Genomic DNA, 56,386 nt, shown 5'->3' with positions numbered 1-56,386 from the left:
ATCTGATTATTTAAGGATACGAACATGGCTGACGGCAAAATTGTTCAGTGCATCGGCGCGGTGGTGGACGTCGAGTTCCCCCGCAACGCCATGCCCAAGGTGTACGACGCACTGAAGCTGGAGGGCACGGCCCTGACGCTCGAGGTGCAGCAGCAGCTGGGCGACGGCGTGGTGCGTACCATCGCCCTGGGTTCGTCCGACGGTCTGCGCCGCGGCCTGACCGTGCAGAACACCGGCAAGGCGATCTCGGTGCCCGTCGGCCGTGCCACCCTCGGCCGCATCATGGACGTGCTGGGTACGCCCATCGACGAGCGTGGTCCGGTCAGCAACGAACTGACGGCCTCCATCCACCGCCTGCCGCCGGCCTTCGACGAGCTCAGCCCGTCGACCGACCTGCTGGAAACCGGCATCAAGGTGATCGACCTGGTCTGCCCGTTCGCCAAGGGCGGCAAGGTGGGTCTGTTCGGTGGCGCCGGCGTCGGCAAGACCGTGAACATGATGGAACTCATCAACAACATCGCCAAGGCCCACAGCGGTCTGTCGGTGTTCGCAGGTGTGGGTGAGCGTACCCGTGAGGGCAACGACTTCTATCACGAGATGGCCGACTCCGGCGTCGTGAACCTCGAGAAGCTCGAGGACTCGAAGGTCGCGATGGTCTACGGCCAGATGAACGAGCCCCCGGGCAACCGCCTGCGCGTGGCGCTGACGGGCCTGACCATTGCCGAGTCGTTCCGTGACGAAGGCAAGGACGTGCTGTTCTTCGTGGACAACATCTACCGCTACACGCTGGCCGGTACCGAAGTGTCCGCGCTGCTGGGCCGGATGCCTTCCGCCGTGGGCTACCAGCCGACGCTGGCCGAGGAAATGGGCCGCCTGCAGGAGCGGATCACGTCCACCAAGGTGGGCTCGATCACGTCCATCCAGGCCGTGTACGTTCCCGCGGACGACCTGACCGACCCGTCGCCTGCCACGACCTTCGCCCACCTGGACTCCACCGTGGTGCTGTCGCGTGACATCGCCTCGCTGGGCATCTACCCCGCCGTGGATCCGCTCGACTCGACCTCGCGTCAGCTGGACCCGAACGTCGTCGGCGAAGAGCACTACAACACCGCCCGTGCGGTGCAGGGCACGCTGCAGCGCTACAAGGAACTGCGCGACATCATCGCCATTCTGGGCATGGACGAACTGTCGCCGGAAGACAAGCTGGCCGTGGCGCGCGCCCGGAAGATCCAGCGTTTCCTGAGCCAGCCGTTCCACGTGGCCGAGGTGTTCACCGGTTCCCCGGGCAAGTACGTGCCCCTGAAGGAAACCATCCGCGGCTTCAAGATGATCGTGGCCGGCGAGTGCGACAGCCTCCCGGAGCAGGCCTTCTACATGGTCGGCACGATCGACGAAGCCTTCGAGAAGGCGAAGAAGATTCAGTGATCGGCCTGACCGGGCGCCTGCCTTGCGGCCTGCGCCCGGCGTTCCGCCTGAACCCGATTCCCACCTTTAAGGAAAACATCCCATGGCAACCCTGCACGTAGACGTGGTCTCGGCCGAAGAGAGCATCTTCTCCGGCGAAGCCAAGTTCGTCGCATTGCCGGGCGAGAACGGCGAGCTGGGCATCCTGCCCCGCCACACGCCGCTGATCACCCGCATCAAGCCGGGCGCCGTTCGCATCGAACGCACCGATGGCACGGAGGAATTCGTGTTCGTCGCCGGGGGCATCCTGGAAGTGCAGCCGGGCACCGTCACCGTGCTGGCCGACACCGCCATCCGCGGCAAGGACCTCGACGAAGCCAAGGCCGCCGAAGCCAAGCGCCTCGCCGAAGAAGCGATGAAGAACGCGAAGAGCGACATCGACTTCGCGGCTGCCCAGAGCGAGTTCGTCGCGATGGCCGCCCAGATCGCCGCGCTGCGCAAGTTCCGCAAGAAGTGAACGTCTCGCGCGTCGCACAAGCCCGCCAGGTCCGCCTCGGCGGGCTTTTGTCCTTTGAGGCGCGGCATTGCCGGTGGGACCGACGGCGCGTCGTCGGCGCCTCGGCGGCGTTCCCGCGCCACTGGTTTGTGGGAGCACCTGCCGCATGACCCCCGTCGCATCCGCCCATCCTTTCGACCTGCGGGGACGTACCGCCCTCGTCACGGGGGCCAACAGCGGGCTCGGCCTCGCCATGGCACAAGCCCTCGCCCAGGCAGGCGCCACGGTGTGGATCAACGGCCGCGACCCCGCCCGGACCGCGGCGGCCGTCGAGGCCGTGCGGGCAGGCGGCGGCCACGCCTGTGCGGCGGTTTTCGACGTCACGGACCCCGTCGCGGCCGAAGACGCCGTGGCGAAGCTCGTGGCCGAGCACGGACGCTGGGACATCCTCGTCAACAACGTGGGGCAGCGCCACCGGGGCGCACTGGACGGGTTCGACCTGCCGGCCGTTCGCTCGCTGCTCGAAGTGGACCTGCTCGCACCGTTCCACCTGTGCCAGATCGCGGCCCGCCACATGCGCGCCGCACAGCAGGGGCGCATCATCAACATCACGTCCATCGCAGGCGACATCGCGCGGGCCGGCGACGTCGTCTACACCACCGCCAAGGGCGGCCTGGCGGCGCTGACCCGTGCGCTGGCCGCCGAACTCGGCCCCGACGGCATCACGGTCAACGCGGTGGCCCCGGGCTACTTCGCCACTGAGCCCAATGCGGCGATGGTGGCCGACCCGCAGGTGGGCGAGTGGCTGCAGCGCCGAACCTCCCTCGGGCGGTGGGGACGTCCGGAGGAAGTGGCTGGCGCCGTGGTGTTCCTGGCTTCATCCGCGGCCTCGTATGTCACGGGACAGGTGCTTGCCGTCGACGGTGGCTACCTGGCGCACTTCTGAACCAGGTGGGGGAGGCGCGCGGCCGGCTGCCACACCGCGGGGCTTCGGCTGCCGAGCGTGGTGGGTCAATGGCCGAGCGAGCGCATCCGCGGCATCCGGCCGGCGGCCATCGGGCAAGCGCTCTCGGCCACGCAGTGTGATGCCCGAGCCCTGATCGGGCAGCTCGCGGGCTGGGCAGGGCCGTCTCTCGTTCAGGTCAGAGCCATGCCGTGCCCTGCTGTGCCGTGCTCCCGAGCGCTGTCGGATCGCCTCCGCCGTACCCGCAGATCTCACGCCAGGTGCAGCTACGCAGCGCCCATTGCGCAGGCAGCCAGCGCGCATCAAGCCCGGCTTGGGCGGCGTCCCTAGAGCAGCACCACGACGTCCGGCAGTTCGTTGGCGTTCACCGCGTGCTCGGGCACACCGAAGTGCTGCACAAGCTCCGCGTGCACCGCATCGACGGCCGTCTCCAGGCCCTCGGTGAAGCGGCCGGCGCGGAAGGCCTCGGCCATGCGCGTGGTGACCCCGGCCCAGTGCGACGCCGGCACCCGCGCGCTGAGGCCGCGGTCGGCCACGATCTCGATGCGGTGTTCGGCCACCAGCAGGTAGATCAGCACGCCGTTGTTGTGCTCGGTGTCCCAGACACGCAGCTTGCCGAAGAGCATCACCGCGCGCTCGCGAGCGCTCGCTCCGCGCCGCAGGTAGGACATGGGCAAGCCACCTTCCACACAGATGCGGATCTCGCCGCTGTGCAGGCGTTCGCTGTCGACGATGCGCTGCTGAAGCCGTTGCAGGCCATTGGAGCCGATGAGGCGGCGTGAGTCGTCCACGTCGAACCAGAGGTGGCGCAAGGCGTTGACGAACCGGTTGGGGGTTCCCTGCATCACCAGCCTCCCGAGGCGCCACCGCCTCCGAAATCACCACCGCCGCCCGACCCGAAGCCGCCGAATCCACCGCCTCCGCCGCCGTGGCCACCGCCGCCGCCCCAGATGATCGGCATGCCCCCGCGACCGCTTCGGCCGCCAAGGCCCATCACGCCAACCAGGAAGAGCGCCATCACGCCGGCACCGATGCCCACCAGCGTGCTGGCCGTCAGCCACCAGCCGATCGCGCCCACTGCGCCGCCGGTGGCCAGCGAGCCGAGCTTGCGTCCGAAGACACTGACTGCGACGCCGCCGACGAGGGGCACGCCCACGAGCAGGAACAGCAGGCCGTCTTCCCAATCGAAGCCCTCGGCGGACGAAGGCGCCCGGCGCGTCGATGGCTCGGGCAGGCCCTCGCTGCCGATCCGCTCGGCGATGCGGTCGATGGCGGCGTTCAGGCCGCCGGCGTAGTCGCCCTGCCGAAACGCGGGCGCCATGCGCTCCTCGATGATGCGGCTGGCCGCCAGGTCGGGAACGGCGCCTTCGAGCGCCTTGGCCGGCGCAATGCGCATGCGGCGGTCGTCCTTGGCCACGACGATCAGCAGGCCGTCACCGACCTCACGGCGGCCGAGCTTCCACGCGTCGCCCAGGCGCTGCGTGTAGTCGGCAATGTCCTCGGGCATCGTGCTCGGCAGCATCAGCACGACGATCTGCGTGCCGCGCTGCCGCTCAATGCCGGCGAGCTTGTCCTCCAACGCGCTGCGCTGGACCGGTGTCAGCGTGGACGTCTGGTCCATCACCCGACCCGTCAGCGCAGGCACGGGCACGAGCTCCTGGGCCCACGACGGCAGGGCCGCGGCCAGCAGCAGAGCCAGGACCCAGAGGCGCAGCGCGTTCAAGGCGGTGCTCAGTTCGACGCCGGCTTCTCGAAGCTCACCGAGGGCGGCACGGAGATCTGCGCCTCGTTCTGCACCGTGAAGCTCGGCTTGATCTCATAGCTGAAAGCCATGGCCGTCAGGTTGGTCGGAAAGCTCCGGGCCAGGGTGTTGTAGTCGGCGACCGACTTGATGTAGCGGTTGCGCGCGACGGTGATCCGGTTCTCCGTGCCTTCGAGTTGCACACGCAGGTCCTGGAAGCCCTTGTTGGCCTTCAGGTCCGGATAGCGCTCGCTGACGACCATCAGGCGGCTCAGCGCACCGCTGAGCTCGCCCTGCGCCTTCTGGAACTTGTCGAAGGCCTCGGGGTTGTTGACCAGCTCCGGCGTGGCCTGGACGCTGGTGGCCTTGGCGCGTGCCTCGATCACCCGGGTGAGCGTCTCCTGCTCGAACGAGGCCTCGCCCTTGACGGTGGCGACGATGTTCGGGATCAGGTCCGAGCGGCGCTGGTACTGGTTCAGCACCTCGGCCCAGGATGACTTCACCTGTTCGTCGAGACGCTGGAAATCGTTGTAGCCGCAGCCGCTCAGGGCGGCGACGGAACTCAATGCGAGGGCGATGAGCCACTGCCTGCGAATCATGGGAAGGTCCTCCAAGCTGGGTCGTGCATGCTACCGCGCTCAGAAGTCGGGGTGTGTCGCCCGGTTTCAAGGGCCCGGGATGGAGGCTGCCAGGTCAGCGCCGCAGCGCGAGCAGCCTGCTTCGGCAAAGGCCGCATCTGTTCGAGGATCCATGAGAGGCGCGCGGCGTCGACCGCGTCGCCGTGGCGCAAGCGCGTCAACGCGCTGTCGGGCGCACGCAGCAGGCTGGCGAGCCAGGCGGCCTCGACGGGCGTGAGGCGGCTCGCCGGTTTGCCGAACAGGTGCCGTGCGGCCGCTTCCGCGCCGCAGCGGCCGTCGCCCCAGGGCGCGATCGAGAGGTAGAGCGCCAGCACGCGCGCCTTGCCCAGCTCCCGGTCGAGCTCCACCGCGTACAGCAGCTCCCGCAGCTTGCGGGCCGGGGTGCGGTCGTTGCCCGTGTAGAGCAGCTTCGCCAGCTGTTGCGACAGCGTGCTGGCACCGCGCACCACGCCGCCACGATCCTGGTTGAGCGACCACGCCGCCGACAGCTCGGTCAGATCGAAGCCGGTGTGCGCGAGGAAGCGCTGGTCCTCGGCGGCGATCACCGCGCGCGGCAGCCAGCGGCCCAGGCCTTGCCCGGGTGTCGTCCCGCAGGCGGTGCTGGCGCCCAGCAAGGCGCGGGTGCCCAGCCCGGAGACCTGAAAGCCGGTCACGCGGGCCGCCAGCATCAGGCTGCCGGAGGGAAGAGACAGGCGAGCGGAAAGGTCGAACTCCCCGGCGATGCGGGCGTGTGCCAGCTCGGGAACGGACGACTCGACCACCGCGTACGCGTCGGCAATCGAGATCCCGCGCCATTCGGCCTGCAGCGCCACGCCGTCGGCGCGGGTCTCCCAACGCCACTCGCCGCGCACCGCCTGTCCGGCACGGCCAAGCACCACGGTTCCGGCGGCGCGACCGGCGTCGCCATGCGCCAGCGTCACCACGACGCGGCCAAGCGGCAGCGCCTGGCCGCCCCACTCGCGGCGGCGCAGGGTGCAGGGCTCGCAAACGGCCACCCAGCCCTCGGCCGGATGGACCGCTCGGTCCACCCGAACGGGCCCGACCGGCGTGCGCCAGATTCGCCCCGACACGAGTGCCAGCATGAACGGATGGCTTGCCACCCGCCAGGCGGCGGGGCCGCTCACCGCCAGGGACCCGGGCCCGAGCGGCACGGTCAGCCGCCACTCGTCCGTCGCTGGCCGCAGTTGCCAGCACACCATGGCCACCAACAGCACCGCGGTGGTGGCTGCGGCCATCAGCAGCGTGGCGCTCCAGCGCATGGCGCGCCGCCAGCCAGCGGCCATCACAGGGGTCTCGCCGTCGTCACCGCCTGCCACGGTCCCGGTGAACGGCCGAACGCTGCCGCCCAGTACCAGCTGGAGGTGTCGGTGTAGGCCTGCCCGGCCGCGTCGGTGATGCGCTCGCAGACGCGGATGGTGCTGCCGGCGCGCTCGGCCGTGAAACAGCGCCAGAGGCGATGCTCGGCATCCCGCTCCAGTCGCGCCTCGCGGATGGCGTAGCCGAGGCCGCGGTAGCAATCGGCCGCCGGGTGCAGCATGCGCGTCGGCTGGCTCACCGTGCGCAGCACCAGCACGCTGTCGCCGTCGGTCAGTCGGGCGATGTGGCCGGGGAAGCGTGCGGCGAAGCGGTGCTCGACCGGGCTCAACGCCAGCGGCCGCAGTGCGCGTCCGTCCCAGGTTCGTGGCAATTCGGGTGCAGCAGCCGGCGCAGCGGCAGTCGCCCCCGGGGCACGGGCAAGCGGCAAGACCGCACACGCGGCGATCACCAGCGCGAAGGCCACATGCCCGATGCGGGGCGTGATCCAGGGCAGCCTCATGACGGCCTCCGCATCACGGCCACCACCGCCGCGCACACGCCGGCGAGCACCATCAGGCCGATGCCCTGGTGCAGTGCCTCCGAGGCGGCAAGGCCGTGGCTTTCGAGGCCGACCAGCACGCCGTTGCGGACCACGTTGCCCGCCAGCACGCACCCACCGAGGGCCGGCAGGCGGCCCAGCACCGCGCGGTCCGGCAGGCGGTGCCAGGCGGCGACGCAAAAGGCCGCGAAGTACGCCATCCACACCATCTGCACGCCGGAGCAGGGCGCGTCGACGATGACCAGCCGGCCTTCGACCCACATGGCCGTGCCCGAGCGCTCGACGACGAGCCCGCCCAGCCGCAGCAGGTGAGTCGACAACTCGGCCGTCACCACCCGCAAGGGATGGCCGGCATAGAACTGCAGCGAGGACAGCACCGGCAGTGCCAGGACGGCGAGTCCGGCCAACGGCAGCACCGCATGGCCGGGCGGAAGGAATGCACGTGCGCCGAGCGCCACGGCCAGTGCCGCCAGCACCGCGCCTGCGAGGGGTGGCAGCCACCACGTCGACGCCGTGGCGGCCACGGTGGCGACTGCGGCAGCCGCCAGCCAGCACGGTTCACCCCGCGCCTGCATGCGGGGCGACTCCCTTGCCACCAGGGCCAGGAGCGCGGCCAGGGCCACCACGCCGAGCGGATCGTCCGAGCCGTCGCCAAGGCGCGCGGCGGCCCACTGCCAGTGAGGCCACAGGGCCGCTGCCAGCATGCCGACCCAGGCGACGGGCGGCAGCCGATCGAAACGGCCCAGCCAGCGGCCCGCCACGCTGGTGGCCACCGGCGCGCTGACCCCGCAGGGCGGTGTTGTGTCCATCAGCATGGCGGCTCAGGCGTGGCGGCGTGACAGGGCCGTGGCGGCCACGATGCCGGCGACCAACAGCATCGCGAGCCAGGCGGCGGGTTCGGGGGTGCTCGGCACTTCGGCGCCGATGGCCAGCGGGCTCACCCCTTCAGGCAGCGGCGACGGCTGGTCCACCGTGGGCGTGTGCGCCGGGTTCGTGTTGCGCACCAGCTTGTCAACCGCGATGAAGCTGGTGTACTGCGTCAGCAGGCCATGGCGCAGTCCGAGCGCGGTGATCGCGTCCTTCTGCGTGTTGCCGCCCTCCAGCGCTTCCTGGTCCGACAGTGCGGCAATGCGCTCGCGGGCCCAGAGCAGGCGAAGCGCGGGCGCGTCGAGCACCTCGCGATTCGCCGCCTCGGTCACGCTGCGGAACGGACCGTCGGCGGCCCGGCCCTCGATCACCATGCGCGCGCCCACCGGGTCACCCTTCCACTTGCCGAACACCACCACGGGGCGGCCACCGAGCACGTCAGGCAGCTGCGCCGGCTCCACGTCATAGGTGTCGAGGCCCTCGAAGGCGAACTTCACGCTGGTCAGCACCGGTGAGTCGATCATCCGGCGCAGCCGCTCGGCCTGCGCCGCCGCCTGGTCCGGCCGGGTGACGATGAAGGCCTCGCCGCGGCCGGCACGCGCCAGCCCTTCGATCAGATGGCGGTTCACGCTGCTGCCGATGCCGAAGGCAAACACGTTCTGCCGGTCCAGGTGCTGCCGCACCAGCTGGAAGACCTCGGACTCCACGCTCACGTAGCCGTCGGTGACGATCACGATGCTGCGCGACACGTCGGCCGGCTTGGGCAGCGCCGCCAGCCGCTTGAGGGCCGGCACGATCTCCGTGCTGCCGCTGCCGCGGATGTCGCGCAGGGTGTCGAGCGCCCGGTCGATGTTGGCGCGCGTGGCGGGCACCGCCTGGGGCGCCAGCATGCGGTTGCTTCCGGAGAACAGCAGGACATTGAAGGTGTCGCTCGGGCGCAGGCTGCCGATCAGGTTCTGCAACAGCGTCCGGGCGGTGTCGAGCGGATGCCCGTGCATCGAGCCCGAGATGTCGACCACGAACACATACTCGCGCGGATTGATCTGACGAACGGGCACCGCCTTCGGTGGCTCCACCAGCGCCAGGAAGAAGTTCTCCTCCTCGCCGCGCATGAGCATCAGCCCCGTCTCGATGTGGTCGCCCGCGAGGCGGTAGTCGAGCAGGAAGTCACGGTCGTTCGCGGGCCGCCCCGGACGCAGGCGCACCTCGGCGCGCCGCGTGCCCCGTCCCTCCACCTCGAGTTCGTGAGAGCTCGACTCGAGAGACTTGATCGCCACAGGCGAGTCGACCGTCACCTTGATGTCGAAGGCCGACGCGGCGGGCGCCCCGGGTGCCAGGTAGGGCACGGCCGTGATGGGTGCATCTGGCGACGGCGCGCGCACCGGGGACACGTAGCGCGGCCCCACCACCGTCGGGAACACGAAGCCGTAGCGGGCGTCGGTCGGCACCAGCAGTTCGCTGTAGCGCAGTTCCACCCGCACGTCGTCGCCGGGCAGGATGTTGGCGACGTTCATTTCGAAGACGTTCGGCCGCTGCTGCTCCAGCAGCGCGCTCGTGCGACCTTCCTTGCGGGCGGCATCGAACTCGATGCGGGCGGCCTGTTTCTCCTTGATGCGGGCGGTGAGCAGGCGATCGCCGAGCCGGACGTTCATCGCATGCACCGCCGCCCGCGTCGAGCCGGGGAAGACGTAGCGGGCGTCGATCGGCCGCTGCCCTTCGTTGCGGTAGTGCTGCACGACCGTGACGTCGGCGATGACGCCGGCAATGCGCACGTCGACCGAAGTGGCCTTCAGGGGCAGCCGGTCGGTGCCAGGCTCGCTGCTGGCAACGTGGAAGTACGGGCTCTCGCCCGGCATCGCCTCGGCATCGTCGGCGAGCGCCGGGCTCGACCACAGCAACAGCAGCACGGCCGCGATCAGCGCACCGATCGCGCACCACATGACCCGGCCGACAGGGCTCAGGGGCCGGGCGGAAGGCAGGAACAAGCGCATGGAATTCTCCTTGGACGGTCCGCCAGGGTGGCGGTGTGCCGCAAGGATCGGCGCGCTCGGAGAAGCCGGTTTGAAGTTCCAGGGCCTTGTGTGAAGTCGGTGTGAAGTCCACCGGATGTGACGGTCTGGTGGCCGGTGCCGGGAATCGGCGCCGGGTTTGCGCGGCGTCAGTCCCGTGGCTGTGCAGAGTTGAACCAAGTCAAGGACGGCACCGACTGCAGGCCCGACCATCGTCTGGCCAAAAGGATCCAACAAGCCAACCGATAGGAGTGGACCATGAGAAGCCTCAACCCGGCATCGTCCCTGACTGCGACAGCCGCGCTCGCGCTGCTGACCGCATTCGCGCCGCTGACCGCCTTGTCTCAAGTGAATGACAAGGAACACGTCACGAAACCCGAAGTCAATTACCAGGCCGCCGGCTCGCAATTGACCAACGAGCCCATGTACCAGAGCCAGAACCCGAAGGCTCCGCCGATGACGCAGGCCGAGTTCGAGCTGGGTCGCAAGACCTACTTCGAGCGCTGCGCAGGCTGCCACGGCGTGCTGCGCAAGGGTGCCACCGGCAAACCCCTGACGCCGGACATCACCATGGCCAAGGGCACCGACTACTTGAAGGTGTTCATCGCCTACGGCTCGCCCGCCGGCATGCCGAACTGGCTCACGTCCGGCGAGATGGACGAGAAGACCGTCGACGTCATGGCCCGCTACATCCAGCAGGACCCGCCGGTGCCGCCCGAGTTCGGCATGGCCCAGATCAAGGAGACCTGGAAGGTCGTCATCCCGCCGAGCCAGCGCCCGACGCGGAAGATGAACAGCTACAACACGCAGAACATCTTCTCCACCACGCTGCGTGACACCGGCGAAGTGGCGCTGATCGACGGCGACACCAAGAAGATCATCAACATCGTCAAGACCGGCTATGCCGTGCACATCTCGCGCACGTCGGCCTCGGGACGCTACCTGTTCGTGATCGGCCGCGACGGCAAGATCAACATGATCGACCTGTGGATGCCGACGCCTGACAACGTCGCCGAGATCCGCATCGGCCTCGAGGCCCGCTCGGTCGACACGAGCAAGTACAAGGGCAAGGAAGGCGACTTCACCGACAAGCTGGCCATCGCCGGCGCCTACTGGCCTCCGCAGTACGTCGTGATGAACGGCGACACCCTCGAGCCGCTGAAGATCGTCAGCACCCGCGGCATGGTCGTCGGCACGCAGGAATACCACCCGGAACCGCGCGTCGCCTCCATCGTGGCCTCGCACTTCAAGCCCGAGTTCCTGGTCAACGTGAAGGAGACCGGCAAGACGCTGATGGTCGACTACACGAACCTCGATGCGCTCAAGGTCACCGAGATCGGCTCCGCCCCCTTCCTGCATGACGGCGGCTGGGACTCCACCAAGCGCTACTTCATGGTGGCTGCGAACCAGAGCAACAAGATCTCCGTGATCGACGCGAAGCTCGGCAAGCTGGCCGCCCTGGTGGACGTGGGCAAGATCCCGCACCCGGGCCGTGGCGCGAACTTCGTGCACCCCAAGTTCGGTCCGGTGTGGGCGACGGGTCACCTCGGTGACGAGACCATTGCCCTGGTCGGTACCGACCCGGTCAAGAACGGCAAGCACGCGTTCAAGAAGGTTGCCGACCTGAAGGGCCCTGGTGGCGGTGCGCTGTTCATCAAGAGCCACCCGAAGAGCCGTCACCTGTACTCCGATGCGCCGCTCAACCCGGATGCCGCGATCTCGCAGTCGGTCGTCGTGTACGACATCGACAACCTCGACAAGGGCTACGTCACCCTGCCGATCGCCCAGTGGGCCGGGCTGCCGGACGACGGTGGCGCCAAGCGTGTCGTGCAGCCGGAGTACAACAAGGCGGGCGACGAGGTGTGGTTCGCCGTGTGGTCGGCCAAGGACAAGGCGAGCGCGATGGTCGTCGTCGACGACAAGACGCTCAAGCTGAAGGCCGTGATCAAGGATCCTCGCCTGATCACCCCGACGGGCCACTTCAACGTGCACAACACGCAGCACGACGTGTATTGATAGGCCGGTGGGGCGGGTTCGGCCCGCCCCTGTTTCACCCAACGAAGGAATCACCATGACGAGAAACATCGCAACGGCGCTGGCCCTGGGCCTCGCGCTGGTGGCCTCCGGCGCCCAAGCCGGCGTGGAGGAGAACCTCACCAAGGCCGGCTGCATGGCGTGCCATGCGAAGGACAAGAAGATGGTCGGCCCGTCCTTCAAGGACATCGCCGCCAAGTACAAGGGCCAGGACGTCGTCGCCCCGTTGATGACGAAGGTGCGCACCGGTGGCAAGGGCGTGTTCGGCCCGATCCCGATGCCGCCCAACCCGCCCGAGAAGATCAACGATGCCGACCTGAAAGAGGCCGTGCAGTACATCCTCAAGAGCTGAGGCACCGACGACATGACCGCCGCGATGCGCCTGGCCCTCCGGTCCGCCGTGTTCGCGCTGGCCGCCTCGAGCCTGCCGGCCACGGCAGCGCCCGAGGGCCCACGCCGCCAGGAACTGGTGCGCATGGTTCGGCAGGATTGCGGTTCGTGTCACGGCATGCGACTCACCGGCGGACTCGGTCCCGCGCTGACTCCCTCGGCGCTGGCCGACAAGCCGGTGCAGTCGCTTGCGGCCACCATCTACCACGGCCGTCCCGGAACGCCGATGCCGCCCTGGCGCGCCATGCTGAGCGCGGAGGAGGCCGAGTGGATCGCCCAACAACTTCAAGCCGGCTTTCCGGCGGAGACACCATGAGGCGACTGTTCGTTGCACTGGCCACGGCACTGACCCTCGGTGGGCTTGCAGGCTGCGCCTCCCCCCCGACCAAGGGCACCGGCGACCTCGGCGTCGTCATTGAACGCGGCACCGGCACGGTGGCCATCGTGGACACCAGCGAACGCCGCGTGCTGGCCGAGGTTCCGGGCCTGGGCGACCTGTCCCATGCTTCGGTGGTGTTCTCCCGCGACGGCGGCAGTGCCTTCATCTTCGGTCGCGACGGCGCGCTCACCCGCGTCAACCTCATCACCCGTCGCATCGAGCAACGCGTGATGCAGGCCGGCAACTCCATCGGCGGCGCCGTCTCCCAGGACGGCACGCTCGTCGCCGCCCAGAACTACGAACCCGGTGGCGTGAAGGTGTTCGACGCGCGCACGCTGGCGCTCGTGGCCGACATCCCCACCGAATATGCCCCCGGCCAGCGTTCGCGCGTGGTGGGACTGGCCGACCTGCCGGGCCGGCGCTTCGTCTTCTCGCTCTTCGACGCGGACCAGATATGGGTGGCAGACCTGTCCGATGCCTCGCGTCCGGTCATCACCCGTTTCGAGAACGTCGGCCGCCAACCGTATGACGCCCTCGTCACGCCCAACGGCCGGCACTACATCGCCGGCCTGTTCGGTGAGGACGGCTTTGCCATGATCGACCTGTGGGCCGCCGAGCCTCGGGTGCAGCGCATCCTGGGCGGCTATGGCCGTGGCGGCCAGCCGCTGCCCGTCTACAAGATGCCGCATCTGCGCGGCTGGGCGGTGGCCGGGCGCCAAGCCTACCTGCCCGCCATCGGCCGCCACGAGGTGCTGGTGGTGGACACCGACACCTGGACCGAGACGGCGCGCATTCCCGTGGCGGGGCAGCCCGTCTTCGTGGTCGCGCGCCCCGACGGGCGCCAGGTGTGGGTGAACTTCGCCGTGCCGGACTACCACCGCGTTCAGGTGATCGACACGCAGTCGCGCCAGGTCGTCAAGACGCTCGAGCCCGGCAAGGCCGTGCTGCACCTCGAGTTCACGCCGCGCGGCGAGGCCGTGTGGATCAGTTCGCGCGACGCCAACCACGTGTCGGTCTACGACACCACGTCCTTCACGTCGCTCGTCACCCTGCCCCTGGCAGCGCCCAGCGGCATTTTCTTCACCAGCCGCGCGGCTCGGATGGGCTTCTGACATGGACCACCTGCAGCTACTCAACCGATGGCAACACGGATTTCCTCTGGTGCCGGCGCCCTTCGCCCAGATCGCCGCCGAGGCCGGACGCAGTGAAAGCGACGTGCTGCGCGCGTACCGGGATGCCGAGCGTGACGGCGCGCTGAGCCGCATCGGCGGCGTGTGGGGGCCCGGTGCCGGCGGGGCCGCCCTGCTCGTCGCGGTGGCGGCACCCGCGCCAACGCTCGAAGCGGTGGCGCGTCGGATCGACGTCATGCCGGGCGTCAACCACAGCTACGAGCGCGAGCACCACTACAACCTCTGGTTCGTGATCACCGGCCGCGACGCCGAAGGACTGCATGGGCAGCTCGATGCGCTCGAACGCGACACCGGCCTGCGCTGCCTGCGCTTGCCGATGCAGCGGGTCTACCGCATCGACCTCGGCTTCGACCTGCTGCGCAGCGACACCCCGGCCGACCGTGTGTTGTCGGCGCGCAGCGTGCCCCGCGTCACTGCGGCGGATGCGCCGCTGGCGGCGCTGGTGGAGGGCGGTCTCCCCCTGGTCCAACGGCCCTACGCCAGCTGGGCCGCGACGCTCGACCGCAGCGAAGCCGACGTCCGCCGCGTGCTGGCCGCTTGGCTCGACGCCGGCACGCTTCGGCGTTTCGGCGTGGTGGTGCGCCACCATGAGCTGGGCTTCGACCGCAATGCGATGACCGTCTTCGACGTGCCCGACGACCAGGTGGACGCCTGTGGCGCCGCGCTCGCCGCCCAAGCCGGCGTCACGCTGTGCTACCGCCGCGCGCGCGCGGATGGCTGGCCCTACAACCTCTACTGCATGATCCACGGTCGCGAGCGGGCGGCGGTGCAGCAGTTGATCGAAGCCGCACGCCAGTCCGCCGGTCTCGCCTCCTACCCGCACGAAGTCCTCTTCAGCGGACGGCGCTTCCGCCAGGAGGGCGGTTCGTATTTCAGGGCACCCGCCCGGGAGGTTGCCCATGCGCAGGCTTGACACCGAGGTCGACCGGCGCGACCCGATCGACCGCAGCGACCGCCGGCTCATCGACTACCTGCACGGTGGCTTTCCGCTGACCGATCACCCCTTCGCCGACGTCGGGCGCGCCTTGGGCCTGAGCGAGGAGGCGGTGATCGAGCGCCTCAAGCGCATGCTCGGCAACGGCACGCTCACCCGCTTCGGGCCGCTGTTCCACATCGAGCGGGCCGGCGGGCAGTTCGTGCTGGCCGCACTCGAAGTCCCCGAAGCCGAATTCACCCGCATCTGCGCGCTGGTGAATTCGCTGCCCGAGGTGGCCCACAACTACCGGCGCGACCATCAGCTCAACATGTGGTTCGTCGTGGCGGCCGTGTCGCAGCAGGCGGCCCGTTCGGCGCTCGATCGCATCGAAGCGCTCACGGGCCTGCGCGTTCACGCCTTCCCCAAGGAACGCGAGTACTTCGTCGGCTTGCGCTTGCTCGCCGACACCGGAGAGGACGATGACACTGAGTGACTTCGACCGCGAGCTGATCGCGGCCACCCAGACCGGCCTGCCCCTGGTGGCGCGACCGTACGAAGCCGTCGGCGCGATGCTGGGGGTGTCGGGCGGCGAGGTGCGCGAGCGCCTGGCGCAGATGCTGTCCCAAGGCGTCATTCGCCGCATCGGCGCGGTGCCCAACCACTATCGGCTGGGCTACGTGGCCAACGGCATGACGGTCTGGGACGTGGACGACGCCCTGGTCGATGAACTGGGCGAGCGCGTCGGCGCGGTGCCCGGTGTCAGCCACTGCTATCGCCGTCCCCGCGAGCGGCCCCTGTGGCCGTACAACCTCTTTGCCATGGTCCACGGGCGCTCGCGCGACGAAGTGGAGGCGCAAGCCGAGGTCATTCGTCAGTTGCTGGGCCCGGCCTGCACCGCAAGTGACATTCTCTACAGCAGCGCCATCCTCAAGAAAACCGGGCTGCGGCTCACGGAGACCTGAACGATGTTTCGCATCTCACAGTACATGCGCGAGCTGGTTCGCGCGGAAGCCGACGGCCACTACCCCGTTCCCGCCACCCCCCGGGGCAGTGGTGCCGCGCCCGGGCCGGTGGTGATCTGGAACCTGATCCGGCGCTGCAACCTCACCTGCAAGCACTGCTACTCCATCTCGGCCGACCACGACTACGAGGGTGAGCTCAGCACCGCCGAGGTCTACACCGTGATGGATGACCTGAAGGGGTTCCGCGTTCCGGTGCTGATTTTGTCCGGTGGCGAGCCGCTGCTGCGGCCGGACATCTTCGACATCGCCACGCGGGCGAAGGCGATGAAGTTCTATGTCGGCCTGTCGACGAACGGCACGCTGATCGATGCGCCCATGGCCGACCGCATCGCGTCGCAGGCGTTCGACTACGTCGGCATCAGCCTGGACGGCATCGGCGCGACGCATGACCGCTTCCGCCGCCTGAACGGCGCGTTCGACCGCAGCCTGGCCGCCGTGCGCCTGCTGCTGGCGCGTGGCGTGAAGGTGGGCCTGCGCTTCACCATGACCGCCATGAACGCGCACGACCTCGTACCGCTGCTGCAGCTGATGAAGGACGAGGGCGTCGACAAGTTCTATTTCTCGCACCTCAACTACGCCGGTCGCGGCAACATCCATCGTGCCCGCGACGCCGAGTTCGCCTCCACCCGCGAGGCGCTCGACCTGCTGTATCAGACGGCATGGGACGCCGCGGTGGCCGGCAGCGAACAGGACTTCGTCACCGGCAACAACGACGCCGACGGGGCCTACCTGCTGCAGTGGGTCCAGGCCCGCATGCCGCGCTGGGTCGAACCGCTGCGCGAGCGCCTCGTCGCCTGGGGCGGCAACTCGTCGGGCGTCAACGTCGCCAACATCGACAACCTCGGCGTCGTGCACCCCGACACCATGTGGTGGCACCACTCGCTGGGCAGCGTGCGCGAGCGTCCGTTCTCGGAGATCTGGATGGACACCAGCGACCCGTTGATGCGCGGCCTGAAGATGCACCCGCGCCCGGTAGGCGGGCGCTGCGCCGAATGCCGCTACTTCGCGCTGTGCGGTGGCAACACCCGCACGCGGGCGCAGCAGGTGAGTGGCGATGCATGGGCCGAAGACCCGGGTTGCTACCTCACCGACGAGGAGATCGGCCGCGTGGCCGGGCCGGCCACCGCGCCGCGCCTGGCGCTCAAGCCCTTCGCCTACGTTGCCCACGAGCGCGCCTGAGCGCCGGTCCCGAACCCGCAGCCATGAGAAGACATCCCTTTCCCTCGCTTGCCGCCCTCCTCGCCGCCGCGGCCCTTCTCACCGGCTTGCCTTTGGCGCAGGCGCAGGCGTCGGTGCATGGCGCGGCCCCGGAGGCCACGGTCGCCAGCGCCGCCGAACCGGCGGCCATCGACCCCGGTGCGCTGTATCAGCAGCACTGCGCGGCCTGCCACGGAGAGCAGCGCCTCGGTGGAATGGGCCCGGCCCTGTTGCCCGAAAGCCTGCAGCGCTTGCGCCCGGCCGAAGCACTGAACGTCATCCGGCACGGGCGAACCGCCACCCAGATGCCTGCGTTCGACAAGACCCTCGATGCAGCGCAGATCGCGCAACTGTCGCGCTGGATCTACACCCCGGTGCTGCCGGCGCCCCACTGGACGGACACGCAGATCGAAGCGTCGCGGGTGGTGGCGGAGCCGCCGCGCAAGCCCGCGAGCCGGCCGGTGTGGAAGGCCGACCCGATGAACCTCTTCGTGGTTGTCGAAGGCGGCGACCATCACGTCTCGCTGCTCGACGGCGATCGCTTCGAGGTGATCCACCGCTTCCCGTCCCGCTTCGCGCTGCACGGGGGCCCCAAGTTCTCGCCGGACGGCCGCTACGTCTACTTCGGCTCGCGCGACGGCTGGATCACCAAGTACGACCTGTGGAACCTCAGCGTGGTGGCCGAGGTGCGCGCCGGCCTGAACATGCGCAACGTGGCCGTCTCGGGCGACGGCCGCTGGGTCATGGCCGCCAACTACCTGCCGCACACCGTCGTGCTGTTCGATGCCGACCTGAAGCTGCAGCACACCTACCCCGCGGTGGCGGCCGATGGCAAGGCCAGCTCGCGCGTCTCGGCCGTCTACGACGCCCAACCCCGCAGTGCCTTTGTCGTGGCCCTGAAGGACGTGGCCGAGTTGTGGGAGATTCCGTACGGCCAGCCCGGCCGCCGCGCCGAGGCATTCCCGGTGCGCCGCCTGGTGCTCGACGAACCGCTCGACGACTTCTTCTTCGACCAGCCCTACCGGCACGTGCTCGGAGCGACCCGGCCCAAGGGCGACGGCAGTCCGAGCGCCCAGGTGGTCGACCTCGATGCGGGACGGCGCGTGGCCAGCTTGCCGCTCGACGGCATGCCGCACCTGGGCTCGGGCATCACCTTCGCCTGGGGCGAGGGCAGCGTGCTCGCTTCACCCAACCTCAAGGACGGCGTCGTGCAGGTGATCGACATGAAGACCTGGCAGGTGGTCCGTCGCATCCCGACGCCCGGGCCCGGCTTCTTCATGCGCAGCCATGAGAAGTCGCCCTATGCGTGGGTGGATTCGATGATGAGCCCCGCCTCGCGCGACACGCTGACCGTCATCGACAAGCGCACCCTCGAGCCGGTCGCACAGGTTCGCGAGCCGGGCAAGACGCTGGCGCACATCGAGTTCACCAAGGACGGCCGCCATGCGCTGGCGAGCCTCTGGGAGATGGACGGGGCGATCATCATCTACGACGCCCGCACGCTGAAGGAGATCAAGCGCCTGCCCATGAGCAAGCCCGTGGGCAAGTACAACGTCTGGAACAAGATCTCGCGGTCCGAAGGCACCTCGCACTGACGAGCTGCTCCCAGTGAGCCGGCTCGGCAGTGGGCCGGTCCGTCGCGTGCGGCTGCGGAGCGTGGTGGTCAGTGCGTGAGAAGGAGCCGAAGCTCCGGGCTGCCCGAGTTGCGCGCCGGCCGCCGTGGTTCGAGCCTGAGAACCGGCCGGCCGTCAGCCGAGCGACGCGACCTTGCGGGCCTTTTGTGCGCCCAGCACCTCGTGGAGCGACACCACCGAACCGATCACGATCAGCGCAGGCGAGCAGACCGCCTGCTGGCGGGCGAGGTCTGGCAGAGTGGCCAGCGTTCCCACCACCGTGCGCTGCGCGGGCAGGGTCGCGCGTTCGATGATGGCCGCCGGTGTGTCGCCCGGCAGCCCGTGGGCCTGCAGGCGGGCACTGATCACGGGCAGGGTGCCCACGCCCATGTAGACGACGACGGTCTGGTGGGGCCGCGCGAGCAGCGGCCAGTCGAGATCGACGAGCCGGTCCGGCGCGTCGCCGCGGAGGTGGCCGGTGGTGAGCACCAATGCGTCGGCGTGATCGCGGTGCGTGAGCGGAATGCCCGCGTACGCGGCGGCGCCCTGCGCCGCACTGATGCCGGGGATGACGTCGAACGGCACGCCGGCCTCCGCGAGCGCGACCGCCTCCTCGCCGCCGCGCCCGAAAATATAAGGGTCGCCACCCTTGAGGCGCAGCACGTCGCGACCGCTGCGTGCGAGTTGCAGCATCACGTCGATGATGCCTTCCTGCGGCAGCGTGTGCCTCCCGCTCTCCTTGCCCACGTAGACCCGTTCGGCCTGCGGCGGGATCAGGGCCCGGATCTCTTCCGAGACGAGGTTGTCGAACAACACGAGCCGCGCGGCCTGCAGGGCCCGGGCCGCCTTGACGGTGAGCAGGTCCGGGTCGCCGGGTCCGGCACCCATCAACGTGACGCGTCCGGGCGGGATGCCGGCGGCTTCGATGGCGGGGCTGAACTGGAGGGGCTCGTTGAGCAGGGTCATGTTGGGCTTTCAACCGGCAGGTTGCAGATCCGATACCGCATTGCACGACCGGTGGGCCGGTGGCGCCTTGACGCAGTTCAAGCTTTGGCCTTCATCGTCCCGGATAGGCGGCAAGGCGGCGGGCGTCGAGGATGTGCACGTCACGTCGGTCGATGCGCACGAGGCCTGCGGTCTCGAGGTCGTGCAGCACGCGCGAAAAGTACTCGGGAGTGAGCGACAGGCGCGAGGCGACGGTGGCCTTGCTGACGGGCAGGCTCACCGTCATGGCCGCGCCAGGTGCCGCGGCGTCGTCGCAGGGCTGGTCCCGCAACAGATAGCCGATGATCCGCTGCACGCCGCTGTGCAAGGCGTACGCCTCCACGTCGCTCACCAAGCGGTGCAGCTGCCGGGAGATGCCGGCCAGCATGCGCATCGCAAAGCGTGGGTCCCGTTCGATCTCCGCCACCACGGCGTCGCGCTCCACCGTGAGGAGCAGCGTTTCGGTGAGGGCCTGCGCGTTGATGATGTAGGGCTTGCCGGTGAACATCAAAGCTTCGGCAAAGCTGTTTCCGGGGCCGACGAGCTCGATGACCTTCTCCTGCCCCGTGGGCGAGATGGCGAACAGCTTGACCTGCCCGGTGACGGTGACGTGAAACTCCTCGCACGGCTCGCCGACGCGAAAGATGGTTTCGCCCCGGGCCAGGCGCCGCAAATGACATCCGACGGCCACTCGCGTCAATTCGTCACGGTTCAGGTCGACGAAGAGCGGAAGGACCGAGAGGTAGCGCGGAAGGTCGAAGGTTCGGGCATCCACGTGGTGATCGAGGGTTGACGCAGCAGCATTGTGGAAGCAATGCGTCACCCGGACTTGACGGTGATCAAGCCCGGCAACGTACGTGCCCATGCCGGTCGGGGTTGTCCCCGATCGGGAGCTGAAGAGGAAGGGCGTAGGCCTATGAAAGCATCGGCAGTGACAGTGTGGCGACGGCCCCACCGTCCGGTGCGTTGACCAGAACGACCCGACCCTGGTGCAGTTCGGCGATCTCCTTGACGAAGGGAAGTCCCAGCCCCGTGCTTTTCTTGGCCGTATCCGGTCGCGCCAGCGAATAGAACTTTTCGAACACCTTTCCCTCGGCGTAGGGCGGGATTCCCGGGCCGTGGTCACGCACCCGGATGTCGACCGTGCGCCGCGTGTGCGTGATGTCGACCTCGACCGTGCCACCGACCGGTGAGAACTCCACCGCGTTGGCAAGCAGGTTGGCGATGGCGCGTTGCAGCAGGAAGGCGTCGCCTTCGACGCTCGGGCCTTCATCCGCGGGCGCGGTCCTGAGGTCGACCCGGACGCCGCGGGCGGCACCGCTGTGTCGAGCCGCCGCCGCCAGTTCGCGAAGCATCGGGCCGAGCGCCACGGGCGCCACGGCGTCCAGGCCGCGGCGGGATTCGAGCGCGGTGAGTTCCATCATGCGATCGACCAACTCCTGGATGCGCTGCGCCTCGCGCGCGATGTTGGCAGCGAAGCGGCTGCGGTCGGCGTCCGGCATCGGCTCCTGCAGCAGCTCCGCGGCGCCGCGGATGGCCGACAGCGGACTCTTCACCTCGTGCGTCAGGGTCTGGACATAGTCGGCCACGTAGGTGTGGCCGGCCAGGGCATCGCGCATCTCGTCGTAGGCCGCACCGATGGCGCCCAGTGCTCGGCGGCCCAGGCGCGGCAGGCTGAAGGAGCGTTGCGCGCGCACATATCGAACGTAGTCCGCGATCACGCCGAAGGGACGCACCAGCCACACCGACACGATGACCGCGAGCAGCAGCACTGCAGCGACCGACAGCACGCCGACCAGCAAGGTCTTGCGGCGGGCCGCTTCAACGAACTGGCCGAAGCTGCGCACCGGCTTGCCCACGCTCACCACGCCGATGATGCGATCCGCCACGCGCACCGGGGCCGCCACGTACATGACCGACGTGAGCTTGTCGTCGGGAATGTCCGGCGTGGAGCGTGCGCCGTAGCGGCCCTGCAAGGCCAGCCGCACATCCCGCCAGCGGGAGTGATCGCGTCCGACCTCGCGGCCGAGCGAATCGAAGACGACCCGGCCCGAGGCGTCCGTCACCGCGAGCCGCAGCTCCACCCGCGTCTTGCGAAAGCCGAAGATGTCGGCCTCGAAGCGCCGTGCATACACCGCCTGGAACAAGGGCTCGAGGGCGGCGGTCTGCAGCATGCCGTCGGTCGATTGCTGCTCGATGAGCGAGGCCATCAGCTGCGCGGTCTCCACGAGCGACTCCTCGGCCGATTCCCGATAGCGGGGGTCGATGTCCTCCAGCTGTCGGTAGAGCAGCCAGCCCACGCCCAGCACATAGGCGAGCAGGATGCCGAGAAAAATGCGGGTCCGCTTGTTCATGGGCGGCACCCTAGCAGACGGCCCGGGATCCTCAGCTGGCGGTCGCCTCGGGCGTGGCCCGTCGCACCCGGCCCTTGCCTTCCTGCTTGCCGCCGTACATCGCGGCGTCGGCCCGCCGCAGCAGCTGCGCCGCATCGGCACCGTCGCGCGGGGCGATGGCATACCCGACGGTGATGCCCACGCGGCAGCTGCCATCGCGCAACACGAAGTCGGCGTCGGTGCAGGCGAGCAGCTTCTGCCCGACCAGTTCCGCCTCCTGCTCGCCGGCGAGCCGGGCGGCCACGACGACGAATTCGTCGCCGCCGAGTCGCGACACCAGGTCGGTGCCGCGCACGGCCTGCCGCAGCCGGGTGCCCAGCTGGACGAGAAGCTCGTCTCCCGCCTCGTGGCCCAGTCGGTCATTCACCGGCTTGAAGCCGTCGAGGTCGAGCAGGTAGACGGCCGTCAGGTGGCCCGGGCGGGACGCCGTCACCAGGGGCTCCAGACCGATCTGCAGGCCACGTCGGTTGAGCAGGCCGGTCAGCGGATCGGTCTGCGACAGCAGCAGCATGCGGTCGTTCTCGCGCTGCGTGGTGAGAGCCTGTTCGCGCAGCTGGGCCACGCGCACGTTCATCACCATCAGCCAGGCGACGATCTGCAGCATCGCGCTCACCAGGTAGGCCTGTTGCACCGCCGTGGTGGCCGGTGCGAGCCCACTGCTCAGCGAGATCGACGTGACGACGCCGGCGCTGTAGATCACCCAGCCGGCCAAGGTCCAGCGGGCGGCGCGGTCCCCCACTCGCGCACGCCGGATCGCCACCGGCAGCGACAGCAACATGGGCCAGGGGCCGATGAGGCCCGCTGCCGCCGAGGCCTGGCCATAGTCGATGACTCCGGCCATGAAGAGCAGCGCCACGCCCATCGACAAGGCGGCCCCGATGTTCATCAACCGGCCGATGCGCGGGCTCAGCGAGCGCACATCCAGTGCGCGTTCCGCAAAGGTGAAGCCGCCCACCAGCACCAGCATGATGAGCAGGGGCGAGGCGTTCTGGATGAGCCAGCGGTTCTCGGGCCAGAACAGTTCGGCCGCGAGCCCGAAGTAGGAGAAGAAGAAGAGGCTGCCCGAGGCGACGGACCAGGCGAACCAGACATAGAGCGGCTCGCCTCGGCTCGTCAGGACGCCCGTCAATGCGAAGGCAAGAACGCACACGCCGAAGCCCAGTGCCATTCCATGCCACACCTGGAGTGCGCTCTCGTCCGCCATGAGTTGCGCGGTTTGGCGCAGGGACAGCGGCAACAGCAGGATGCCCGTGGTGCGCACCCGCAACAGCAGTTCCACCGCCTGTCCGGGTGGCAGGGACAGGGCCGCGACGTGCGTTCGTGCGGCCACCGGCCGCTCCGACTGGCGCAGGTGATCGCCCAGCACCTGATGACTGAGCACGCGGCCTTCGTGCACGACGTGGAGGTCGATGCGGTCGAGCGGCGCGTAGTTCGCCGTGAACCACCAGTCGGGCGGGCCGCCCTCCGGGACCCGCACGCTCGCACGCACCCAGAGGGTGTGGCGCGCCGGGCCGAAATTGCTGTAGGGCTCGGTGGGACGCTTGAAGTCGGCGATGCGAGACAAGACGTCCGCGACCACCAGCCGGTGGGTGGGGTCGGCCAGGACGGTGACCGCGGGCCACAGGTCCACGCCGGAGCCGGTGATCGCGAGCGGGTCCGGAGTCGTCCCGGGTGCAGCAAGAAGGCGGCCGCAGGAAAGGCTGCACAGCAGCGTCACGAGCAATGCGAGAAGGACTGACCGGCATCCGCTGGCCATCCGGCGGGGGTGGGAGAACGGGTGCGGCTCAGGCATCGGCGGCAGGCAGACCGTCATGAAGGCGATGTACGCCAGGCGCCAGCGGGGCGGGTCTGGCCAGGGTCGGGGGCATGCGCGCAGCGTGCCTGAGTTCAAGCGACCGGTGTGCAGGGAATCCCCTGATCCACTGCAGGCTCAGCCTGCCGACGTGGCGGGCAGGTCTTCGGCCAGCGCGTAGCCGGAACCGCGATGCGTTCGGATGGGGTCGAGTGCGGGAGCGACCGTCCTCATCTTGGCCCGCAGGGTCTTGACGTGAGCATCGACCGTGCGGTCGATGCTGTCGGTGGCGTTGTCCCACACGCGCGCCAGCAGCGCATCGCGAGAGAACACGTGGCCGGGGCGCGATGCGAGCACCTCCAGCAAGCCGAACTCGTAGCGCGAGAGCTCGAGCACATGGCCGTAGTAGCGGATCTGCCGACGCCCGCTGTCGACAAGGATGGGGGGCGCTGCGGCGGCCTGCGGGGTGGCCGCAGTCGCCGCCCGCGTCGCCCGGCGCAGGATGGAGCGAACCCGCGCCACCAGCTCGCGCGGCGAGAACGGCTTGGCGACGTAGTCGTCGGCACCCAGTTCCAGGCCGACGACGCGGTCGATCTCGTCGCTGCGGGCGGTGAGGAAGATCACCGGGACGTCGACCCGGGCACGAAGCAGCTTGAACAGCTCGAAGCCACTGATGTCCGGCAGACCGACGTCGAGGATGACAAGCGCCGGCGTGGATGCCGCCACATGGGCGAGCGCCGCCTCACCGGTGGCGACCCAGCACGGCTCGAAGCCGTCGGTGCGCAGCGCGTACTGCAGGGTATCGGCGATGCCGGGTTCGTCCTCCACGACGAGGATGCTGGGTTTCATCCGCGCATTCATTCGGTCGGCAGGAATCCCTCGATCGACAGGTAGCGTTCGCCCGTGTCGTAGTTGAAGCCCAGCACCGTCGCGCCGTTCGGCAGTTCGGGCAGCTTCTGCGCGATGGCGGCCAGGGTGGCGCCCGAGGAAATGCCCACCAGCAGGCCCTCTTCGCGGGCCGAGCGACGGGCCATCTCCTTGGCCGCCTCGGCCTCGACCTGGATGACCCCGTCAAGAAGTTCCGTGTCGAGGTTGCGGGGAATGAAGCCGGCACCGATGCCCTGGATGGGGTGCGGGCCCGGCTTGCCACCGCTGATCACGGGCGACGCGGTGGGCTCCACCGCGTACACCTTGAGTTTCGGCCACAGGGACTTGAGGTGGCGCGCGCAGCCGGTGATGTGGCCACCGGTGCCGACGCCGGTGATCAGGGCGTCGAGCCCGCTCGGAAAATCAGCAGCGATCTCGGCCGCGGTCGTGCGCACGTGCACGTCGATGTTGGCCGGGTTCTCGAACTGCTGCGGCATCCAGGCCCCAGGCGTCTGGGCGACCAGTTCGGCGGCGCGCGCAATGGCGCCATTCATGCCTTTCTCGCGCGGCGTGAGCTCGAAGCTCGCACCGTAGGCGAGCATCAGCCGCCGCCGTTCGATGCTCATGCTCTCGGGCATGACGAGCACGAGGCGGTAGCCCTTCACTGCGGCCACCATGGCCAGGCCCACGCCGGTGTTGCCCGAGGTGGGCTCGATGATGGTGCCGCCCGGCTTGAGCCGGCCGTCCTGTTCCGCCGCTTCAACCATGGCCAGCGCGATGCGGTCCTTGACGGAACCGCCCGGGTTGGCCCGCTCGCTCTTCACGTACACGCTGTGGCTGGTGCCGAACAGGCGGTTGATGCGGATGTGGGGCGTGTTGCCGATGGTGTGCAGAACGTTCTGGGCCAGCATGGTGTTCTCCGGTCGTGGTGGCAAATTATCAGTGCACTGCAACGATAATCCACCCATGTTTGCTCCCCTCCAGAATGACAGCTTCCTGCGCGCCTGTCTGCGCCAGCCCACCCCGCACACCCCGGTCTGGCTGATGCGTCAGGCGGGTCGCTACTTGCCGGAGTACCGCGACACGCGGGCGAAGGCGGGCAGTTTCATGGGGCTGGCCACCAACACCGACTACGCGACCGAGGTGACGCTGCAGCCGCTCGAGCGCTATGCACTCGACGCCGCCATTCTCTTCAGCGACATCCTCACCGTGCCGGACGCCATGGGCCTCGGGCTGAGCTTCGCCATCGGAGAGGGCCCCAAGTTCGCCACGCCGGTGCGCGACGAGGCGGCTGTGGCCCGCCTGGCGGTGCCCGACATGGACCGTCTGCGCTATGTCTTCGATGCGGTCACTTCGATCCGCCGCGCGCTGAACGGCCGCGTGCCCCTCATCGGCTTCTCGGGCAGCCCGTGGACGCTCGCCTGCTACATGGTCGAAGGCCAGGGCTCGGACGACTACCGCCTCGTCAAGTCCATGATGTACAGCCGGCCCGACCTCATGCACCGCATGCTGGCCGTGAACGCCGAGGCCGTGGCGCAGTACCTGAACGCCCAGATCGACGCCGGCGCCCAGGCGGTGATGGTGTTCGACAGCTGGGGTGGGGTGCTGGCCGACGGGGCCTTCCAGGAATTCAGCCTGGCCTACACCCGCCGTGTGCTCGCGGCCCTCAAACGAGAGCACGACGGCCAGCGCATTCCCCACATCGTCTTCACCAAGGGCGGCGGGCTGTGGCTGGAGGAGATCGCCGACTCGGGGGCGGACGTCGTCGGCCTCGACTGGACGGTGAACCTCGGGCGCGCGCGCCGCCTGGTGGGCGACCGGGTCGCGTTGCAGGGCAACCTCGACCCGAACGTGCTGTTCGCGCCAGCCGAGCAGGTACGGGCCCAGGCCATTGCCACCCTCGACAGCTTCGGAGCGCCGGCCAACCCGGACGGCAGCACGGCCGGCCACATCTTCAACCTCGGGCACGGCATCAGCCAGTTCACTCCGCCCGAAAACGTGAAGGTGCTTGTGGACACGGTGCACGAGCACTCGAAGCGTCAGCGCCAGACGGGCGCGTGAGCGCCGGCTTCGCTGAACACTCATGCAATTGCCAGTAAGCAGTCGCTCAGGCTTGACTTATCCCCAAAAAACCGCTTCCGAGAGCCAAAGCGGTGCGGAGAAGTACCGACCTTGAGCGTTCTGCGAGACGCGTCGTAAGTTGTTGATTTTATTAGTTTCACGAGGTGCCGCGAAAGTGGGCAATCCAAGCGGAAGCCAAACAGATCAACGTCTTAGCGACGCTGTGGGCAGTTTACCCACAAAGTTATCCACAGCTCCGGTGGAGAAACGTAAAAGCGCTCTGGAATCATGGCCTTGCGAGACTTCCTTCAAGACGATCTGAACTTTGGATCGTAAATTGACCCTTGCAGACGAGCCCGAACTGCACCGCGTCGCGGTGGCCGTCGATGCGCCGCTGCATTCCGGGTTGAGAGGTGCGCTGGATTACCTGAGTGAGCAGGCACTGGCACCCGGGACATTGGTGCGCGTACCGCTCGGTCGCCGGGATGTGCCGGGCATCGTCTGGTCGGGGACCGATGCGGGCAGCGCGGGAGAGCACGCACTCAAGCCGGTGGCCTCGGTGCTCGGGTCCTTGCCGCCTCTGGCCCCGCGTTGGTGCGACCTGATCCAGTTCGCTGCGCAGTACTACCAACGCGGCTTGGGCGAGGTGGCGCTGGCGGTCCTGCCGCCGGAACTCCGCAAGCTGGACGACGAGGGCCTGGGCAGTCGCATCGCCCGGCTTCGCAAGTCGCTCGCCAAACCCCTGCCGGAACGGCCGCGCCCCTCGCTGCCCGAACTGACACCGGGGCAGGCCGAGGTGCTCGCCGGGTTGGCCGCCGCCACGCAGCCCGGGCAGGCGCCCGTGGTGCTGCTGCACGGGCTGACCGGCAGCGGCAAGACGGAGGTCTATCTGCGAGCCGCCGAGGCAGCGCTTGCCGGCGGACGGCAAGTGCTGGTGCTGGTGCCCGAGATCAACCTGACGCCGCAGCTGGAGGCGCGCTTCGCCGAGCGCTTCGCTGCCGGGCCGGTGCCCCGGCGGATCGTCTCCCTTCACAGTGGACTCACCCCGGCGCAGCGCCTGAAGAACTGGCTCACTGCCCACCTGGGTCTGGCCGACCTGGTGCTCGGGACGCGCATGGCCGTCTTCGCGCCGCTGCCGCGGCTCGGCCTGATCGTGGTGGATGAAGAGCACGACCCGTCCTTCAAGCAGCAGGAGGGCGCCCGCTATTCCGCGCGCGACCTGGCCGTCTACCGCGGCAAGCTGGAAGGGGCCTGCGTCCTGCTGGGCTCCGCCACCCCTTCACTGGAAAGCTGGCAGCGGGCCGAGGAAGGGCGCTACCTTCGGCTGACCTTGCCGAGCCGCGTGGGCGGGGGCGCCTTGCCGACCGTTCGCATCGCCGACATGAACCTGCTGCCCAAGGTGCGCGGGGCCACCACGGCACTCGCTCCCCAGTTGGTGGCCGCCCTCGCCGCCCGCATCGATCGTGGCGAGCAAAGCCTCGTGTTTCTCAACCGACGCGGCTATGCACCAGTCCTGCACTGCACCGACTGCGGCTGGAAGAGCGGTTGTCCCCACTGCAGCGCCTGGCGTGTCTTCCACAAGCTCGACCGCACGCTGCGCTGCCATCACTGCGGCCTGAGCCAGCCGGTGCCACGGGCCTGCCCGGACTGCGGCAACCTGGACATCGCGCCGCTCGGGCAGGGCACGGAGCGGCTGGAGGAACAGCTTGCCGCGGCCCTGCCTGGCGCGCGCATGGCCCGCATCGATGCCGACACCACCCGCCACAAGGGAGCGCTCGAGTCCAGCCTGTCGGCCGTGCATGCAGGGGAAGTCGATGTGCTGGTCGGCACGCAGATGATCACCAAGGGTCACGACTTCCGGCGCATCACCCTGGTGGCGGCCGTGAATCCCGACAGCGCCCTCTTCAGCAGCGACTTCCGGGCGCCCGAACGCCTCTTCTCGCTGTTGATGCAGGCAGCCGGACGGGCCGGCCGGGACGCGTCGCGAGCCGGGCACAGCGAGATGTGGGTGCAGACCTGGCACCCGACTCACCCGGTGTACACGGCCTTGCGCCAGCATGACTTCCATGCCTTCGCTGCCAGCCAGCTGGCAGAGCGACGGATCGCCGGGCTCCCGCCCTTTGTCCACCTTGCCCTCCTGCGCGCCGAAGCGCGCACGCCGGAGGCCGCGCGCGCCTTCCTTGAATCGGCCGCAGCGCTTGCCGCCGGCCATCCGGGCGCGGCCTCGCTGCTGATCTACCCGCCGGTGCCGACCACCATCGCCCGGGTGGCCGGTGTCGAGCGCATGCAGATGCTCGTGGAAAGCGAATCCCGGGGCACGCTGCAGCGGGTGCTGACGCCCTGGATGGCCGAGCTCGCCGCCCTGCGCGGTGCCCACAAGGGCGTGCTGCGCTGGGCGCTCGACGTGGACCCTCTGGCCATTTGAGGCCCAGCGCGAGGAGCCGTCTGCGAGTCGACCTCGAACGGCTCGCGGTGGTCAGCGATAGACCGACTCGCCGCTGGCGTCGCGCCAACGCGTTTCGAAGTGGGCGGCGTCGTCCGCGTTGCGCGGCTTCACGGCCATCAGGATGCCGCCTTCGCGGATGCCCGCGTCATAGGCCTTGACGCGTTCTTCCGGAATGCCCCAGCCGATGAGCGCGCCGACGATGCCACCCGTGGCAGCGCCTGCACCGGCGCCGGCGAGGGCTGCCGCCAGCGGTCCGGCGATCACGAGGCCCAGGCCCGGAACGGCCAGGGTGGTGCCCACGGCCGCAATCGCGGCGGCGATCGCACCGACGGTGCCGCCGATGGCGCCGCCCACGCCCGCGCCTTCGGCAGCCTTGTTGCCGAGTTCGGTGGTGCGGGTGTCGTCCGCGAAGTGGCGCTGGCGCGTGTCGTCCGACATCACGAGGTTGACGTCGTCCTTGTCGTAGCCACGCTCTTGCACCGATTGGTAGGCGCGCTCGGCGCTGTCACGGTCGCGGAAGAGGCCGGTGACGAGGGGTTCGGTGTTGCTCATGGGAATCTCCTGGCAGCCGCCCTGCCGGGATGGCGGGCGAGCCCAGAGAATGCCGCCGCACGCTCGGTCGGTGCAGCGGACGAGCGCCTGCCCGGCGGTGAGCGGCTTCCTACAGTCAGCGGCGGACGCTGGCGAGGAAGCGGGCGTAGCGTTCGCGTACCAGCGGCATGGACAGCATCACCGCCGCCGAGGCGGCGAGCGCCATGGGCAGCAGCGAGCCGGTGGCCTCGATCGACCAGGCGCCTGCGACGATGAGCAGCTGTCCCAGGGCGTAGAGGCGGGTGTTGCGTTGGCGGAGGAACTGGCGCATGGGACGGTGCTGAGAGCGTCGACGATGCGCCAGTGTGACCCGCCAGCGCCGCGCCGGACCTTCAAAAAACGGGGATAACGCACGCCCGCGCCGGGCGCGCGCGCCGCCGCCCTCCTCAGACGAGCAGGCCCGGAATCTGCGCCACGAGCGCCTGGCGCTGCTTGGTCGCCGCCCCGAGGAGCGCGAAGCCGAGCAACTGCCCGTCGCCACTGTGGAAGCGGGCGTCGCATCCGTCGTCGCTCAGCTCGACGGTCCAGGCGCCGGAGGCATCGAGCGGTGGCGGGCAGACCACGGTCGGGCAGGCCGGCGTCTTCACGGTCACCGGCATGGCCGGATACACCACCGGCGTCGGCGTGCCGGCGAGCGTGGCGGCGAGCGCGCGTGCCTGCTGCATGATGGGCATCACGTAGGGCAGCGTGTGTCCATCCACTTCGGCGCAATCGCCGAGCGCGTGCACGTTCGGTGCGCTCGTGGACAGCAGCCGGTCGGTCGCGATGCCGCGGTTCACCCGCAAGCCCGCGGCCGCTGCCAGTTCGGTGCGCGGCCTCAGCCCCACGGCGGACAGGACGAGTTCCGCGTCGAGCTGGCTGCCATCGCTCAGCTGAAGGCGCGTGGCGTGGCCGGCACGTTCGGCACGGGTGACGGATACCCCGAAGCGGAAGGCCGCGCCCGCCTCGGTGAGCCGTTGCTGCATCCGTTCGCTCGCCGCCTCGGGCAACAGTCGGGGCAGCACGCGTGGGGCGAGGTCGATCACCGTCGGAGAGATGCCGCGCGACAGCAGGTCGTTGGCGAACTCGCAGCCGATGAGGCCCGCACCCAGCACGGCCACGCGGGTGACACCGTCGAGGCGGCTGGCGAAGCGGGCATAGTCGTCGAGGTCGTTCACCGAGAGGATGTCCGCCGCGGCGTCGCCTTCGATGGGCAAGCGGATGGGATCGGCACCGACCGCGAACACCAGGTCGCGCCAGGTGAGGGTGCGGCCATCTTCGAGCGTGAGGCTCCGGGCGGCGGTATCGATGTGGCGGACCGCGCTCTGGGCATGCAGCGTCGCGTCCAGCTCGGCGGCCATCTTGGCGCTGTCCTTCATGACCAGGCTGGCCGCGCTCTTGTTGCCCGCCAATGCGTTCGAGAGCATGGGCTTGGAATAGAAGCCGCCGTGGTCGCGGCTGATCAGCACGAGAGGCGTCTGCTTGTCGAGCTTGCGAAATTCGCGGGCGAGGTTGAAACCGGCAAGGCCGGTGCCGAGGATGACGACGGGTGTGGACATGGCGTGGAACTGAAGGGAAGCGCGTAGCCTACCGCACCCATTGAAAAAGCCGGGCTCCGGTTCCATCTGTGAGCAGTTGATCTTCAGGAAGCCGGCCGTGCCGACCTTGCTCATCGTCCTTGGACTGGCCGCGCTGTGGATCGCCTGGCTGGTGACCGAACCGTGGTTCACCGAGCGCCGCCGCGCCCGCTGGCGCGCCTTGCCGTTCCCGGCTGAGTGGCGCGCCATCCTGCGGCGCAGGGTGCCGTGTGTGCGGGCCCTCCCGACCGACCTGCAGCTGCAGCTCAAGCGTCACATGCAGGTGTTCCTTCGCGAGAAGGCCTTCATCGGTTGCCAGGGCTTCGAGATCACCGACGAGGTGCGCGTCACCATCGCCGCCCAGGCCTGCCTGCTGCTGCTCAACGGACCGGGCCGCTACTACCCGGGGTTGCGGCAGATCCTGGTCTATCCCGGCGCATTCATGGTGGACCGGGTCCATGCCGACGGCAACGGCGTTCAACAGGACCAGCGCCGTGTGCTCTCGGGCGAATCGTGGTCGCAGGGACAGGTCATCCTGTCCTGGCAGGACGCGGTTGACGGCGCGGCCTCGGCCGACGACGGCCAGAACGTGGTCATCCACGAATTCGCCCACCAGCTGGACCAGGAGAACGGTTCGGCCAACGGAGCGCCGCACCTGTCGCCCGGTCAGCGCCGCGCGCAGTGGGCCGCGGTCATGGGCCGGGCCTTCGCCGACCTGCAGCGCCGCGCGGAGCACGGCGAGCCCTCGCTGCTCAGCCATTACGGTGCCACGGATCCGGCCGAGTTCTTCGCGGTCGCGTCCGAGGTGTTCTTCGAGCAGCCCGCGCAGCTCGCCGTCGAACTTCCCGAGGTGCATGCGGAGCTGGTGGCGCTCTACCGCATCGACCCTTCGAGTTGGTGACGCGCGGCCATTCCCGTGGTTGCCGGAGGTCGCTTGGGGCCTGATGGGCCGTTCAGCGCGGTGGGGGCGGGTGCTTCCTGGGAACGGTCGAGGGCGACCCCGGCCCGCCGTTGGGGGACCGGGGCCGAGCCGCATCAGGTGCGGGGCGTGGCCTCCTTGGCCACCGACAGCGCGGGGCTGGAACCCGCTGCGCGCGCCGCCGCTTCCACCTTGGCAGCAACGGCCTGCCCGTAGGCGGGGTCTGCGCGGGTAAAGTGGGCGATCTGGCGCTGCTGGATCTCGGCCGGCACGCCGGCCATGGCGCCTGCGATGTTGCTGGTGAGTCGATCGCGCGCGTCGGCTGTCATCAGCCGGAAGAGGTTCCCGGCCTGCGTGAAATCGTCCGCGACGCCCCGGTCGTCATGGCGAGCTGCCGTGCCCTGCAGTGGCAGTCCGGGTTCGCCGTGGCCGAGGCTGCCGGACGGCTGGCCCGAGGCCACCACCGGGTCGTAGTTGCGTGCCGAGCCGCCGTTGTGCACCGCCATGGCGCCGTCGCGCTGATGGTGGTGGAACGGGCAGCGCGGCCGGTTCACCGGCAGTTGCTGGTGGTTGGTGCCCACGCGGTACAACTGCGCGTCGTGATAGCCGAAGAGGCGGCCCTGCAGCATCTTGTCGGGGCTGAAGCCGAGCCCCGGCACGACGTTGGCCGGGGAGAACGCCGCCTGTTCCACGTCGGCGTGGTAGTTGTCCGGGTTGCGGTTGAGCTCCAGCACGCCCACCGGAATGCGGGGAAAGTCCTTGTGAGGCCACACCTTGGTGACATCGAACGGACTCCAGCCGGTGCGTGCCTCGAAGTCGGCCGCCTCGTCTTCGCGCATCACCTGCAGGTAGACGTCCCACTTGGGAAACTGGTTCTGGTCGATGGCGGTGAAGAGGTCGCGTTGCGCGTAGTCCGGGTCGGTGCCCGCGAGGCGCACGGCCTCGGCGGCTTCCAGGTTCTTGATGCCCTGCCGCGTCTTGAAGTGCCACTTGCACCACACGCGCTCGCCCGCGGCATTGATGAGGCTGAAGGTGTGGCTGCCGAAGCCATCCATGTGGCGGTAGCCGTCGGGCGTGCCGCGGTCCGAGAACAGGATGGTGACCTGGTGCAGCGATTCCGGCGCGCGGCTCCAGAAGTCCCACATCATCGTCGCCGACTTGAGGTTGGTCTGCGGATCGCGCTTCTGCGTGTGGATGAAATCGGGAAACTTGATGGCGTCCTTGATGAAGAACACCGGCGTGTTGTTACCCACCAGGTCCCAGTTGCCTTCCTCGGTGTAGAAGCGCAGTGCGAAGCCGCGGGGGTCGCGCTCGGTGTCCGCCGAGCCCTTCTCGCCGCCCACGGTTGAAAAGCGCAGGAAGGTCTCGGTGGTCTTGCCGACCTCGCTGAAAAGGCGGGCCTTGGTGAACCGGGTGATGTCGTGCGTGACCGTGAAGGTGCCGTACGCCGCCGAGCCCTTGGCGTGCACCACGCGCTCGGGAATGCGCTCGCGGTTGAAGTGCTGCAGCTTCTCGATGAGGTGGAAGTCCTGCAGCAGCACGGGGCCGCGCGCACCGGCGGTGATGGAGTTCTGGTTGTCGGCCACCGGAATGCCGGAGGCGGTGGTCAAGCGGGTCGTGTCGGTCATGGGGCTTCCTCGTCTTCAGTGAACCCGGCCATTGGCTTGCGGGAGTGAAGGCAGTTTGCGAGCGCCGCTCGGTTTGAGGAAGTTGATTGATCAAACCGCTGCGATAGCATTTTGCGTGACCTGCGGCGGAGGGGCGCGTAAAGTGTCGACACCTCGTCCAGGTCATCTTGTTTCCGGAGCCGACATGCCCTACCCCCGACTCGCTGCCACCGGCCGCTTCTTCGGCCGTCTCTGGTGGCTGCTCGATGGCAGCCGCCGCGTGGTGCTGAACCTCATCTTCCTCGTGATCGTCGTGTGGCTGGTCGTTGCGTTGTTGCGCGGCGGCGCGGCGCCGCTGGGCGAGCGCACGGCGCTGGTCCTCAGCCTGCGCGGCCCGCTCGTGGAGCAGCGCTCGGCCACGGCGCGCGACACCGCCCTCGCGCAGGTCGGCGCCGGCCGCGCGCCGGTGAGCACCCAGCTGCGCGATGTGCTCACGGTGCTCGACGCGGCCGGCCGCGACGACAGCATCCACACCGTCCTGCTCGTGCTTGACGAATTCCGGGGTGCGGGGCTGCCGGCCCTGCGTGAGGTGGCGGGTGCCCTCGGGCGCTTCCGCGCCACCGGCAAGAAGGTGGTGGCCTGGGGCAGCAACTACGACCAGCGCCAGTACTTCCTGGCCGCACACGCCGATGAGGTGCTGATGCACCCGATGGGCGTGCTGTTCGTGCAGGGCCTGGGCGGACACCGCAACTACTACCGCGAGGCGCTCGACCGCGTCGGCGTGACGGTGAACCTGGTACGCGCCGGCAGCTACAAGAGCGCAGGCGAGATCTACGTGGCCGACGGCCCTTCGCCCGAGTCGGTCGAGTCGAGCCGGCTTCTCTACGACGGTCTGTGGGCCACGTACACCGAAGGCGTCGAGAAGGCCCGGCGCCTGCCGCCCGGCACGCTCATGAAGCTCATCGAGGACCTGCCGCAGCGGCTCGCCGCCACGGGCGGCGATGCGGCCCGGCTGGTGCTGGAGCACAAGCTGGTGGACGGCCTCAAGACCCGTGACGAGTTGCGCGACCTGATGATCGAACGCGGTGCCGCCTCGGCCGACGGCAAGACATTCCGACAGGTTGCCTTCGACGCCTACCTCGCGCGCCAGGTGCCGCGGCTGACGGGCGATGCGGTGGGCGTGGTGGTGGCCGAAGGCGGCATCGTCGACGGTCCTGCGCCCGCGGGCACGGTGGGCGGCCTGTCGACCGCAGAGCTCATTCGCCAGGCGCGCCTCGACGAGCACATCAAGGCGATCGTCCTGCGCGTCAATTCGCCGGGTGGCAGCCCCTACGGCTCGGAGCTCATCCGGCGGGAGCTGGAGCTGACCCGCAAGGCCGGCAAGCCGGTGGTGGTGTCGATGGGCGACATCGCCGCGTCCGGTGGCTACTGGATTTCCATGGCCGCGGACGAAGTGGTGGCCGACCCGGCGACCGTCACCGGGTCCATCGGCGTGTTCGCGCTGCTGCCGCGCGCCGACCGTGCGCTGGAGAAGCTCGGTGTGCATGCCGAAGGGGTGACCACCACCTGGCTTGTCGGCGCGGGCGACCCGCGCCTGCCACTTGACCCTCGCTTCAATGCCGTCCTGCAGACCCACATCCAGCACGTCTACGGGCAGTTCACCGGGCTGGTCGCCCGCGCACGGCAGCGTTCGCAGGCGGAGGTGGATGGCGTGGCGCAGGGCCGCGTCTGGACGGGCGCCCAGGCCCTGGAGCGCGGCCTCGTCGACACCCTCGGGGGCATCGACGTGGCGCTTCAATCCGCAGCCCGTCGAGCCAAGCTCGAAGGGCCGCCGCGGGTGCTCTACATCGAGCCCGATCGCAGCCGCTTCGACCGCGTGCTGGGACTGATCGGCAGCACGGTCGCTGGCGTGGCCGCGGATGAACTGGAGGCGCGGCTGCCGGGGCTGCCGGTGCCCGCGGCGGCGCGGGCCGCGGAGCAGGAGATGGGCTGGCTGCTACGCCAGGCCGACGGGAACAACCCGTTCGCCTCGCTGGCGCACTGCCTCTGCTCGCCCTACTGAAGCTGCAGCAGCCGCGGCACCCAGGCCGTCAGGGCCGTGAAGCTGAGGAAGGACAGCACGGTGCTGGCCATGATGATGCGCGCCACCCGGCCGTTGTCGGCCTGGTAGCGCTCGGCCAGCATGGAAACGTTGCTGGCGCTGGGCAGCGCCGCGGCGAGCACCAGCACGGCCAGCCCCTCGTCCGGCAGCGGCCAGCCCGCGGCCCGTGCCGCGAGCCCCGTCGCCAGCACCAGCAGCGGATGGACGAAGAGCTTGACGAGTGCCACCGGCAGGAAGCGCGACGGCGGCGTGCGGGTGTGGGCGTGTCGCCCGGCCCGCCACAACACCGCGCCGATGGTGAACAAGGCCACCGGCGATGCGGCGTCCGCCAGCATCCGGACCACCTCGTTCACCGGACCGGGCAGGACGAGGCCGGAGGCCGCCAATGCGGCTCCCGCCGCGATCGCCCACGGCAGCGGATTCGTGAACGCGCCGCGCAGGGCCCGCGCCCAGCCGGCCGGACCGCGTCCTCCAGCGGACTCGGCGAGCGCGAGGCACAGTGAACTGGTCAGCACCAGGTCGACCAGGATGGTGGTGATGACCGGCCCGGCCGCCCGTTCGCCGAACAGCGCCACCAGCAGCGGCACGCCCATGAAACCGGTGTTCGGGAAGGCGGCGACCAGGGCGCCGAAGGCGGCGTCCTTGGCGCCCTCCTGCCGCCGCGTCAGTGCCATCGTGAGGGCCACCACCGCGAGCGCGCAGACCGCGTAGGTGCCCATCAGGCCCGGGTCGATGAGCTGGGCGAAGGGCATGCTGGCCCCGAAGCGCAGCAGCAGGCAGGGCAGCGCGAAGAACAGGACGAAGGCGTTGAGACCGGGGATCGCCGACTCCGGCAGCATGCCGCGCCGTGCGGCCAGGTAGCCTCCGAGCACGAGCGCGAAGAACGGGAATGTGACGGCGAAGATGGACGACATGGCGCCGCAGTATCGCCGCAGCGCGACGGCCCGACACGTTCAGGCCCGCACTGCGCCTGGCCGTCCGGCCGCCACCTCGAAACGCGCCGCCGTGCGGATCGTGGCGCTCGGGTCGGCGGCGTCGCTCACCACGCGGAGCCGTGCTTCCAGCCGTTCGGCCTGCAGCCGGAACGCCACGTAGCCTCGCTCGTCGGTCCGGCCGTAGCGGACATGCGGGTTCCAGGGCAAGGCTTCGTCGAGGCGCGCCTGCGAACGGCCGCGGCTGCTGATGGACGTGCCGCAGAACTCGCTGGCAATCACCGGCGTGCCCGGGTCGTCGGCGCGCTGGTGCAGGTCGCAGACATAGTTGGCGTGGGCGTCGCCGCCCAGCACCACCGGGTTGGCCACCCGTTTCGCCGCCAAGGTGTCGAGCAGGCGCTGGCGAGCGGCCGGGTAGCCGGACCAACCGTCCGTCCAGTGACGGGCAACGTCGGCGCGCCAGGTGAAGGGCGCCATCAGCGCCTGCTGTGCGATGAAATCCCATCGTGCGCTTCCCTGCCCCAGCCCGTCGGCCAGCCACTGCTCCTGGGCGGTGCCCAGCAGCGAGCGGTGCGCCTCGGCCAGGGCGGGGCAGTCGGCCCCATCCACCGTGTTGCCGCCGCCCAGGCCGGGCAGCGCGCACGCCTGCGGGTCGCGGTACTGGCGGGTGTCCAGCACATGGAAGCGCGCCAGCGCACCCCAGTCGAAGCGGTCGAAGACCTGCAGGTCCGAACCGACGGGGCGCGTGGAGGGCGGCAGGGGCATGTGCTCCCACCAGGCTCGATAGGCCTGCAGCCGCCGTCGCAGGAAGCGGCGGTTGAGCACTGGCGAGTGGTCGGCGGCGTAGTCGTTCTGCACTTCGTGGTCGTCCCAGGTCACGAGCCACGGTGCGCTGGCGTGGATGCGCTGCAGGTCCGGATCGCTCTTGTACTGCGCGTAGCGGGCACGATACTGCGTCAGGGTATGGGTGCCGACCAGCCCCTCGTGGCGGCGCACGGCGCCGGGCGGCGAGGGGTACTCGTAGATGTAGTCGCCCAGGAACAGCACCAGGTCGGGCGACTCGTCCGCCAGGTGACGCCACGCCGCGTAGTGCCCGTGGTCCCAGCGCTGGCAGGACCCGATGGCGAACGTGACGGGCTCGAGGCTGCCAGGTGCCGGCGCCGTGCGCGTGCGCCCGGTGGCCGACACCTGGCCCATCGCGAAGAACCGGTACCAGTACCAGCGACTTGGCGACAGCCCGAGCGGCTGCAGGTGCACGCTGTGCCCCCAGTCGGCCTCGGCGGTGACGGTGCCGCGGCGAACGATGCGGCGAAACGCCTCGTCCTCGGCCAGTTCCCAGCGCACCGGCTCGCTCGGTCCCGGGCGCGCCTCGGGCGACAGGCGGGTCCAGAGCACGAGGCTGTCCGGCCGCGGGCAGCCGGAGGCGACGCCGAGGCTGAAGCAGGGCGTCGGCTTGCCGAGGCGGCCGCAGGCCACCAGAGCGGGGGCGCTCGCGGCACCGAGCACCAGGGAGATGAGCGAGCGGCGGGAGGGGTCCGGCGAGAACGGCATCGGCAGCGCGGCAGCAGGGCCAGGACACTAGCACAGAGCGCGTTGCGGGGTCATGGCCGCTGCTCGCTATGATCCCCGGCCTCCCTTGTTCGACTTCGACCGGACCGCGCCTCACATGTCTGCCGATGCCCCCTCGCTGAACGAAGCCCAGATGGCTGCCGTGCACCACCTCGACGGTCCCTGCCTGGTGCTGGCGGGGGCGGGCTCGGGCAAGACGCGGGTCATCACGCACAAGATCGCGCGGCTCCTGCAGGCCGGTTATGCGCCGGGGCAGATCGCTGCCATCACCTTCACCAACAAGGCCGCCCAGGAAATGCGCGAGCGCGCCAAGGACCTGATCGGCGGGCGGGCCGCCAAGCACCTCGTCATCAGCACCTTCCACTCGCTCGGCGTGCGGCTGCTGCGCGCGGAAGGCGCCCGGCTCGGCCTGAAGGAGAAGTTCAGCATCCTCGACAGCGATGACGTGGCCGGCATCCTGAAGGACGCGGGCGGCACGACCGACATCAACCAGGCCCGCCGCTGGCAATGGACCATCAGCCTCTGGAAGAACCAGGGCTTCGACAGCGAGCAGGCCGAGGCTGCCGCCCTCGATGACGACGAGCGCGTCACCGCGCGGGTGATGCGGCGCTACGAGGAGCGGCTGGCGGCGTACCAGGCAGTGGACTTCGATGACCTGATCAGCCTGCCGCAGAAGCTGCTGCAGCGCGACGAGGAGTGCCGCACCAAGTGGCAGAACACCCTGCGCTATGTGCTGGTGGACGAGTACCAGGACACCAACGCCATCCAGTACGAGCTGCTGAAGTCGCTGGTCGGCGAGCGGGCCATGTTCACGGCGGTGGGCGACGACGACCAGAGCATCTACGGCTGGCGCGGCGCCACCATCGAGAACCTGCGGCGTCTGCCCCAGGAATACCCCAACCTGAAGGTCATCCCGCTGGAGCAGAACTACCGTTCCACCGGCTACATCCTGCGCGCCGCCAATTGCGTGATCGGCAACAACCCGAAGCTCTTCGAGAAGAAGCTGTGGAGCGCCTTCGGGGACGGCGAGCCCGTGGCCCTGATCGAGTGCGACAACGAGGAGCACGAGGCCGAGCGTGCCGTGGCGCGCATCCAGAGCCTGCGCGGCCAGGGCGGCGAGGTGGGGTTCAAGGACTTCGCCGTCCTCTACCGCGCCAACCACCAGGCTCGCGTGATCGAGAAGGCCTTCCGCAAGGCGAACATTCCGTACAAGGTCTCGGGCGGACAGAGCTTCTTCGAACGCGCCGAGATCCGTGACCTGTGCGCCTGGCTGCGCCTGCTCGTCAACAACGACGACGACCCGGCGTTCCTGCGGGCGGTCACCACGCCCAAGCGCGGCATCGGCCACCAGACCCTGGCGAGCCTAGGCGAGTTCGCCGGCAAGTGGAAGGTGAGCCTATTCGAGGCGCTGTTCGCCGAAAGCCTGGGCGCTTCGCTGAAGGCCGCGGCCGTGGCGTCGCTGCACGAGTTCGGCCGCGCGGTGAACGACCTGGAATACCGGGCACGGCACACCACCGGTTCGGAGGAGGCCAAGGCCCTGCTGATGGGCTGGCTCAAGGACATCGACTACGAGAAGCACCTTTACGAGGGCGAGGACAGCGAGAAGGTCGCCGCGGGCCGGTGGTCCAACGTCATGGACTTCGTCGACTGGATCGCCAAGCGCTGCGGCGGCCAGCTCGAGAACGATGGCGGCGTGACCTTCGAGACCGAGCGCAAGAGCGTGCTCGACGTTGCCCAGACCATCTCGGTCATCATCAGCCTCGCCGAGCGCGGCGACGAGCAGGACGTGGTGACGCTCTCCACCTTGCACGCCTCCAAGGGCCTCGAATGGCCGCACGTCGTGCTGGCCGGGGTCAACGAAGGCCTGCTGCCCTTCCGCAGCGAGGACGAGGACATGACGCCGCAGCGCCTGGAAGAAGAGCGGCGCCTGATGTACGTCGGCATCACGCGGGCCCGGCGGACCCTGGCGGTGAACGTGCTGCGTCGGCGCAAGAAGGGCCGGGAATTCGTTCAGGGCGTGCCGAGTCGCTTCATCGCCGAGATGAAGCTCGACGAGGTGGGCGCGAAGGAAGACCCGCGCGAGAAGCTCAAGGCCCTGCGCGCCGCGGCAGCCGCGCGGGCGGCGCAGGCCGTGCCGCCGCAGGCCGAGCCGGCGGGCTGAGGACGGGGTGGCCGCTGGTGCACCGGCACGCCGCGCCGGTGCCGGGCGGCCGCGCGGTCAAGCAGTCACACGGTCACGCGGCCGAGGCGATCACACGAAGCCGAGCTTCTTCGTCGTGTAGTTGCGCAGGTTGGGCAACACGCTGGTGAGCTGGCTGTCCGAGGCGCCGAACCAGCCCAGCAGGGTGGCGGCGTACTGGTCCACCGAGGTGGTGGGAATCCAGCGGCCCTGCAGTTCCCAGGATTCCACGCCGACGTCGTCGGCGCCGCCCAGGGTGAGGTCGGGGTAGGTGCCGTAGGTCGTGCCACCCTTCACCGCGCCCCCGAGCACGATGTGCTGGTTGCCCCAGGCGTGGTCGGTGCCGGTGCTGTTGTTGGGCTTGAAGGTGCGGCCGAAGTCGCTCTGGGTGAACGCCGTGACGGCGTCCGACAGGCCGAGCGCCTTCATGGCCGCGTAGAACGCGCCCAGCGCATCGCCCAGGCCCTGCAGCAGGTCGGCGTGCGCTCCTTCGGTCGGGCTGCCCGAGACGAGTTGGCCGCCGTGGGTGTCGAAGCCGCCCATCTGCGCGAAGAAGATCTGGCGGTTGCCCAGCACGGTGGCGTTGCCGGCCACGAGCTTGGCGATCTGGTACATCTGGCGGGCGATCGGCGTGGCGAGGGTCTTGTCGGCGCGCGTGAGCGAGGCGAAGGCCGTGTCGATGGCCGCGATGGTGCCGGCACTTCCGGGCTTCACTTTCACCAGGGCGCCGAGCCGGTCGGAGACGCTGAAGGCATTGCGCTGCGCGGCGGTGAAGGCCTCGCGCAATTCGAGCGACTGGCCCTCGGCGTAGAGCGCGTCCAGCGCCTTCTTGCGTGCGGCATTGGGCGCGTAGGTGAGGTCGGCCGGCTGGAGGTTGTAGGCACCGAAGGTGTCTCCGGGCGTTTCGGGCAGCACGAGCGGCGACTGGGTGTCCGACAGGCCGAAGCGCGGCGTGCCGCCGACCGAGATCACCGGATTGGCGGTGCCGAGCGCCACCGAGGCTCGCCCGCCCCAACCGGTGCGGGTCATGGTGTCGGTGGTGCCGTTTTCCCAGAGGTTCTGCTGGTCCGAGTGGGAGAAGAGGTTATCGGGAATCAGGTCCGAGCTGGCCGGCTCGGCGCGGAACTGCGCCTTGGTCATCGGCTTGTACAGCGTGCCCACGTTGAACACCGGCGCCAGCTTGCCGTCGGCCCACACCGGAGCCAGGCCGGCCAGCGCGGGGTGCAGGCCATAGGAGGTCCCGGTCAGCGGGCGCAGGCTGGCGACCGGCAGGTGCAGGCCCGCGCGCACGGCCTTGTACTGGTTGTGGCGGGCGGCATCGGTCGGCACGATGGTGTTCAGGCCGTCGTTGCCTCCATACAGGAAGATGCAGACAAGCGCCTTGTAGTCGGCCGCATAGGCGGGGCGCGCCGCGAGCATCAGGTTGCCGAGCGTGCCGGCGCCCAGGGCGCCGGCGAGGCCGAGGCCCGATCGGGCGAGCCATTCGCGGCGGCTCATGGCGGCAGCGGGGGCGGCGTGGTGGTGGTGTGTCATGTCGGTTCCCCCGGGATCAGCGTTGCACTTGGTACTGCGGCGAGCCGAACACCAGGTAGGCGGCGGTCTTCACACGGTTGAGGTTGGCGTTGGTGCCGCCCGGCGAGGCTTCCACCGCGCGGATCACCTCGGCCCTCGGGCCGGCCGGCAGCGCCTGGCCGAGCGCCAGCAGGGAGAGGCGGTCCACCAGCTTGGCGGCGTCCGGTGCATCGGCGGTGAACGCGCTCAGGTTCACGGTCGTCCCCAGCGGGTTGGGCACGCCGGAACTGGCGGCGGTCGTGCCGCCCCAGTCGATGAGGTAGGTGAGGAAGTTCAGCCGGCTGAGCGCGGTGTTGGCGTTGTGGATGCCGAAGGTCGGGCCGACCAGCTGCGTGCCCGCCACCGGGTAGTCCGGCGGGTAGAAGTTGAAGACCGACGGCGGCCTGAACATGTGCTGGCGCATCATGCCGCCCCACCACCAGCTGAGCGCGTTGCCGTCGCTGCTGCCGTTCAGCGCGCGCAGCACGCCGGTGAACATCTGCACCGGCTCGCGCAGCTTGCCGCCCGTGGCGGTGGTGGATGCACTGCGCGCCTCGGCGTCGAGCAGGACCGCGGCCACCGTGGCGGCCAGGTCGCCCCGCTTGCCGGTGCCGAAGGTCTGGTACTTGCCGGCATTGAAGGCGGCGGCCACGCGACCGACATAGGCGCGCGAGGGATTGCTCGTCACCAGGTGCTGGATGAGCTGGCGGCCGATGAAGGGCGCCGTGTTCGGGTGCGCCATCAGGCTGTCGAGCACGGTGTTCAGCGCCGTGTCGGCGGTGTGGCCCGCCGGCAGGGCGTAGGCGCCGAGCAGCGCGCGGGCCTGGGTGTCGTGGTATTTGTCCACCTTGACCATGTCGCCGCCGTAGTAGCGGCAGTTGGCGCCCGAGGGCCAGCAGCCATACGAGGTGGCGCCGCCGGCCGGGTACGTCCAGCCGGTCAGGGCGTAGGCGTAGCTGCGCACGGTTTCGTTGTCGTAGGTCGGCACACACTTGCCGGTCTTCAGCGCGCCATCGGCCTCGAGTTCGCAGGTGCCGATCGAGAACAGCTGCAGCAGTTCGCGGGCGTAGTTCTCGTTCGGCGCGTCCTTGTCGTTGTTCGCGTTGTTGAGAAAGTCGCCCATCAGCGGCGACAGCGTCACCTTGCGCAGCACGTCGCGGTAGTTGCCGAACGACAGGCTCAACAGATCGTTGTGGTACTTGCGAAAGCCGTAGGTGCCGCTCACCTCGATGCCGCTCACCACGACGATCTGCTGCAGCGCGAAGGCGACGCGCTGGCGCAGCTGGTCGGGCTGGGAGATCGCGTTGCGGTAGAAGTCCCAGAGCAGCGGTTCGGTCGATTGCCAGTCGCGCCAGCAGTCAGCGCCGCGCGTGGCGCAGAAGTCGCCGGCCGCGGTGTGCTTGTGCACCGAGTCGTCCCCGCCGCGGGTGTACCGGGAGGACACGGGCAGCGCCATCTGGGTCGAGAGCCACGCCGCGGGCCCCTGCGCCTTGATGCTCGTGACCAGGGATTCAGTGGGGCCGAACGAGGCCTGGTCGGCCAGGCGAACGGCGTCGGCGGTGGTTGTCGGAGCGGCGGGCGCCGGAGCAGGTGCCGGTGCCGGTGCAGGCGCCGGGCCGGGGGCCGGTGCGGGGCTGGGTGCCGGGGCTGGCGCGGGCGCCGAGGTGCCGGGGCCCGTGGTGCCGGGCGCGCTGCCCGTGCCGTCTGCGCCGCCCGTGCCCGTGGTCGGGCCGGGCGCGGGGCCGGATGCGGTCGCGGTGTCGCCGCTGCCACCGCCGCACGCGGCGAGCACCGCTGCCAGCAAGGCGGACGCCGTGGCGGTGGCCAGGCGGTGCCGGGCGGTCACGGGAAGGGAAGCGGCGGGGAGTCGATCAACCGGCATGGGGCACCTTGTCTGCTGGAGAGGGCGGGACGCACCCGGATCGCGCCCGCGGAGGGGCTCGGCCGATGCGGCGCAGCGGCGATTGCAGCAGGAAGGTGGGGTGGGGGCTGTTACCGGATGTGGGGAATTGTCATGCGGCTCAGCACATGCTCGGACATGCCGCGGGCGAGTTCGTGCTCACCCACGAACACCTTGCCCACTTCGTCCCGCTCGAGCAGTTCGGCCTCGCCCTCGTTGTGGCTGCGCACGATCACTTCGATGCCCGGGTTCAGCAGGCGGGCCGTCTCGGCCATCTTGCGCACGCTGAAAGCGTCGGGCACGGCGATGACGAGCATGCAGGCGCGGGCGATGTGGGCCTGGATGAGCACGGCGGGGTCCGCGGCATCGCCGGCCACGGCCGGCACGTGCTCGGCGCGCAGCTGTTCGACGATTTCCCGGTGCTCGTCGGCCACCACGTAGGGCACGCGGTGCTCGCGCAGGATGCGGGCGATGCGCCGACCGACCCGCCCGTAGCCCACGAGCACCACCTGCCCTTGCAGGAAACGGGCATCCACCGTGGTGGGCAGTTCCGCCAGCGGATCGTCACGCGCCTCGAGTCGGCGCGCCAGTGCGGAGTGCTTGCGGACCCAGGCCTGCACGGGCTCGATCGCTGCGAACAGGGCCGAATTGAGGGCAATGGATATGAGCGCTCCGGCCAGGATGAGACTGTGGCCGGCCGGGTCGAGCAATTCGAGTTTCATGCCCAGGCCGGCGAGGATGAAGGAGAACTCCCCGATCTGCGCGAGGCTCACACCCACCGTGAGCGCCGTGTTCAGGGGGTAGCGGAAGGCGAGTACCAGGGCGAACGCCGCAAGCGTCTTGCCCACCATGATGATCAGCACGACCGCCAACACCTTCAGCGGGTCGCTGACCAGCACGGCGGGATCGAACAACATACCGACTGACACAAAAAACAGCACCGAGAACGCATCCCGCAAGGGAAGCGACTCCTCGGCCGCTCGGTGGCTGAATTCCGACTCGCGCATCATCATGCCGGCGAAGAAGGCGCCCAGCGCGAACGAGACGTCGAAGAGGCGGGCGGACCCGTAGGCCACGCCGAGCGCGGCCGCGATGACGCAGAGCGTGAACAGTTCACGGGAACCGGTGCGGGCGACCAGCCACAGCAGCTTGGGAAAGGCCCAGCGGCCGACCACCAGCATCAAGGCGATGAACGCGGAGACCTTGGCGATGGTGATGCCCAGGGTGAAGAGCAGACCATGGCCGGGGTTCGAGCCGGCCAGTGCCTCGTTCGAGCCGCCCAGCAGGCCGGCCAGCGCGGGCAGCAGCACGAGCACGAGCACCATGACCAGGTCTTCCACCACCAGCCAGCCGACCGCGATCCGGCCGTTGACGGATTCGAGCACGCCGTGGTTCTCGAGCGCCCGCAGCAGCACCACGGTACTGGCCACCGACAGCGAGAGGCCGAACACCAACCCCGCTCCCAGGCTCCAGCCCCACAGGTGAGAGGTGGCCATGCCCATGAGCGTGGCGACAGTGATCTGCAGCAGCGCGCCGGGGATGGCGATGCGACGCACGGCGAGCAGGTCGGAGACCGAGAAGTGCAGGCCCACGCCCAGCATCAGCAGCATGACCCCGATCTCGGCCAGCTGCCCGGCCAGGCCGATGTCGGCCACGAACCCCGGCGTGCCCGGCCCGATGACGATGCCGGCCAGCAGGTAGCCCACCAGGGGCGGCAGCCGCAGCCGTGCCGCCAGGAAGCCCAGCACCATGGCCAGGCCCAGACCGACGGCAATGGTGGAGATCAGGCTGACGTCATGCGGCATGCGGCTCCTCCGGGTTGCGGGCCAGTTTATCGGCAGAAGCGAGAACGCCTCCGCAGGGGAGGCGTTCTGCCAGGGCGATGAAGGGTCAGGCCTTGGGGTCCGGGGCGACCTGGTGGTCGGCCATCAGTTCAAGGGCACGCACGAGGGCGGAGTGGTCCAGGTCCTTGAAGCCGTGTGCGGCGCAAGCCTGCATCAGCTGCGCGGCGCCCGCCGTCTGCGGCAGGGCGACGCCCAGCTCACGCGCGCCGGCCAGGGCCAGGCCGAGGTCCTTCTGGTGAAGCCCGATGCGGAAGCCCGGCGCGAAGGTGCGCTTGACCATGCGTTCGCCGTGCACCTCGAGGATGCGGGAGGAGGCGAAACCGCCCATCAGTGCCTGGCGAACCTTGGCCGGGTCGGCGCCTGCCTTGCTCGCGAACAGCAGGGCCTCGCCCACTGCCGCGATGTTCAACGCCACGATGATCTGGTTCGCCACCTTGCAGGTCTGGCCGTCGCCGTTGCCGCCGACCAGCGTGATGTTCTTGCCCATCAACTCGAAGAGCGGCTTGACGCGCTCGAAGGCCGCTTCGCTGCCGCCCACCATGATGGTCAGCGACGCTGCCTTGGCACCCACCTCGCCGCCGGAGACCGGTGCGTCGAGGTAGTCGCAACCGAGGGCGTTGATGCGCTCGGCGAAAGCCTTGGTTTCCAGCGGCGAGATCGAGCTCATGTCGACCACGGCCTTGCCCTTGCTCAGGCCGGAGGCGACGCCGTTGTCGCCGAACAGCACGGTGGCCACATCCGGTGTGTCGGGCAGCATGAGGAAGACGATGTCGGCCGACTCGGCAACTTCCTTGGCGCTGCCGCACGGCTTGGCGCCGAGCGAGGCCAGCTCGGCCGGCACCTTGCTGCGGGTATGGACGAAGAGTTCGTGTCCGGCCTTGACGAGGTGCGACGCCATGGGGGCGCCCATGATGCCCAGTCCGATGAAACCCAGCTTGCTCATGTGTGGTGGTCCTGAAGGAGGTGGAGAAGAAGGAGCGGCGCGGGCCGGCGCATCGGCGCGGGCCCGTTGGCCGGCGTGTCAGTCGCGGCGCTTAGTCGCGGTACTTGTCGCACAAGGCCTGGGTGGCCCCGCGGAAGATGCCGAGGTCGCTCCCGACGGCGACGAAGGTCGCGCCCATCGCGAGGTAGCGGCGGGCGTCTGCTTCGACTGGAGCCAGGATGCCGATCGGCTTGCCGTGCTGGCGGGCGGCGTCGAACACCGTGGCGATGGCCGCCTGCACTTCCGGATGGTTGGCGTTGCCCAGGTGGCCGAGGCCGGCGGCCATGTCGGACGGACCGACGAAGAGGCAGTCGACGCCGTCCACCGCGGCGATGTCCGCGGCTGCGGCAAGGCCGGCCCGGCTTTCGATCTGCACGGCGACGCAGATCTGTTCATTGATGCCGGTGAAGTAGCCCGGCACCGTGCCGTAGCGGTTGCTGCGCTGGGAGACCGAGACACCGCGCACGCCCTGCGGCGGGTAGCGGGTGGCCGCCACGGCCCGGAGCGCATCGTCGGCGCTTTCCACGAACGGGATCAGGAAGTTGTAGAAGCCGGCGTCCAGCAGCCGCTTGATTTCCACCGTGCTGTTCTCCGAGGGGCGCACGACCGGCGCGCTCGGGCTGTCCTTCAAGGCCATCAACTGGGGAATGAAGCTCAGCACGTCGTTGGGTGAATGCTCGCCGTCGAGCAGCAACCAGTCGAACCCGGCCACGCCCAGCACTTCGGTCGTGATGGGGTTGGCGAGAGAGCACCAGCAGCCGATCAGCCGCTTGCCCGCGCGCAGGTCCTCGCGAAGGCGGTTGGGGAAGCTGGAATACGGGGCTGGGGCAGATGGCATGGGGCGACCTTCGAGGGCACGGGGATCACGGGGCGCGCTGGACCCGCGGCGGACGAGGGGACGGCGGACGTGGTCACGCCTGGCCCTGGAGGGCTCGATTGTTGTCGGTCATCGTACAACCTGACGGGGCGAACCGCAACCGGAAACAACCCCGGGTTTACTCGGGGGCGGCGCTCGCCGAGCGCCGTCGGCGGGCTCAGGCGTCGCCGGCCATGGCGGCGGCGCGGCGGCGGCGCTCGCGGCTGTTGACAAGGTGAGTTCGCATGGCCGCACGGGCTGCGTCGGGGTCCTGCGCAACGATGGCTTCGTAGATGCTCTCGTGCTCGCCGTTCACTCGGCGCAGGTAGCTGAACTTTTCCGCGTCGCTCGGGTTCGTCGCGTCGAGCCGGGCGCGCGGGATCGCCGTCATGCCCAGGGCGCCGACCAGGTCGGCGAAGTGAGGGTTGTGCGTCGCGCGCGCGATCTCGCTGTGGAAGGCGAAGTCGGCCGTGACGGCGTTCTTGCCGGCGTCCAGCGCGGCCGCGAACTCATCGAGTGCCTGGCGCATGGCTGCCAGGTTCTGGTCAGTGCGGCGCATGGCCGCCAGGCCGGCGGCCTCGGTTTCGAGGCCGAGCCGCAGCTCGAGCACGGCGATCACGTCGCGCAGGGTGGCGAGCTGTTCGGGCCCGATGCGAAAGGCACTGGCGTCGCCCAGGCCGACCACGAACGTGCCGACGCCGTGCCGTGTCTGCACCACGCCGGAGGCTTGAAGCTTGGACAGCGCTTCGCGAACCACCGTCCGGCTGACGCCGAACTCGTCCATGATGGCGGCTTCGGTCGGGAGCTTCGCACCCACGGCCAGTTGTCCGGCGCGGACCCGCTCGATCAACCCGTCCACCACGTCGAGCGCGAGGTTGCGGGGCTTGGTGCGGCGGACGGCCAGCGGGGGCATGTTCATCGGGATCATCTCGGTACGGCGGCGGGAACTTGTTGTATGACGACCCGCGTGAGAACTGTATCAAAGCCGGGGCCGGCTGCGACGCTCCCATTCCCGGGGGCGCCACAGCCGGCCGGCACCTTTCGGTGGCCCGCCGACGGCGGCTACCTTACTTCACCGGCGCCACGAACGATACGAGCTTGGCCATGTTGGACACCCACTGACTGGTCGAGATGCCCAGCGGCCGCTCCTGCTTCGCATAGGGCGCGATGTCGGGCGGCTCGAGCGGATCGTACGGCGAGGTGTCGTACACGTCGCCCACATGCCGGCTCTGGTAGGCCGTGCCGGTGTAGGGCGTGGACGGACCGTTGCCGCGGTACGGGTTCGTCACCTGGGGCAGCGGCGTGAGCCAGTGGTTCTTCGTGCCGAGGTCCTCCACCAGCTTCACGGCGGCTTCCTCGGTGACCTCCGGCGTCTTCATCACCGCACCTGCGAACAGGTCGCCGAAGTCGACTTCCCGCACCGAGAAGTACTTCGGCAACGGGCGCACGGCGGTGGCCTTGAGCGGCGAGTTGGCCACCATCTCGGCCACGGCGGCGTCGCTCATGCTGTTGAGCTGGTCGTACGTGGTCTTCAGGCCGTCGATGTTGATCGGCCGGCCGGCGGAGTAGTGGCTCGGCGTGTTGCGGTGATCGTTGTCGTGGTAGTACGCGCCGTTCCAGATGTTCGAGCCGTAGCGGTGAACGAAGCGGCCCTGGTTGGTGCCCAGGTCGACGAAGGTCGGGTGCGTGCGGTTCGCCAGCAGCGGGTTCTCGGCGATCTGCTGCGCCGACAGCTTGCAGCTCTCCAGCCAGGCGATGGCTTCCGGCACGCGAGCCAGGTACTGACGGTCTCCTGTGACCCGGAAGTAGTTGAACAGCTGCTGCACGTTGGTCTGCGTGGTGTGCGTCGCCAAGGCGCGCGGCTCGTAGCTGCGGGCGCCGGCGGGCGCACCGGCCGGTCGGCCGTTGCGGTCGGCGGCCAGATGCTGCAGGCCCCAGCCGGCTTGCGGTCCGGGCTGCTGCAGCCGGCGCAGGCACTCCATGGCACGCATCACGGGCGTGACGAGGCGGGTCTCACCCAGCGAGGTGATGCACATCAGCAGGAACTTGATGTTCTCGCCGGCCACATCGTCGTTGAACGTCACCATGGTGGTGTAGTCGCCGTCTTCCATCCCGACGCGTGCACCGGCGGGCACCTGGCCCGGGTTCGGCAAGGGCATGCTGGTGATGGCCGCCGGTTGCACCGGCCAGCGCTGCGGCCAGCCGCCATCCGCCACGCCACCCTCGAACTGCGCCTTGACGACGAAGTCGATGGCACGGTCCAGCGCCGGTTTGAACTGGGCGTCCTTCTTCTCGAGGTACATGCGCAGCAGGAACTGCGACGACACGGCCGTTCCGGCGTCGTCGAAGGTCGCGTTGCCGTAGTAGTGCTGGAACTCTTCGAGCCGCCAGCCGTTGATGCCGATCGTGTCGTACCAGTGCTTCAGCGACTCCTCGCCGGCGAAGTCATGGATGTAGTTCCAGCCACCGGCCGGGTGCTGTGCGGACATCAGCGCCTGTGCCGTGCGCACGGCGGCGTTGTAGAAGAGCTCCTCGCCGGTCGCGTGGTAGGCGTCGAGGAAGGCGTGCCCCGCCGTGGGCGTTCCCGGCGGCTGGATCCAGCACATGCTGCGCTTGGCTTCCATTTCGCCCCAGCTCACGGACAGGTCGGGCAGGTACTGCCACACATAGCCGCCACGGTACGAGACCTGTTCGTCCATGTGGCGGGCCGCGCGCCGCATGGCATCGAGCGCTGCGCCGCGGGTTCCGGTGGCCCCCGGATCGGGGGTGGCGACGTCATCGTCGCTGCCGCCGCAGGCGGCGAGTGCGATCGGCGTCAGGCCCGACAGCACGAACATTCTTCGTTTCATGGTGAACTCCTCAGGGGGTGGAATGGCGCCGCTGGGTCGCGGCTTGTTGAACGCTCTTGTTGTCGGTCATCGTACGACCGGAGCGGATGTCGCGCAATTCATCACGAATTCGGACAAACCCGCAGGTGGCGGGTATCCCCGCATTAGGGTAATCCCCGCACCGTCTCGCCTTGACTTCGACAGGTCAGTGGAGGACGATTCATCCCGTTGTACGACAACCGACAACGGTTTTGCAGTACCCGCTCGCTGCCCATCCCACGCCCTCGCCGCGCTGTACAACCGCCGCTTCCGCGCCCTCGCCGCACCCGCTCACACCATGCCCGCTACCACCTGTTCGATCCGTTTTCCTCGCCTGCTGCTGACGGGCGCCGCTGGCGGCCTTGGCCGCGAACTCCGCAGCCGCCTGAAGCCCCACTGCGACGTGCTGCGTCTGTCCGACCTGGCCGACCTGGGTGCTGCCGCGCCGGGCGAGGAAGTCGTGCAGGCCCCGCTCGAGGACCGTACGGCCGTGCTCTCCCTGATGGAAGGCGTGAGCGCCGTGGTGCACCTCGGTGGCGTGTCGGTCGAGACCCCCTTCGATCCCATCCTGCAGGCCAACATCGTCGGCACGTACAACCTGTACGAAGCCGCCCGCAAGCAAGGCGTGCGTCGCGTGGTGTTCGCAAGCTCCAACCACGTGACCGGTTTCTACCGCCAGGACGAAGTGCTGACGCCGTCCTCGCCCATGCGGCCCGACGGCCTGTATGGCGTGAGCAAGGCCTTCGGCGAGAACCTGGCCCGCTTCTACTTCGATCGCTACGGCATCGAGACCGTCGCGCTGCGCATCGGCTCCTCGTTCCCGGCCCCGAAGGATCGGCGCATGCTCGCCACCTGGATGAGCTTCGACGACCTGGAGCGCCTGGTCGTGGCCTCGCTCACCGCGCCGGTGGTCGGCTTCTCCGTCATCTACGGTGCCTCCGACAACCGCACTAAGTGGTGGGACAACACCACGGCGGGCCACATCGGCTATGTGCCCCAGGACAGCTCGGAGCCCTTCCGCGCTGAAGTGGAGGCCCGCCAGCAGTCCATCGACTTCAACGACCCGGCGGCCCTGTATCAAGGCGGTCCGTTCGTGCGCACGGGGCCGTTCGAATGAGCACCCGCGACGACGCCGTGCGTGCAGTCTCGCCATTGCGTGATCAGGTCGGCGAAAGCCCGGTGTGGTCGGTGGCGGAACAGGCGCTGTTCTGGATCGACATCGAGGGCCGCCAGGTTCGCCGCTACGACTGGGCCAGCGGCACGGTGCGCAGCTGGGGCACGCGCGAGCGCATCGGCAGCATCGTGCTGCGCGAAGGCGGCGGCCTGCTGGCCGGCATGGAGACGGGCGTGTTCGAGCTCGACCTGCCCGCAGAGGGCAGCGAGGCCGTCGAGCGACTGCGCTTCCCCATGGAATTCGCCGAGCCGGGCATGCGGTTCAACGATGGCCGCTGCGACCGCGACGGCCGCTACTGGGTGAGCACCATGGTGCGCGACATGTCGCTGGCACGGCCCGGCGGCAAGCTCTATTGCGTGACGCCCGAGGGCATCGGCGAGCCGCTCGTCGAGGGTCTGATCACCGGCAACGGCCTCGCCTTCACGGCCGACCGCAGCCATATGTACCTGTCGGACTCGCACCCCAACGTGCAAACGATCTGGCGCATGGCCCTCGGCGCCGACGGTTTGCCCGGCCCGCGTGAGCCGTTCGTGGACATGAAGCCCCTGCCCGGCCGCCCCGACGGCGCGGCGCTCGATGAAGCGGGTGGCTACTGGATCTGCGGCAATGATTCCGGTCTCGTGCACCGTTTCACGGCTGACGGCAAACTCGACCGTTCGATTCGCATGCCCGTGTCCAAGCCCTCCATGTGCGCCTTTGGCGGGCCGGAGCTGGACCACCTTTTCGTTGCCTCGATCCGGCCCGCACAGCCGGCCGAGGGTTTTGATGCGACCCTCGACGGGGCGCTGTTCGTCACGCGGCCGGGTGAGCGCGGTATCGCAGAAGTTCCTTTCCGCTCACGTTGACTCCTGGAGTTCCCATGAAAAACATCTCTCTGCGCCTGCGTACGGGCGTGTTCGCTGCCGCGCTGGCCTGCGTCGGTTCGCTGGCACACGCCACGGAATTCCGCTCGTCGGACATCCACCCCGAGGACTACCCGACCGTGCTGGCCGTGCGCCACATGGGCGAGCTGGTGTCCAAGCGGACCAACGGCCGTCACAGCATCAAGGTGTTCGCCAAGTCGGCCCTCGGCATCGAGAAGGACACGATCGAGCAGACCAAGCTCGGCGCCATCGCGATGACCCGCGTGAACGCCGCGCCGATGAACAACATCTGCCCGGAAACCACCGTGCCGACCATGCCCTTCCTGTTCAACAGCAAGGATCACATGCGTCGCGTGCTCGACGGCCCCATCGGTGACGAGATCCTGAAGGCCTGCGCGGCCCAGGGCTTCATCGGCCTGGCCTTCTACGACAGCGGCGCCCGCTCCATCTACTCGGTGAAGAAGCCGGTGCGCACCCTGGCCGACGCCAAGGGCATGAAGATCCGTGTGCAGCAGTCCGACCTGTGGGTCTCGCTGCTCGAGGCCATGGGCGCCAACGCCACGCCGATGCCCTTCGGTGAGGTCTACACCGCCCTGAAGACCGGCCTGGTCGACGGTGCCGAGAACAACTACCCGAGCTACGAGAGCTCGCGTCACTTCGAAGTGGCGAAGTACTTCTCCAAGACCGAGCACTCGATGGCCCCCGAGATGCTGCTGTTCTCCAAGCGTGTCTGGGACACCCTCTCGCCGGAAGACCAGAAGATCCTGCGCGAGTCGGCCAAGGAATCGGTTATCTACATGCGCAAGCTGTGGGACGAACGTGAAGAGAAGTCCCTCGCCACGGTGAAGGCCGCCGGCGCCCAGATCGTCGAGGTCGACAAGGCGTCGTTCCAGGCTGCCATGAAGCCCGTGTACGACAAGTTCCTCCAGGACCCGAAGCTCAAGGCCATGGTCGCCCGGGTGCAGGCCACGAAATGACCTCAGCATCGCAAACCGCAGCATTTCCCATGACCCCTCACGCATCGACGGCATCCACCGCGTCGCCCAACCTGTTCACGCGCACCTGCACCTTCATCGCGAAGGCGTGCCTGAACATCGGCGTGGTCGGCATGGTGCTGCTGGTGATTGCGGTGCTGTACCAGGTCTTCGGTCGCTACATCATGAACAGCACGCCCACCTGGGCGGAGAGCAGCGCGGTGCTGCTCGTGCTGTACGTGACGATGCTCGGTGTGGCCGTCGGCGTTCACGACGCCGGCCACATCGGCCTCGAGTCCCTGCTGGTCCTCGCTCCGGACTGGCTGCGCATGAAGCTCGAGATCCTGATTCACGCCCTCGTCGTGGTGTTTGGCGTCGTGATGGCGTGGAACTGCGGCGTCCTGGCCGAATCGGTGATGGACTACAAGATGCCGACGCTCGGCATCTCCGAAGCATTCAAGTACGCACCGGCGGCAATCGCTGGCGCCCTCATCGCTCTTTTTTCCTTTGAACACATTGTTGCGCTGCTGCGTGGCATCGAGGTTGAGCCAGCATGGCACTGACAATTCTCTGCGTGACCTTCACGCTCCTGCTGCTGCTGGGCGTGCCGGTGGCGTTCTCGATCGGGCTCTCGGCCCTGGCGACCATCCTGTATGAAGGCCTGCCGCTCGCGGTCGGCTTCCAGCAGATGATCTCGGGCATGAACCCGTTCTCGTTCCTGGCGATCCCGTTCTTCATCTTCGCGGGCGAGATCATGATGTACGGCGGCATCGCCGACCGCATCATCAACCTCGCCAAGAGCCTGATGGGCCACGTGCGCGGCGGCCTCGGCATGAGCAACGTGATGGCCTGCACGCTCTTCGGTGGCGTGTCCGGTTCACCGGTGGCCGACGTGTCGGCCATGGGCGCGGTGCTCATCCCGCAGATGAAGAAGGAGGGCTACCACGCCGACTACGCGGTAAACGTGACGACGCATGCGTCGCTCGTCGGCGCGCTGATGCCCACCAGCCACAACCTGATCATCTTCGCGCTGGCTGCCAGCGGCAAGGTGAGCATCGCCGGCCTGATCCTCGCCGGCATCGTCCCGGCCATCCTGCTGACCGTCTGCAACCTGGGCGCCGCGTATTTCGTGGCCGTCAAGCGTGGCTACCCCGCCGGCACCTTCCCGGGCTGGGCCATCGTCGGCAAGTCGTTCGCGCAGGCCTTGCCCGGCCTGTTCGTGGTGGTCATCATCATCGCGGGCATCCTGTCGGGCGCCTTCACGGCCACCGAATCCGCGGCCGTGGCGGTCCTCTGGGCGCTGCTGCTGACCGTGATCGCCTATCGCACGCTCACCTTCACCCAGTTCGTCCGTTCGGCCGCCAAGGCCGTGAAGACGACCGGCGTGGTGCTGCTGCTGATCGGCATCTCGTCGATGTTCGGGTACCTGATCGGCCTGTACGGCGTGGCGGAGATGACCGGCAACGCGCTGTCTCAGCTGTCGACGAGCCCGTGGGTGATCTTCCTGTGCGTGAACGTCATCCTGTTCGTGCTGGGCACCTTCCTCGACATGGCGGCGACCATCCTGATCTGCACACCGATCTTCCTGCCGATCTGCCAGCAGTTCGGCATGTCGACGGAGCAGTTCGGCATCGTCATGCTGATCAACTGCGCCTTGGGGCTCAACACCCCGCCGGTGGGTACGACGCAGTTCATCGGCTGCGCCATCGGAGGCGTGTCGGTGGGCAGCGTGATGCGCACCATCTGGCCGTTCTACGGAGCGCTCATCCTGGCGCTGATGCTGGTCACCTACGTGCCCGGCTTCTCGATGTGGTTGCCCGACCTGATCCTGAAGTGATCGTCAGGCGAGCCTCACGGCTCGCTGCCCCGGACCCGGACCGCCTCGTGCGGCGCCGGACCTGAACCAGGCCCGCCACAAGCGGGTCTAGTGTCCTGTCCCACAAGTAACTGGTATTGAGATTCGACCAGGCGGTGATGATCGTGCGGCGTTGTCAGGGGGCCGAGACTGGGCGTCTCGGCCCCCTGACAACGTTGTGCGAGGGCGCGGCCTGGTCGAACCCCTTCGGGGCGGGCCCAAACGGGGCGAGTCCGGTGTTGCAAAGACGGGCCGGTACTTCAGTACCGGCCTGTCTTCGCGCCTAGGCCTCATCCCCGTTTCGGCCCGTCGCAATGCCAGTTACTTGTGGGACAGGACACTAGTTCATTGGCGGGTCACAGGATCAACAGCGCACGGAAGTCGTTCACATTGGTGAACGTCGGCCCCGGCACGACCAGGTCGTCGAGCGGCTTGAAGAAGTTGTACGCATCGTTGCGGTCGAGGTACTCGTCGGCCTTCAGGCCGGCCGCTCCCGCCCGCGCCAGGGTGTCGGGCGTCACGATGGCTCCGGCGTTGTCCTCGATGCCATCGATGCCGTCGGTGTCTGCCGCCAGCACATAGACGCCCGGCTGCCCCTGCAGGGCGATCGCGCTGCCGAGCAGGAACTCGGTGGCCCGCCCTCCACGGCCACCGCGTGCCTTGACCGTCACGGTCGTCTCGCCGCCGCTCAGCACCACGCAGGGACGCGCGAACGGCTGGCCGCGACGGGCGATGGCACGCGCCAGCGCTGCATGCACCTTGCCCACTTCGCGCGACTCGCCCTCGATCTCGTCGGACAGGATGTAGG

At 69.0% G+C, this 56,386-nt stretch carries 49 protein-coding genes (1 of these 49 cut by a window edge); 22 read left to right on the top strand and 27 right to left on the bottom strand.

Going from position 1 to position 56,386, the window contains the following annotated elements; translation table 11 throughout:
- The first annotated feature begins 24 nt into the window (after window positions 1–24).
- From atpD to ACSQ2F_RS18955, 3 genes are all read left to right on the top strand, one after another.
- Window positions 25–1,425, top strand: coding sequence for a F0F1 ATP synthase subunit beta (gene atpD / locus ACSQ2F_RS18965; RefSeq protein WP_436025663.1), 1,401 nt, complete (start codon window positions 25–27; stop codon window positions 1,423–1,425).
- An 82-nt stretch (window positions 1,426–1,507) separates the two neighbouring features.
- On the top strand, window positions 1,508–1,921 hold the full coding sequence (locus ACSQ2F_RS18960) for a F0F1 ATP synthase subunit epsilon (RefSeq protein ID WP_056660957.1): 414 nt from the start codon (window positions 1,508–1,510) through the stop codon (window positions 1,919–1,921).
- Window positions 1,922–2,066: 145 nt separating this feature from the next.
- Entirely contained in the window at window positions 2,067–2,846 is a 780-nt protein-coding gene (locus tag ACSQ2F_RS18955) for an SDR family oxidoreductase (RefSeq protein WP_436025661.1), read from the top strand.
- A 344-nt stretch (window positions 2,847–3,190) separates the two neighbouring features.
- Here the strand turns inward: ACSQ2F_RS18955 and ACSQ2F_RS18950 are convergent, their stop codons facing one another.
- From ACSQ2F_RS18950 to ACSQ2F_RS18920, 7 genes are read right to left on the bottom strand one after another with little or no spacing between them, the layout of a single operon-like run.
- Complete coding sequence (locus ACSQ2F_RS18950) at window positions 3,191–3,709, bottom strand: TPM domain-containing protein (RefSeq protein WP_436025659.1); 519 nt, start codon at window positions 3,707–3,709, stop codon at window positions 3,191–3,193.
- Complete coding sequence (locus tag ACSQ2F_RS18945; protein ID WP_436025657.1) at window positions 3,709–4,587, bottom strand: TPM domain-containing protein; 879 nt, start codon at window positions 4,585–4,587, stop codon at window positions 3,709–3,711. The genes ACSQ2F_RS18950 and ACSQ2F_RS18945 overlap by 1 nt, the downstream gene beginning before the upstream one ends.
- An 8-nt stretch (window positions 4,588–4,595) precedes the next feature.
- Complete coding sequence (locus ACSQ2F_RS18940) at window positions 4,596–5,204, bottom strand: LemA family protein (protein WP_436025655.1); 609 nt, start codon at window positions 5,202–5,204, stop codon at window positions 4,596–4,598.
- Entirely contained in the window at window positions 5,201–6,526 is a 1,326-nt protein-coding gene (locus ACSQ2F_RS18935; RefSeq protein WP_436025653.1) for a biosynthetic peptidoglycan transglycosylase, read from the bottom strand. Before ACSQ2F_RS18935 ends, ACSQ2F_RS18940 begins: the two co-directional genes overlap by 4 nt.
- On the bottom strand, window positions 6,526–7,059 hold the full coding sequence (locus ACSQ2F_RS18930; RefSeq protein ID WP_436025651.1) for a hypothetical protein: 534 nt from the start codon (window positions 7,057–7,059) through the stop codon (window positions 6,526–6,528). Before ACSQ2F_RS18930 ends, ACSQ2F_RS18935 begins: the two co-directional genes overlap by 1 nt.
- Complete coding sequence (gene xrtQ, locus ACSQ2F_RS18925; protein WP_436025649.1) at window positions 7,056–7,913, bottom strand: exosortase Q; 858 nt, start codon at window positions 7,911–7,913, stop codon at window positions 7,056–7,058. The genes ACSQ2F_RS18930 and xrtQ overlap by 4 nt, the downstream gene beginning before the upstream one ends.
- 6 nt (window positions 7,914–7,919) lie before the next feature.
- A complete protein-coding gene (locus ACSQ2F_RS18920; RefSeq protein WP_436025647.1) occupies window positions 7,920–9,956 on the bottom strand; it encodes a VIT and vWA domain-containing protein in 2,037 nt (678 codons plus the stop codon).
- A gap of 276 nt (window positions 9,957–10,232) precedes the next feature.
- Between ACSQ2F_RS18920 and ACSQ2F_RS18915 the strand changes: the two genes are divergently transcribed.
- The 9 genes from ACSQ2F_RS18915 to ACSQ2F_RS18875 are packed head-to-tail and all read left to right on the top strand — an operon-like array spanning window position 10,233 to window position 18,697.
- The gene (locus ACSQ2F_RS18915; RefSeq protein WP_436025645.1) at window positions 10,233–11,990 is read left to right on the top strand and encodes a cytochrome D1 domain-containing protein; all 1,758 of its coding nucleotides are present in this window, start codon (window positions 10,233–10,235) and stop codon (window positions 11,988–11,990) included.
- Between the two features lie 55 nt (window positions 11,991–12,045).
- Complete coding sequence (locus ACSQ2F_RS18910; RefSeq protein ID WP_436025643.1) at window positions 12,046–12,360, top strand: c-type cytochrome; 315 nt, start codon at window positions 12,046–12,048, stop codon at window positions 12,358–12,360.
- Between the two features lie 12 nt (window positions 12,361–12,372).
- The gene (locus tag ACSQ2F_RS18905) at window positions 12,373–12,714 is read left to right on the top strand and encodes a c-type cytochrome (protein WP_436025641.1); all 342 of its coding nucleotides are present in this window, start codon (window positions 12,373–12,375) and stop codon (window positions 12,712–12,714) included.
- Window positions 12,711–13,889: a cytochrome D1 domain-containing protein gene (locus ACSQ2F_RS18900; protein ID WP_436025639.1), complete on the top strand. Its 1,179-nt coding sequence runs from the start codon at window positions 12,711–12,713 to the stop codon at window positions 13,887–13,889. Before ACSQ2F_RS18905 ends, ACSQ2F_RS18900 begins: the two co-directional genes overlap by 4 nt.
- Window positions 13,890–13,938: 49 nt before the next feature.
- A complete protein-coding gene (ahbB, locus tag ACSQ2F_RS18895) occupies window positions 13,939–14,880 on the top strand; it encodes a siroheme decarboxylase subunit beta (RefSeq protein ID WP_436025637.1) in 942 nt (313 codons plus the stop codon).
- A complete protein-coding gene (locus ACSQ2F_RS18890; RefSeq protein ID WP_436025635.1) occupies window positions 14,867–15,376 on the top strand; it encodes an Lrp/AsnC family transcriptional regulator in 510 nt (169 codons plus the stop codon). Before ahbB (ACSQ2F_RS18895) ends, ACSQ2F_RS18890 begins: the two co-directional genes overlap by 14 nt.
- Entirely contained in the window at window positions 15,363–15,845 is a 483-nt protein-coding gene (gene ahbB / locus ACSQ2F_RS18885; RefSeq protein ID WP_436025633.1) for a siroheme decarboxylase subunit beta, read from the top strand. Before ACSQ2F_RS18890 ends, ahbB (ACSQ2F_RS18885) begins: the two co-directional genes overlap by 14 nt.
- A 3-nt stretch (window positions 15,846–15,848) precedes the next feature.
- The gene (gene nirJ / locus ACSQ2F_RS18880; RefSeq protein WP_436025631.1) at window positions 15,849–17,084 is read left to right on the top strand and encodes a heme d1 biosynthesis radical SAM protein NirJ; all 1,236 of its coding nucleotides are present in this window, start codon (window positions 15,849–15,851) and stop codon (window positions 17,082–17,084) included.
- Between the two features lie 23 nt (window positions 17,085–17,107).
- Window positions 17,108–18,697: a cytochrome D1 domain-containing protein gene (locus ACSQ2F_RS18875; protein WP_436025629.1), complete on the top strand. Its 1,590-nt coding sequence runs from the start codon at window positions 17,108–17,110 to the stop codon at window positions 18,695–18,697.
- A 153-nt stretch (window positions 18,698–18,850) separates the two neighbouring features.
- Here ACSQ2F_RS18875 and cobA read toward each other — a convergent pair whose 3' ends face one another.
- The 6 genes from cobA to cysK form a co-directional block, all read right to left on the bottom strand.
- Window positions 18,851–19,681, bottom strand: a complete 831-nt coding sequence (gene cobA / locus ACSQ2F_RS18870) for a uroporphyrinogen-III C-methyltransferase (RefSeq protein WP_436025627.1) — start codon at window positions 19,679–19,681, stop codon at window positions 18,851–18,853.
- A 91-nt stretch (window positions 19,682–19,772) separates the two neighbouring features.
- Window positions 19,773–20,474: a Crp/Fnr family transcriptional regulator gene (locus ACSQ2F_RS18865; protein WP_436025625.1), complete on the bottom strand. Its 702-nt coding sequence runs from the start codon at window positions 20,472–20,474 to the stop codon at window positions 19,773–19,775.
- Between the two features lie 139 nt (window positions 20,475–20,613).
- Window positions 20,614–22,053 (bottom strand): two-component system sensor histidine kinase CreC, encoded by a 1,440-nt coding sequence (gene creC, locus ACSQ2F_RS18860; protein WP_436025623.1) that lies wholly within the window; start codon window positions 22,051–22,053, stop codon window positions 20,614–20,616.
- A 31-nt stretch (window positions 22,054–22,084) separates the two neighbouring features.
- Entirely contained in the window at window positions 22,085–23,809 is a 1,725-nt protein-coding gene (locus ACSQ2F_RS18855; protein WP_436025621.1) for a diguanylate cyclase domain-containing protein, read from the bottom strand.
- A gap of 213 nt (window positions 23,810–24,022) precedes the next feature.
- Window positions 24,023–24,733 carry a two-component system response regulator CreB gene (creB, locus tag ACSQ2F_RS18850; RefSeq protein ID WP_436025619.1) on the bottom strand — a complete coding sequence of 237 codons (711 nt, stop codon included), beginning with the start codon at window positions 24,731–24,733 and terminating at the stop codon, window positions 24,023–24,025.
- 8 nt (window positions 24,734–24,741) lie between these two features.
- Window positions 24,742–25,662, bottom strand: coding sequence for a cysteine synthase A (gene cysK / locus ACSQ2F_RS18845; RefSeq protein WP_436025617.1), 921 nt, complete (start codon window positions 25,660–25,662; stop codon window positions 24,742–24,744).
- Window positions 25,663–25,717: 55 nt separating this feature from the next.
- Between cysK and hemE the strand changes: the two genes are divergently transcribed.
- Together hemE and ACSQ2F_RS18835 are read left to right on the top strand one after the other, a co-directional pair.
- On the top strand, window positions 25,718–26,812 hold the full coding sequence (gene hemE, locus ACSQ2F_RS18840) for a uroporphyrinogen decarboxylase (RefSeq protein ID WP_436025615.1): 1,095 nt from the start codon (window positions 25,718–25,720) through the stop codon (window positions 26,810–26,812).
- A gap of 337 nt (window positions 26,813–27,149) precedes the next feature.
- Entirely contained in the window at window positions 27,150–29,237 is a 2,088-nt protein-coding gene (locus ACSQ2F_RS18835; protein ID WP_436025613.1) for a primosomal protein N', read from the top strand.
- 51 nt (window positions 29,238–29,288) lie between these two features.
- Here the strand turns inward: ACSQ2F_RS18835 and ACSQ2F_RS18830 are convergent, their stop codons facing one another.
- The 3 genes from ACSQ2F_RS18830 to ACSQ2F_RS18820 form a co-directional block, all read right to left on the bottom strand.
- The gene (locus tag ACSQ2F_RS18830) at window positions 29,289–29,810 is read right to left on the bottom strand and encodes a hypothetical protein (protein ID WP_436025611.1); all 522 of its coding nucleotides are present in this window, start codon (window positions 29,808–29,810) and stop codon (window positions 29,289–29,291) included.
- 115 nt (window positions 29,811–29,925) lie between these two features.
- A complete protein-coding gene (locus tag ACSQ2F_RS18825; protein WP_436025609.1) occupies window positions 29,926–30,120 on the bottom strand; it encodes a hypothetical protein in 195 nt (64 codons plus the stop codon).
- A 115-nt stretch (window positions 30,121–30,235) separates the two neighbouring features.
- Window positions 30,236–31,387, bottom strand: coding sequence for an NAD(P)/FAD-dependent oxidoreductase (locus tag ACSQ2F_RS18820; protein ID WP_436025607.1), 1,152 nt, complete (start codon window positions 31,385–31,387; stop codon window positions 30,236–30,238).
- A 97-nt stretch (window positions 31,388–31,484) separates the two neighbouring features.
- Between ACSQ2F_RS18820 and ACSQ2F_RS18815 the strand changes: the two genes are divergently transcribed.
- Window positions 31,485–32,306 carry a zinc-dependent peptidase gene (locus tag ACSQ2F_RS18815; RefSeq protein WP_436025605.1) on the top strand — a complete coding sequence of 274 codons (822 nt, stop codon included), beginning with the start codon at window positions 31,485–31,487 and terminating at the stop codon, window positions 32,304–32,306.
- A gap of 134 nt (window positions 32,307–32,440) precedes the next feature.
- Here the strand turns inward: ACSQ2F_RS18815 and ACSQ2F_RS18810 are convergent, their stop codons facing one another.
- Complete coding sequence (locus ACSQ2F_RS18810) at window positions 32,441–33,952, bottom strand: catalase (protein ID WP_436025603.1); 1,512 nt, start codon at window positions 33,950–33,952, stop codon at window positions 32,441–32,443.
- Window positions 33,953–34,136: 184 nt separating this feature from the next.
- Here ACSQ2F_RS18810 and sppA point away from each other — a divergent pair, with 184 nt between their 5' ends.
- The gene (gene sppA, locus ACSQ2F_RS18805; protein ID WP_436025602.1) at window positions 34,137–35,993 is read left to right on the top strand and encodes a signal peptide peptidase SppA; all 1,857 of its coding nucleotides are present in this window, start codon (window positions 34,137–34,139) and stop codon (window positions 35,991–35,993) included.
- Here the strand turns inward: sppA and ACSQ2F_RS18800 are convergent.
- Complete coding sequence (locus tag ACSQ2F_RS18800; protein WP_436025600.1) at window positions 35,987–36,946, bottom strand: AEC family transporter; 960 nt, start codon at window positions 36,944–36,946, stop codon at window positions 35,987–35,989. The genes sppA and ACSQ2F_RS18800 overlap by 7 nt on opposite strands.
- Window positions 36,947–36,985: 39 nt before the next feature.
- Complete coding sequence (locus ACSQ2F_RS18795) at window positions 36,986–38,515, bottom strand: alkaline phosphatase D family protein (RefSeq protein ID WP_436025598.1); 1,530 nt, start codon at window positions 38,513–38,515, stop codon at window positions 36,986–36,988.
- A 115-nt stretch (window positions 38,516–38,630) separates the two neighbouring features.
- Between ACSQ2F_RS18795 and ACSQ2F_RS18790 the strand changes: the two genes are divergently transcribed.
- Window positions 38,631–40,694 (top strand): ATP-dependent helicase, encoded by a 2,064-nt coding sequence (locus tag ACSQ2F_RS18790; RefSeq protein WP_436025596.1) that lies wholly within the window; start codon window positions 38,631–38,633, stop codon window positions 40,692–40,694.
- Window positions 40,695–40,784: 90 nt separating this feature from the next.
- Here the strand turns inward: ACSQ2F_RS18790 and ACSQ2F_RS18785 are convergent, their stop codons facing one another.
- The 7 genes from ACSQ2F_RS18785 to ACSQ2F_RS18755 form a co-directional block, all read right to left on the bottom strand.
- The gene (locus ACSQ2F_RS18785; protein ID WP_436025594.1) at window positions 40,785–42,245 is read right to left on the bottom strand and encodes a DUF1501 domain-containing protein; all 1,461 of its coding nucleotides are present in this window, start codon (window positions 42,243–42,245) and stop codon (window positions 40,785–40,787) included.
- Between the two features lie 16 nt (window positions 42,246–42,261).
- The gene (locus ACSQ2F_RS18780; RefSeq protein ID WP_436025592.1) at window positions 42,262–44,145 is read right to left on the bottom strand and encodes a DUF1800 domain-containing protein; all 1,884 of its coding nucleotides are present in this window, start codon (window positions 44,143–44,145) and stop codon (window positions 42,262–42,264) included.
- A gap of 110 nt (window positions 44,146–44,255) precedes the next feature.
- Window positions 44,256–45,968, bottom strand: a complete 1,713-nt coding sequence (ybaL, locus tag ACSQ2F_RS18775; RefSeq protein WP_436025590.1) for a YbaL family putative K(+) efflux transporter — start codon at window positions 45,966–45,968, stop codon at window positions 44,256–44,258.
- An 85-nt stretch (window positions 45,969–46,053) separates the two neighbouring features.
- Window positions 46,054–46,950, bottom strand: a complete 897-nt coding sequence (gene glxR, locus ACSQ2F_RS18770) for a 2-hydroxy-3-oxopropionate reductase (RefSeq protein WP_436025588.1) — start codon at window positions 46,948–46,950, stop codon at window positions 46,054–46,056.
- 91 nt (window positions 46,951–47,041) lie between these two features.
- Entirely contained in the window at window positions 47,042–47,827 is a 786-nt protein-coding gene (gene garL, locus ACSQ2F_RS18765; protein WP_436025586.1) for a 2-dehydro-3-deoxyglucarate aldolase, read from the bottom strand.
- A gap of 196 nt (window positions 47,828–48,023) precedes the next feature.
- Window positions 48,024–48,764: a FadR/GntR family transcriptional regulator gene (locus ACSQ2F_RS18760; RefSeq protein WP_436025584.1), complete on the bottom strand. Its 741-nt coding sequence runs from the start codon at window positions 48,762–48,764 to the stop codon at window positions 48,024–48,026.
- 148 nt (window positions 48,765–48,912) lie between these two features.
- Entirely contained in the window at window positions 48,913–50,694 is a 1,782-nt protein-coding gene (locus ACSQ2F_RS18755; protein ID WP_436025582.1) for a pectate lyase, read from the bottom strand.
- 316 nt (window positions 50,695–51,010) lie between these two features.
- Between ACSQ2F_RS18755 and ACSQ2F_RS18750 the strand changes: the two genes are divergently transcribed.
- From ACSQ2F_RS18750 to ACSQ2F_RS18730, 5 genes are read left to right on the top strand one after another with little or no spacing between them, the layout of a single operon-like run.
- Window positions 51,011–51,829: an NAD-dependent epimerase/dehydratase family protein gene (locus tag ACSQ2F_RS18750; RefSeq protein ID WP_436025580.1), complete on the top strand. Its 819-nt coding sequence runs from the start codon at window positions 51,011–51,013 to the stop codon at window positions 51,827–51,829.
- Entirely contained in the window at window positions 51,826–52,731 is a 906-nt protein-coding gene (locus tag ACSQ2F_RS18745; RefSeq protein ID WP_436025578.1) for an SMP-30/gluconolactonase/LRE family protein, read from the top strand. The genes ACSQ2F_RS18750 and ACSQ2F_RS18745 overlap by 4 nt, the downstream gene beginning before the upstream one ends.
- 14 nt (window positions 52,732–52,745) lie before the next feature.
- Window positions 52,746–53,726, top strand: a complete 981-nt coding sequence (locus tag ACSQ2F_RS18740) for a TRAP transporter substrate-binding protein (RefSeq protein ID WP_436025576.1) — start codon at window positions 52,746–52,748, stop codon at window positions 53,724–53,726.
- Between the two features lie 29 nt (window positions 53,727–53,755).
- Window positions 53,756–54,286 (top strand): TRAP transporter small permease, encoded by a 531-nt coding sequence (locus tag ACSQ2F_RS18735; protein ID WP_436025574.1) that lies wholly within the window; start codon window positions 53,756–53,758, stop codon window positions 54,284–54,286.
- On the top strand, window positions 54,277–55,560 hold the full coding sequence (locus ACSQ2F_RS18730) for a TRAP transporter large permease (protein ID WP_436025572.1): 1,284 nt from the start codon (window positions 54,277–54,279) through the stop codon (window positions 55,558–55,560). Before ACSQ2F_RS18735 ends, ACSQ2F_RS18730 begins: the two co-directional genes overlap by 10 nt.
- Before the next feature lie 374 nt (window positions 55,561–55,934).
- Here ACSQ2F_RS18730 and ACSQ2F_RS18725 read toward each other — a convergent pair whose 3' ends face one another.
- On the bottom strand, window positions 55,935–56,386 hold the 3' portion of the coding sequence (locus tag ACSQ2F_RS18725) for a glycerate kinase type-2 family protein (RefSeq protein ID WP_436025570.1). 850 nt of this gene lie beyond the right edge of the window; only the last 452 of its 1,302 coding nucleotides appear in the window; the start codon falls outside the window, past its right edge; it ends in the stop codon at window positions 55,935–55,937.

The sequence above is a fragment of the Rhizobacter sp. LjRoot28 genome (genome assembly GCF_964253025.1).
Lineage (GTDB): Bacteria > Pseudomonadota > Gammaproteobacteria > Burkholderiales > Burkholderiaceae_C > Rhizobacter.
This window is presented reverse-complemented; position numbering and strand designations above follow the sequence as displayed.

What these genes read in the sequence shown, in the direction of transcription:
- ACSQ2F_RS18830 (WP_436025611.1), bottom strand. Translation starts at nt 29,810, where the DNA reads ATGAGCAACACCGAACCCCTCGTCACCGGCCTCTTCCGCGACCGTGAC.
- ACSQ2F_RS18740 (WP_436025576.1), top strand. Translation starts at nt 52,746, where the DNA reads ATGAAAAACATCTCTCTGCGCCTGCGTACGGGCGTGTTCGCTGCCGCG.
- ACSQ2F_RS18910 (WP_436025643.1), top strand. Translation starts at nt 12,046, where the DNA reads ATGACGAGAAACATCGCAACGGCGCTGGCCCTGGGCCTCGCGCTGGTG.
- atpD (WP_436025663.1), top strand. Translation starts at nt 25, where the DNA reads ATGGCTGACGGCAAAATTGTTCAGTGCATCGGCGCGGTGGTGGACGTC.
- ACSQ2F_RS18940 (WP_436025655.1), bottom strand. Translation starts at nt 5,204, where the DNA reads ATGATTCGCAGGCAGTGGCTCATCGCCCTCGCATTGAGTTCCGTCGCC.
- ACSQ2F_RS18900 (WP_436025639.1), top strand. Translation starts at nt 12,711, where the DNA reads ATGAGGCGACTGTTCGTTGCACTGGCCACGGCACTGACCCTCGGTGGG.
- ACSQ2F_RS18950 (WP_436025659.1), bottom strand. Translation starts at nt 3,709, where the DNA reads ATGCAGGGAACCCCCAACCGGTTCGTCAACGCCTTGCGCCACCTCTGG.
- ACSQ2F_RS18915 (WP_436025645.1), top strand. Translation starts at nt 10,233, where the DNA reads ATGAGAAGCCTCAACCCGGCATCGTCCCTGACTGCGACAGCCGCGCTC.
- ACSQ2F_RS18800 (WP_436025600.1), bottom strand. Translation starts at nt 36,946, where the DNA reads ATGTCGTCCATCTTCGCCGTCACATTCCCGTTCTTCGCGCTCGTGCTC.
- ACSQ2F_RS18820 (WP_436025607.1), bottom strand. Translation starts at nt 31,387, where the DNA reads ATGTCCACACCCGTCGTCATCCTCGGCACCGGCCTTGCCGGTTTCAAC.
- xrtQ (WP_436025649.1), bottom strand. Translation starts at nt 7,913, where the DNA reads ATGCTGATGGACACAACACCGCCCTGCGGGGTCAGCGCGCCGGTGGCC.
- ACSQ2F_RS18730 (WP_436025572.1), top strand. Translation starts at nt 54,277, where the DNA reads ATGGCACTGACAATTCTCTGCGTGACCTTCACGCTCCTGCTGCTGCTG.
- cysK (WP_436025617.1), bottom strand. Translation starts at nt 25,662, where the DNA reads ATGCTGGCCCAGAACGTTCTGCACACCATCGGCAACACGCCCCACATC.
- ACSQ2F_RS18930 (WP_436025651.1), bottom strand. Translation starts at nt 7,059, where the DNA reads ATGAGGCTGCCCTGGATCACGCCCCGCATCGGGCATGTGGCCTTCGCG.
- ACSQ2F_RS18790 (WP_436025596.1), top strand. Translation starts at nt 38,631, where the DNA reads ATGTCTGCCGATGCCCCCTCGCTGAACGAAGCCCAGATGGCTGCCGTG.
- ACSQ2F_RS18780 (WP_436025592.1), bottom strand. Translation starts at nt 44,145, where the DNA reads ATGCCGGTTGATCGACTCCCCGCCGCTTCCCTTCCCGTGACCGCCCGG.
- garL (WP_436025586.1), bottom strand. Translation starts at nt 47,827, where the DNA reads ATGCCATCTGCCCCAGCCCCGTATTCCAGCTTCCCCAACCGCCTTCGC.
- ACSQ2F_RS18750 (WP_436025580.1), top strand. Translation starts at nt 51,011, where the DNA reads ATGCCCGCTACCACCTGTTCGATCCGTTTTCCTCGCCTGCTGCTGACG.
- ahbB (WP_436025633.1), top strand. Translation starts at nt 15,363, where the DNA reads ATGACACTGAGTGACTTCGACCGCGAGCTGATCGCGGCCACCCAGACC.
- ACSQ2F_RS18890 (WP_436025635.1), top strand. Translation starts at nt 14,867, where the DNA reads ATGCGCAGGCTTGACACCGAGGTCGACCGGCGCGACCCGATCGACCGC.
- creC (WP_436025623.1), bottom strand. Translation starts at nt 22,053, where the DNA reads ATGAACAAGCGGACCCGCATTTTTCTCGGCATCCTGCTCGCCTATGTG.
- creB (WP_436025619.1), bottom strand. Translation starts at nt 24,733, where the DNA reads ATGAAACCCAGCATCCTCGTCGTGGAGGACGAACCCGGCATCGCCGAT.
- ACSQ2F_RS18935 (WP_436025653.1), bottom strand. Translation starts at nt 6,526, where the DNA reads ATGGCCGCTGGCTGGCGGCGCGCCATGCGCTGGAGCGCCACGCTGCTG.
- ACSQ2F_RS18755 (WP_436025582.1), bottom strand. Translation starts at nt 50,694, where the DNA reads ATGAAACGAAGAATGTTCGTGCTGTCGGGCCTGACGCCGATCGCACTC.
- ACSQ2F_RS18745 (WP_436025578.1), top strand. Translation starts at nt 51,826, where the DNA reads ATGAGCACCCGCGACGACGCCGTGCGTGCAGTCTCGCCATTGCGTGAT.
- ACSQ2F_RS18785 (WP_436025594.1), bottom strand. Translation starts at nt 42,245, where the DNA reads ATGACACACCACCACCACGCCGCCCCCGCTGCCGCCATGAGCCGCCGC.
- nirJ (WP_436025631.1), top strand. Translation starts at nt 15,849, where the DNA reads ATGTTTCGCATCTCACAGTACATGCGCGAGCTGGTTCGCGCGGAAGCC.
- ACSQ2F_RS18905 (WP_436025641.1), top strand. Translation starts at nt 12,373, where the DNA reads ATGACCGCCGCGATGCGCCTGGCCCTCCGGTCCGCCGTGTTCGCGCTG.
- ACSQ2F_RS18735 (WP_436025574.1), top strand. Translation starts at nt 53,756, where the DNA reads ATGACCCCTCACGCATCGACGGCATCCACCGCGTCGCCCAACCTGTTC.
- sppA (WP_436025602.1), top strand. Translation starts at nt 34,137, where the DNA reads ATGCCCTACCCCCGACTCGCTGCCACCGGCCGCTTCTTCGGCCGTCTC.
- ybaL (WP_436025590.1), bottom strand. Translation starts at nt 45,968, where the DNA reads ATGCCGCATGACGTCAGCCTGATCTCCACCATTGCCGTCGGTCTGGGC.
- ACSQ2F_RS18810 (WP_436025603.1), bottom strand. Translation starts at nt 33,952, where the DNA reads ATGACCGACACGACCCGCTTGACCACCGCCTCCGGCATTCCGGTGGCC.
- ACSQ2F_RS18875 (WP_436025629.1), top strand. Translation starts at nt 17,108, where the DNA reads ATGAGAAGACATCCCTTTCCCTCGCTTGCCGCCCTCCTCGCCGCCGCG.
- ACSQ2F_RS18960 (WP_056660957.1), top strand. Translation starts at nt 1,508, where the DNA reads ATGGCAACCCTGCACGTAGACGTGGTCTCGGCCGAAGAGAGCATCTTC.
- ACSQ2F_RS18760 (WP_436025584.1), bottom strand. Translation starts at nt 48,764, where the DNA reads ATGAACATGCCCCCGCTGGCCGTCCGCCGCACCAAGCCCCGCAACCTC.
- glxR (WP_436025588.1), bottom strand. Translation starts at nt 46,950, where the DNA reads ATGAGCAAGCTGGGTTTCATCGGACTGGGCATCATGGGCGCCCCCATG.
- ACSQ2F_RS18825 (WP_436025609.1), bottom strand. Translation starts at nt 30,120, where the DNA reads ATGCGCCAGTTCCTCCGCCAACGCAACACCCGCCTCTACGCCCTGGGA.
- cobA (WP_436025627.1), bottom strand. Translation starts at nt 19,681, where the DNA reads ATGACCCTGCTCAACGAGCCCCTCCAGTTCAGCCCCGCCATCGAAGCC.
- ACSQ2F_RS18795 (WP_436025598.1), bottom strand. Translation starts at nt 38,515, where the DNA reads ATGCCGTTCTCGCCGGACCCCTCCCGCCGCTCGCTCATCTCCCTGGTG.
- ACSQ2F_RS18955 (WP_436025661.1), top strand. Translation starts at nt 2,067, where the DNA reads ATGACCCCCGTCGCATCCGCCCATCCTTTCGACCTGCGGGGACGTACC.
- hemE (WP_436025615.1), top strand. Translation starts at nt 25,718, where the DNA reads ATGTTTGCTCCCCTCCAGAATGACAGCTTCCTGCGCGCCTGTCTGCGC.
- ACSQ2F_RS18920 (WP_436025647.1), bottom strand. Translation starts at nt 9,956, where the DNA reads ATGCGCTTGTTCCTGCCTTCCGCCCGGCCCCTGAGCCCTGTCGGCCGG.